Genomic DNA, 57,671 nt, shown 5'->3' on the forward strand with positions numbered 1-57,671 from the left:
AGCCACATCCCATCCGGAGGTTCTCACTCGTTCAACCAGGCTCGCCGCTACCAATGTCGTGGCCGGGTACAGCTAGGCGGTGCCCATCGAACATAGCCTCTGCAAGCGGACGGGGCGAGAGCGCGTCCCCGATGCAGTAGACGGCTTCGATGCCCGCCTCGTGCAACGCCTCACGGTCAATGGTGAGTTCCTGGTAAAGGTCGTCGATCGGGGACCTCATCGTCACCAGCACAAGAGCGTCACTCTTCAACGAGAAGGGCTGATCGAACTCACCCACTCCGATGACGCCTTCCGGGCGGGCTGAAGTCAACGAGACCTCGCGGTACATAGCCACGCCGCTGCTGTGAAGGGACGCGCGCACCGCGGGCCCCTCCAGCGTGAGATCCCCCTCTGCCGCCACCTGCGAATGGGGCGTGACAACGGAGACTTTGTACCCTTCGTCGGCGAGCAGCTGGGCGATGCTGGTCCCCATGTAGCCGCCCTCAGCGTCATAGACAGTGACGTGAGATTTCTCGGCAGGCCGCTTGCCCCGGACGAGCAATTCGTCGGGCGTGAACACCCAGCTCGCGCCTTCGACAACCCCCTGCAGCGGCTCGTGCGTGCCGGGCGTGAGCCCCGTGCCCAACCAGCGAGCGCCCGTCGCCACGACGACATGCGACGCTCCGTAGTCGCGGACGTCGTCGGCGCTCAGTCTGGTCGACGGGATGAACTGCAGGTTCGGCAGCTTGTCGATCTGGATCATCCGGTGATCGATGAACCGTCCCCACTCTCGCAGACCCGGCAGTCGGACGACTGGCCCAAGATGTCCACCCAGCTGATCCACTGAATCCACGAGGTGCACCATGTCGGCTCCTCGTTTCGCCAGACCGATCGCGGCCTCCATGCCCGCCGGGCCCGCGCCTACCACCAGGACGCTGACATCAGGACGGGAAAGGGGTTCGAAGCGCTCCGGGTGCCACCCGCGTCGGTACTCCTCCCCCGCGGTGGCGTTCTGAGCACAAGTCATGTTGCCTCGGTCAAGACTGCTGATGCAGTGGTTGATCCCCATGCACTCGCGAATGTCTTCGATGCGGCCCTCCCGGACCTTCTGGGGGAAGAAGGGATCGGCAATCGACTGACGGGCAGATCCGACAATGTCAATGACCCCAGACCGCACGGCCTGCGCCATGAGATCAGGACTTGTCCACCGCGACACTCCCACCACGGGCTTCTTCGTCGCCTGACGTACGCGCGCGAAGAGCTCGAGGTTGCGCCCTTCTGGAATGACCCGAGACGGACTGATGTCGCTGCCCCAGTCAAGGACGGACCCCACGTTCAGATCCCAGAGGTCGACCAAAGGATCAGCCATACGGACCAGAGCGACGCTGTCGTCGATGCTGTGCCCCCAGGGACCTTGGGTCTCGATCGACAAGCGCGTAGCAATGGCGCAGTCGTCACCCACGGCGTCGCGAACGCGACCGAGCGTCTCCAACCAGAATCGCGCGCGGTTCTCCAAGGAACCGCCGTACTCGTCCGTGCGGCGGTTGTGGAACGTTGACAGAAACTGCGCGAAAAGGTAGCCGTAGCCGGCGAGCACCTCCACGATGTCGTAGCCCACGTCGCGAGCGCGAACGGCTGCGTCTGCGAAGGCCTGCTCGATCCTTTCGATGTCGTCCACAGTCATGACCTTCGGGGTGCCTAGCGGCCCGGCCGGCGGGGGTAGCTCCGGCGCAAGGCCGGAGGCGGAGAAGGCTGGCTCTCGGGACACTCGACGCATCGCGTGGGCGCCCCCGTGGTGCAGCTCAATGCCGGCCAGGGCGCCGTGGCGATGGACAGAGTCGACCATCAGCTTGTGGCGCCGGCCGTCTTCATCGTCCCAGATGTCACTTGAGTGCAGCGGAAACTCATCACTGCTGGGGCCGACACTGGAGAACTCTGCCGACACAGCCGCCCATCCGCCTTCAGCACGAACCGCCCGATACGACGCCCACGTGGAGGGGCGGAGAACTCCGTACGCGGTGCCGTGAGGCACGTTGTAAAAACGATTTCGAAGGATCTTGGGGCCAATGGCAACCGGCTCGAACAGGATCTTGTGATGGTCGGCGAGGGACATGAAGGAGACCCTTTTCTCTGCGGAACCGAGGCGGCATCGGTGGCGCTCTCCAATTTAGAGACCCGACTTCCTGGCCATGACCGCAAGCTAGCCGGACTTCCCTCCAGCGCCTTGTCGCGAAGCGACAAAGCGGTGCAGCCTGCTGCCAGATCTCTGCATCGTTGGCACGACGAGAACGTCTCCGGCCCGTCGCCGCGCAGCGGGCCGGGAGCGACAGCTACGGCGACCCGACTGATCCGCGATGCCTCCGCCGACATGCCGGTGAGATGACTACTGCGAGGTGTCCGCAACGAGGTCGCCAATAGCCCACGCATAGCTCAGTTGAACCAGGTGCCACACGATCTCTAGCTCGGTTCGGTCCCGAGGACCGAAGACAAGGAATGCATCTTGCACCGGATGAGGGACCCCCCACCCGCTACGAACTGCCTGGTCTATCACCCAATCAGGAAGAGAGAGATGCAAGCTTCCATCGTGATGAGGGTGAAGGTGCGCGAATTCGCGCCCGCCTTGGAACCGATTTGGCGGAGCAGAACCGAAGTCCTCGACGAGATGTAGCGCCCGTGCATGAGACACGGACACCAATGTCGGGGCCATGTAGGCGTATGGCAGCGAGCGCATGCGTGACCACAGTTCTTCCTGCACCATGACAGGAGCGATCTGCGACCGTTGGGCGTGCGGAGCCGGGCCAATGATGTCTGGCATCGGACCCTCGCGCGGCGGCAGCGGGCCGCAGGTTGCGCTAGTCATCACGCCAGTGTGCCCTTTGTCGAGGCGACCGAAAGCATCGACAGTCCAATCCGTTCACAGCGATCGGTTCGTATGGGCCGACAGGGCCACGGCCACGTCCGAAGCGGCATGGTGGCCACTGCGAATTGCCCCTTCCATCAAGCCGGTGAAGTCCGGGTCGGCGTACTCGCCAGCGAAGAACACGCGGCCTACGGGGCGTCGGATGGATTCCATGTCGGCGGAGGAGGCGTCTGCGCCCATGGCCGAGTAGGCGCCACGGGCCAGCGGGTCATCCGACCACGTGGTGAGGACCGCGTCACTCCCGGGCGCGAAGTCAAGATCCGAACGGAGCGCGCGCACCGCGGCCGCCCAGCCAACGCTCAGGGCGTCTTGACCATACGCCGCAAGCGCCGGGGCGCTCCCCATGAAACAGTTGAGGACTGCCCCGACGCTGCCGTCCTCGGAGCGCGCCGTCCAGGTCCAGAAACGATCCCCGACGGACATGACCGCTGATGTCCCGGGTGACAGGGAGAGAGGCATGTGGAGCTTGGCCGCATGGCCCTGCACAAGATGGTCCAACGCTTGGCGCTTCCAGTCAGGCATATCGAGCACGGGTGATCGCGTTCCCCGAAGCGTGGCCAAGGGGAGCGCAACGATTACGGCGTCGAATCGGTTGGTGTCGGTATCCGTCGTGACCGCCACGCCTGTCGGGTCCTGTTCGAGTTGGAGCACTTTCTGCCCCAATCGCACGCGGTCCTTGATCGCGTCGGCCATTGCGTTGGGAAGGCTCTGGTTGCCTCCCGCGACGCGCCAACTGGGCCGAGGTTCGATGGACGCTATGTGACGGAGGGCAGAAGCGTTGACTTCTCGCGCCTCTGCGGCCGCAGAGATCTCGATGCGCGCCCGGAGGGCGTCGACGAGCTCATCGTCGCCCACCTGTTGGAGCACTTCCTCAGCTGAGGTCTGGACGTCGGGGTCGTCGCCAACGAGCTGGATGGCCCGCCGTCCGGCCGCGACGATGTTGTCCGTGGTGACGCCACCGACGTCGCCGACCTCCCGAACGTAGTAGCTCATCCCAGTCTCGACTAGTTGGAGACCGTACTCGTCCAACAGGCCGCGCATTTCTTCGTATCCGTAGAGCACGAATTCGGCACCCCGCTCGATGGCGAGGGAGCCGTCGGGTCCGTCGATCGAGTCGGACCAGACGCGTCCACCGACGCGTTCGCGGGCCTCGAAGACCGTGACGTCGTATCCCTCGCGGACGAGGCGAGTAGCTGCAGCGAGTCCAGCCAGCCCCGCTCCCAGCACGGCAACAGTCGGGGTAGCGGCGCGCGTGACTTCTCCTCGTCGCGCGCCCGCCGGATCCGGCAAACGCGAGTCGCTCAGGGAGTGGCGAGCACGGTCGGCGTTCGGCAGGGTCATGCTGATCCTTTGAAGAGGGGGTCGTCATCGACGTTAGGCAGAAGCCGCTGATCCGTCATTGCTCGCGCCGTATGAATAGATGGACCGCTCCATCCGTTCGTACAGGAGGTACTCGCCCGTTCTCAGGGTGACCTGCTGACTAGGAGCGATCGCAGGGCGTGCCTCGACAGTTGTCGGCGAGGAAACATTGCAGGAAGGTGATAGCGGTCACGTGGGTTTCGTCAGAACCGGGTAACGGGATCGCCTGGGGGTTCGCCAAGATGTCTGTCACGCGAACGAGAGGGAACAACATGGTGGACAGCGCCGAGATCGCGGTCGTCGGAGCGGGATTTGCCGGCCTTCGGGTGGCACGCGACCTGAGCGCCGCCGGCCGCTCCGTGGTCCTACTCGAAGCAGCGGACCGCGTGGGCGGCCGGGCCTACAGTCGTGAGTCAACTACTGACCCCGGGACGATCGTGGAGGTGGGCGGCGCCTATTTCCACCGGCACCACCACACGCGTCTTGCCGCTGAGGTCGACCGCTACCGCATCGAGACACAACCCGCTGCGCCGTTCAAGGTGTTCCGCAACCGGTTGGCGCCGGGTGAGCACAACTCCGCTTTCCCGATCCCGGCAGAGGAGTTCGTCGAAGCCGAGCGGATCCTGTTCTGCCTTGTCAGGGACGCGCGCCGCATCGATCCGCAGGCTGGCCTGGAGAATCAAGGCCTTGAAGACCTCGACATCTCGGCGCGGGACTACTTGCAGTCCCTGGATCCTCCTCCCGTCACTGGCCAACTCCTGCGCTCGTGGATCTGGAACATGATGGGGCAGCGCGTGGAGGAGGCATCAGCACTCTGGGTCCTCCAGTTCATCGCCTCGCACAACTACTCCGTCCTGGGCGTCATCCTGTCCCTCGACGAGGTCATGTCCAGCGGTACGGGCGCCCTGACATCCGCCATGGCCAATGAGGTGTCCGACCTCCGCCTGAGCGAAGCTGTGCAGTCCATCCGTCAGGACGCGGATCGAGTCCATGTCACCTACGGTGCAGGACGAGTCCTCCGAGCCGACCACATCGTCGTGGCAACGCCCTTGAACTGCATGCGGGAGCTGCAGCTCGAGCCGCCTTTCAAGGGACCCCGGGCTGATGTTGTCGCTGAAGGTCACGGAGGGCGAGGCTTGAAGCTCCTCATCCATGCGCAGGGCGTGCCCGAAGGCATCTCGTGCACGGGCGATGGAATCTTCCCCACGCTGTACGACTACTTGCCGGCGTCCGACGGTGGCCGCATCCTTGTCGCGTTCACCGACCGCAACTCTTTCGACCCGACCGACAGCGACGCGATTGAGGCCGCGGTGCACCACTACCTGCCCGACGCAGTGGTGGTGGGCACCGACTACCACGACTGGTGCGAGGACCCCCACGTGCGCGCACCCTGGGTGTCGCCCCGCATCGGTCAGGCAACTCGCGCTCACAAGTCGCTCGGCGAGCAGCACGGGCGCATGCACTTCGCTGGATCAGACGTGTCTCTGCAGTTCCCCGGCTACATCGAAGGTGCTCTCGAGACGGCCGACCGGGTTCTAGCGGAAGTCAGCGACTGAACCTCTGCTTTTCGAGCGACAACTGGTGCCTTTCACTACTCGGCAGTCGGACGTGCGCCTCGCCGTTCGACAACGCGCCTCGGGTCGCCGAACCGTGCCCTGTAGCACGAGACAGAGGAATCGATATGCGTTCGATGCATGCCACCAGGCGGCATACCACGCTAGGGGTAGGCGACACCATCGCTGTGATGACCGCGGTAGCGGCTCGCAGCACGGAATCCAACGAGACCACCACGTCGGGGCCACGCGCGGACGAGGGGCACAGCGCGCTACCGAGACACTTGAGTCGACCATCTACGGTCAGCGCAGCTACGCCGAGCCGGCTAGCGATGGTCGCGAAGCTCAGCCGAGCCCTCGCATCACTGCGGAAACGGGGGCGTATGACAGCGCTCCGTCGCGTCGTGGAGCAACGGCACCGATGTCGATTGCAGGATGGTGACAGGGATCACGGCGAATTCGTCGAATCTCGGCAACGAGTCTCGTCACTGTTAGCCCTCAATATGTCTCTCACCGAACGATAAGACGAGCCGTGAGACGCACCAGGTCTGTGCAGTCGAAGTCCGCGTCCCCGAGCCGTACATGACTTCGGGACTCCAACTCAAAAGCACAGACTTCTGATCCCCGCTTCGTGCTCAACCCATGCGCTCACACACCACAGCGCTGCGGGCCGAGAGTCAGAGCACCTATCTGACCCCCATGTCGGTCTGAATCTCGGAACATGCACCAACCAGCGGCCGCATCTCATGGTGTGAGCCCGCTGCACCAAACAGGTCCCGACCTGTCCCGCACAGCACTCGAAAGAGGAACGACATGTTTTCAACATTTGGCTCGCGGGCCCGCCACCTAACCGGTGCCGTCCTCGTGCTGGCGGTGCTGGGCGCCACTGGCGGCTGCAGCACCGAATCCGGGGGCCCGGCCACTAGTGCGTCCAGCGACGACGAGGTGGCGCAGAACGCAACCGCCGCCATCGAGAAGCTCTACGGCGACGGAACCTTCGTAGAACCATCGTCAACCGGACCAGAGGCGCAATCCGGCTACAAGGTCGCGCTCGTGAGCTCGGGTGTCCAATCCCCCACCGGCACCTCCATGGCCAACGGCGCCAAGGCCGCTGCAAAGCTCCTGGGCTGGGACTTCTCCGTGTACGACGGCAAGTACGAGCCGTCTGAGTACCAGGAGGGAATCCGTCAGGCCATCTCCCAGGACGCCGATGCCATCTGGCTGTACTCAATCGACTGTCCGCTGGTTAAGACCGCGCTGGACGAGGCCAAGAAGGCCGGCATCCCGGTCTTCTCTCAAGAAGCCGCCGACTGCAGTGACGTCGACCCAAGTGAGCCGTCGTACTACGAGCGGAGCCTGGAATTCGTCGAAGGTGACTTCATCGCCTGGGGCGAGGGTCTCGGCGCAGCTGAAGCGACGTGGCTCCTGTCCAAGCTGGGATCGAAGGCTGACATCATCGAGGTCAGCAACACGGAGCTCGTCATCACCAAAGCCGTGCACGATGGCTTCCAGAAGGCCATGAAGGAGGAGTGCCCCGACTGCAAGGTCACGACCCTGAACATCCGGCTGGCCGATTTCGGGCCCGTGTTGCAGGAGAAGATCTCGACGGCTCTTCTCCGAAACCCGGCGGCCAACGGGATGGCCCTCTCCTACGACGACTTGGTGACGTCTGGCGGCGCCGCGGCGGTGATGGCATCCGGCCGCAACGACAGCATGGAGGTCGTATCTGGCAGCGGTTACGCCGCGAACATCGACCTCGTCCGCCGGAACAAGGGGCAGGATGCTGGCTGGACCTACGACGGGGCGTACGAGGCCTGGTCGGCGGCCGACATGATCAACCGGTTCTTCGCTGGCGAGGAGAGTGTCCCTTCGGGGGTGGGTATCTCCATGTTCGACCACGACCACGACCTGCCGCCGGAGGGTGAGGGCTGGTCGACGGGTATCGATTACGAACCCGTCTTCAAGACGCTGTGGGGCGTTTCCTGACCGTTGGCGCCGGGGGGAGGGCACGGGTTTGCGCCTGTGCCCTCCTCTGCGTTTGCTAGCACGGGCCCTGGTTCGCTGAAACGCCGTCTCGCTGCGGGGAGCAGCGCTCTACAATTCGGATATGTCGATCGAGCACGACTTACGAGCGGTCGCGGACGAACTCATCCTGAAGATCCCCGCCATCAGCGGGGAGATCCGAGAGCGCAGCCGCTCAGGCGCGCCGAACTACTACCGCCGTAATGACCCGATGCTGCTTGAGACCGAGCTTCCCAGCATCACCGGGGCCCTTACGAGCATCATCCATGGGCTGCGTAACGCTCGCCACCTCCCGGACGGCGCCTCTGAGGGCGCCCTGGAGGAGGCGAGGGTCGCCGCGCAGGCGGGTGTCGAGCTGACCGACCTGCTGTTGACGAGGCGGATCGGGCAACTCGTCCTCTGGAACTGGATCCTCGACACAGCTGTTCGTGTCGTCCCTGCTGGCCCTCGCCAGATTGCGGTATTGAAGCAGGCCGCAGAATTCCACTTCGCCTGGAACGACCGCATCACCCACGACGTCGTTGCCACGTATGAGCAGGAGAAGTCGGCGTACTTCTTCCACAGCAGGGACCGCCAGCGACGCGCCGTCGTCACGGATCTACTGAACGGTGTGCCGACTGACACCGAGCAACTGGGTTACAACCTGAAGGTTGATCATCTCGCCGTAGTGGCTTGGGGAAATGCTCCGCGAGCTGCACTCAAGTCCTTGGCGACCATGCTCGACGCGTCCCTGCTTGTGGTGGAAGGTACCGGAGGGACATCCCTGGCGTGGCTCGGCAACAGCCGACTCAGCGAATCCTTCGAGGAGAATTTCCCGGCAATCCAGCCACCTCCAGCCACCTACGTCGCCCTGGGTGGACCGTTGAACGGCGTTGAAGGTTTCCGTCGTGGGCACAGGCAAGCTTGGCAAGCGTGCCGCGTGGGGCGGTTGCGGTCCAGCGCGGTGACGCGCTACCGCGACGTTGCTCTTGAGAGCGTCGTGTTGCGCGACGCTCCGGCTGCACGAGACTTCATGGTCAGCGAGCTGGGGCCGATCGGTGAGAACGACTCGCGCACACAACTCCTACGAGAAACGCTGCGGGCCTACTTCGAGACTGGCCAGAACGCTGCAGCAACGGCTGGTCGAATTCGCGTACACGAACGGACGGTCGCCTACCGGCTGAAGTCGATCGAGGAACGGCTTGGCTTCCCCATCAACGAGAGACGCGACGAGCTTGCAGTCGCGCTGCGTCTCGCCGAGGTGCTGCATGACGCCAGTGACCATCAGTTGTCCATGATCGGTGAAAACAGCCCTGGCGAGACAGGCATTTGAGGCCAACACGAAAAGCTCTGGGCTTGCGGGGGGACTGAGCGCAGTCGCAGACAGCACGTCCGCAATCCCACAAAACGACCCTCCATCTTGTCGGAGCATGCAGAGGCGTTCTTGATGGGTGGCTTCCAAACTGACGCAGCGCAGTCGCGCACTCACGCGTTAGCAAAGGAGAGTTCCCCATGATTCGCCATGTCTTTTCCTGGCGTGTGGCCGAGGGCCACAGCAACGACGACGTCATCGAGTTGCTGAACACCCTTCGTGAGCCGTACCCCTACATCCAGTACTGGGAGCTCGGTGCGCACGAGGGCGACCCGGGCGACAACGGCCAGCCCTTCAGTGGGGTGCTGATCAACGACTTCGAGTCCTGGGATGACCTGCAGAAGTACTCAGTCGACGAGTTCCACCTCGAGGTCGTGGCGAAGCTCAAGCCCAAGCTGGCCGAGCGCGCCGTCGTGGACTTCGTGCGTGAGGAGTCCTGATGGGTCCAAGGGCAGACATCAAGGTCGCCGAAAGTCCCTGGGGACCCGATGATCAGCTCGGGGCACTCAACCACCTGAGCCCCGAGGGTTCCGCCGCGATCCTCGCGCGGGTCGACGGCACGCGTAGTTACGACCTGAGCATCGACTACTTCGTGGGGATGCCAAGCTTCCAGGCGGCCGGAGACCCGAGCTACCAGCTGTTCATGAGTCATACGCCGTCCGGAACGGTCGTCGACAACATGAACGGAGCGGGGGAGGCCGGAAACCGGCACGTCTGCTACTCCGGCGACGTTGTCTTCATGTACACCCACACCGGAACTCACATCGACTCGCTGAGCCACTTCGGCGTCGACGGCCACATCTACAACGGCTTCTCGGCCGAGGACAACCTGGGCAGTCGCGGATGGACCAAGGGTGGGGCAGAAGTGATTCCGCCGATCATCACCCGCGGTGTTCTGCTGGACGTGGCCAAGAGCCGTGGGGTCGACTGCCTGCCTGACTCCTACGCCATCACCGTCGAGGACTGCAAGAAGGTGCTCGAGGATGCGGGGATCACTTTGCAGCCTGGTGATGTCGCGATGGTCCGGACAGGACGGATGGGCTTTTGGCCCGACGGTTCGAAGGTGCTGGGTAATCCCCCTGGACTCAGCCTTGAAGCCGCTAAGTGGCTGACGAGCCAGAGCATCTCTGCGATCGCTGCCGATCAGGAATGTGTCGAGGTCGGCCCCTCGCAGCACGAAGACAACTGGCTCCCTGGCCACTGTCACTTCCTGGCAGAGGCCGGGGTTCCGATGATCGAGCTGGTGAACCTGGAGGAGCTGTCTCGCGACGACGTAGTGGAGTTCTGCCTCATCGCGGCGCCGATCCGCCTGCGCGGTGCAAGTGGAGCGCCGCTGCGCCCCATCGCCCTGCCTTTGCGCGACAACTGATCCCGACGACGGCGCGATGAGGAGGAACGGGATGAGCATGCCAAGGATCGCTGTGATCGGTGGTTCGATCGCGGGTCTGACCGCGGCGAATGTGTTGCGCGACGCTGGCTGTGAGGTGGACGTCTACGAGCGCAGCAGCACGCTTCTTTCGGGCTTCGGCACTGGGATCGTAGTCCAGCCCGAGCTCGTTCGATACCTGCTCGAGCGCACTCCCACCACGTTGGAGGACATCAGCGTTCCGAGCCATTGGATGCGGTACTTCGATGCCGCCACAGGGGAGAGCAAGGGCGGGGTCAACGCTGGATGGCGCTTCACCGCCTATAACGCGGTCTACCAAAAGCTGCTTGACGCGTTCGGAACACAGCGCTACCACCTCGACAAGGAACTCGTCGCAGTGGAACCGGGACTGGAGCGGTCGACTGCTACGTTCGCTGACGGCACCGAGGTCACCGCTGACCTTCTCGTGTGCGCGGATGGTGGGGGTTCGGTTGCTCGAGCGCAGCTGCTCGGCAGGCGCCCCGAGTACGCCGGGTACGTGACGTGGCGTGGCATGGTGGACGAGGCCGACGTCACGCATGAGACGTGGGAATTCTTTCAGGACGCCTTCACCTATGGGCTGCTACCCGACAGCCACATCATCGCCTACCCCATCAGCCACGTGTCCTCCGAGGGGGAGGTGACGGGCGCTACCCGGCTCAACTTCCAGTGGTACTGGAACGTGGCGGGAGACGAGCTGGACGCTCTGATGACCGGCAACGACGGGGCCCGACGACCGGTCTCCGTCCACTATCCGGCACTGGCTGCTTCCAATCTCGAAGCCTTCCGCACGCGCGCCTCCGACGAGCTGGCGCCGGCGTTCCGAGAGCTCATCACTGGGGCAGCCAAGCCATTCGTCACGATCGTCTCCGACGCAGACGTCCCCCAGATGGCGTTCGACCGGCTCGTCTTAATCGGCGACGCCGCGTTCACGCCTCGACCTCACGCCGCAGCAGGAGCCGCGAAGGCTGCCGCCGATGCCTGGACTCTCGCCGAACGACTGATCGCCTACTCAGGCGATGTCCCCCAAGCCTTGAAAGCTTGGGAACCGGAACGCCTGGCCGTGGGACAGGCGTATCTGGCCAAGGTGCGGGCCATGGCCTCCGCTCTACAGCACGGCGGCGACTTCCCGCCGGGCTCACCCCAATTCAGGTTCGGTCTGCCCAGACCTGCGTGATGCTGACTCCGCCTTCACCCTGAGGGTGCCAGCAGGTTGCGATTGACGCACTATTGGATTACCGCGCCTAGCGCAGAAGGAGAAACCCGATGCAGTTGCTCAACGAGTTCGAGGTAGCGCTCTCACCGCAGGAGACGTGGGTCCTGCTTACGGACCTACAGAAGGTGGCTCCGTGCCTTCCTGGCGCCTCGATCACCTCGGTCGAGGGTGACGACTTCCATGGCCGCGCCAAGATCAAGGTTGGCCCCATCACAGCGGAGTACAAGGGCATCGCGCAGTTCACCGAGCTGGACGAGAAGACCCACACCGCCGTGCTGCTCGCGCGAGGCAAGGATTCCCGCGGTCAGGGAGACGCAACTGCCAACGTCCGAGCGACGCTGGTCCCGAAGGGCAGTGGCACTCGCGTGCTGGTCGAGACCGAGCTGGCGCTCACCGGCAAGGTGGCCCAGTTCGGGCGAGGCGTGCTGGCTGATGTGAGTGGGGCGCTTATGACGATGTTTGCCCAGCGGTTGCAGGAGATGGTGGCAGCGGAGGGCGGATCGGATCCAGTGCCTTCCGCGGGGTCCAACTCCGCCGCGGCGCACGACGTAGACCAGGGACAAGACCAGGGATCCAATATGAGCTCGGCGCCGCTCAGTGCGTCACCGTCACCGTCACCGGCGGCGGCGGCTCGGCGTGGTCCTGACCGCGACGACGAGGTGCTCGATGTCCTGGCTCTTGCGGGCGGCATGTCATGGGCCAAGGCCCTACCTGCCGGGGGAACGCTTGTCAGCGTCGTGGCTGCGTTAATCAGTGTCTTTGCAGCGGGTTACGCCTCGGCGCGGGCTCGCTCGGGAAATCGCTGAATCGAATCGTTCACCTTGATTGAGGGAGTAGGCCTTGAAACCACCCAAGTTCAGCTACGTAGCACCGACGACGCTCGACGATGCGTTGAAGCACCTGGCTTCTGATCCCGACGCGAAGGTGCTCTCAGGTGGTCAGAGCCTGATGCCGCTGCTCGCTATGCGCCTAGCGGCTCCCTCGATCTTGGTCGATCTTCAGCACGTGCCGAACCTCAGCGACATCGAGGACCGCGGCGACCACATCCGCATCGGAGCTCGCGTGACGCATCGCGAGATCGAGCGTTCAGCGCTGCTCGCGGACCGGTTGCCGATCTTGTCGGCGGCGGCGTCTCACATCGCCCATCCGCAGATCCGCTCCCGGGGGACATTCGGCGGCAGCACGGCTCACGCGGACCCGTCCGGAGAATGGCCCACCATTCTTCTTGCACTTTCAGCAACTATGCAGGCCGTGGGTCCCCACGGCAACAGGACGATCGAAGCGGACGACTTCTTCGTGGGGCCGTTCACCTCCACGCTGCGGGACGACGAGATCCTGACCCACGTGTCGATTCCTACGACGCGCACCGCGTGGTCCTTCCAGGAGGCGGCGGTGAAGAAGGGTGACTATGGTTTGGCTCTGATCGCGGCTACCGGTACGCCTCGAGGTGGCGTGCTCGTCGATCCGCGGGTCACTGTGGGCGCGGCGGTCGGTTCGGTGACGAGGCTCGTCGCGGTCGAGCGGATCCTCACTGACGAACCTCTTACAGATGAACTCGCCGAAGAGGCAGCCGTGGCCGCGGCCGAGTCGGTGAAGCCAATCTCAGACATCCACGGCAGCAGTGACTACCGCCGCAAGCTGGTCGCATCACTCGTTCGCCGCGCCGTAGTCGAACTCAAGAACGGAGCCTGACGTGTCCATCACCCCCGAAGAGCGCCTCAATGTCGCTATGACGATCAACGGACGTAGGTATCGCGCCGGCGTCGAGGCACGAAAGACGCTGGCCGACTTCATCCGTGAGGATGCCCAGCTTCCGGGCACCAAGCTTGGCTGCGAGCACGGTGTCTGCGGCTCGTGCACCGTGCTGCTCGATGATCTTCCGGCGCGTTCCTGCCTCACCCTTGCTGTTCAGGCGGAGGGGCGCCAAATCCGCACGGTCGAGAGCCTGGCCGACGGCCAGGAGCTGAACACGCTTCAGCGCGCGTTCCGTGAGCAGCACGGCCTCCAGTGCGGCTTCTGCACTGCTGGCTTCCTCATGACAGCCACAGCGCTGTTGGAGGAGAACCCGGCACCCACACGAGAGGACATCGTCGAGACGGTCTCGGGCTCACTGTGTCGGTGCACCGGATACGAGACCATCGTCGCCGCCATCGAGCAAGCAGCTGCCGACGGTGCCGAGGGCAACGACGACGCGAAGGACGGGGCCCAGTGAAGAAGCTCGACAGTCACCAGCACATGACAACGCCTGTGATTGCGGCTCGTTCGGTCGGCACACGCGTGCTGCGGTCGGAAGACCCGCGGCTGCTCAGCGGCCGAGGCGAGTTCATCGCGGATATCAACCTTCCCGGCCAGCTCCACGTGGCGTTCGTTCGGAGTCCAGTCGCGCACGCGCGGATCATCCACATGGACCTGTCAGCCATCCGTGACGCCGACGGCGTTGCGCTGGCCTGGTCCGGACAAGACGTCGCTCCCCTCTGCGAGGGGCTTGTCGGTGAGATGGCAGTCGAGGGATGCTTCCCGACCACGATGCCGCTCCTTGCCAAGGACGAGGTCCTGTACGTCGGTGAGCCCATCGCGGTCGTGGTCGCTGATTCGCGGTATGCCGCTGAGGATGCCTGCGAGCTCATCGATTGGGACTTCGAGGAGCTGCCGGCAGTGACCAACGCGGACGCTGCACTGGCCGGTGGTCCCGTCGCCAATCCTCAGCTATCCGACAACCTGGGCCTGAAGGGAGGAGCAAGCTTCGGCAACGTCTCTGAGGCCTTCGAACAGGCCGATCAGGTGGTGCAGGGACGCTTCTACACCTGTCGCGTGTCTGCAGCGCCGATGGAGACACGCGGCGTGATCGCCGACTACGAGTGGGCGTCGAAGGGACTACGCCTGTGGTCCAACACCCAGATGCCGCACTACCTCAAGTACATGCTCACTGCCTACCTCGGCTTCCCAGAACAAGGTGTCGAGGTCATCACGCCAGACACTGGGGGCGGGTTCGGCCAGAAGGCGCACGTCTATCCCGAGGAGATGTTGCTCCCGCTGCTGGCGAGGGAGGTCGGCCGACCGGTCAAATGGATCGAGGACCGTCGAGAGAACCTCATCGCCGGCGCTCACGCACACGAGCAGTTCGTTGACATCGCCTATGCGCTTGATGCCGACGGCAAGATCACGGGCGTGCGTACTGACGCCCTGGGGGACGGCGGCGCCTACCACATGCCCCCGTGGTCGATGGCCGTTGAACCCTGGTGCGCAGTCGTGATGACACCCACCGGCATCTACGACATCCCGGCAGCGGAGTACACCTACTCGGCCGTGGCCACTAACAAGACCCCCGTGGGGGCCTATCGCGGGGTGGGCTACATGGCTGGGACGCTCGCTCGAGAGTGCCTCGCCGACGACGCTGCTCGCGCTTTGGGAATGTCTCCCTTCGAGTTCCGCCGACACAACGTGGTGCGGGACTTTCCCTGGACCAACGCACAAGACATCGTCTACCAGGAGGGCAGCTGGCTTGAGACGATCAACGTGCTGGAGAAGATGGTCGACTACCCAGCGTTCCTCCAGCGGCAGTCCGAGCTGCGGGAACAGGGTCGCTACATCGGTCTGGGACTGAGTGTCTTCGTCGAGAGCAGCGGCGAGAGCACTGCCACCAGCCAGGAGCACGGTCTGGGCGACGTCTACCACGACACAGCTACCGTCCGCCTGAATCCGAACGGCACCGCCAACGTCACTATCGGTCTGTCGGCGCAGGGTCAGGGGCTTGCCACGACGATGGCACAGATGGCCGCGGACACGTTGGGGATAAACGTCGAACACGTCAGCGTCCAAACAGCGCGGTCGACTTCTCACGCCTACGGTTCCGGCACCATCGGTAGCCGAGGAGCCGTTGTTGCGGGCGGAGCGGTCGCGCGAGCCGCCGACGTGGTCCGGGAAAAGGTGCGGCTCGTGGCTGCCAACATGCTGGAGGCTTCGGTCGACGACATCCAGCTGACCGACGGTCTCGCCTCCGTCAAGGGCGTCGCTGATGCCTCTGTGTCAATTGCCGACGTTGCGACCTCGATTTACTTCGACACCAGCTCATGGCCTGAGGACTTCGAGCCCTCGCTCGAAGCCACTCAGGCATACGACCCGGCTCAGGCGATGTTCAGCAACGGCGGCCACGCCATTCTCGTCGAGCTGGACCCGGAAACGGGATTCGTTCGCTTTGAGAAGGTCTACTCTGTGGAGGACTGCGGAACGGTCATCAATCCCAACATCGTGGAAGGACAGATCCGCGGTGGCGTCCTCCAGGGCATAGGAGCGTCAGTCTTCGAAGAACTCGCCTACGACGAGTCAGGTCAGATTCTGACCACCACGTTCCTCGACTACGGACTTCCAACCATGGACGTCGCTCCTCCGTTCGAGATCCACCACCTCGAGACGCCCTCCTCGCACTCTGCATCGGGGGTGAAGGGAATGGGGGAGTCAGGACTGATTGCAGCGCCCGCCGCAGTGCTGAATGCGGTGAACGACGCGCTGACACCTTTCAACGTGGTTCTGCGAGACCTGCCTCTGACACCCCAGAGGGTGCTTAAAGCCATGTCTGGTGAATTGTCGACTGCGCAGCAGGAAGCGACGTCGACGCAGGGCGAGACGGGACACGCGTGAACGGACTCAAGGTGGCTCTGCTTCAGGTCTCGTACGGCGATGACGAGCCGCTGCGTGACCGAGTCGAGCGAGTCAGCCAGTGGGTCCGCGGTCTGGAACCCACGGACCTCGTACTTCTCCCGGAGTTGTGGGCTCATGGCGGTTTCGCGTCGGCGTCGTGGCGCACGACCGCGGAGCTCGTAAGTGGACAAACCATCGCCCAGATGGCATCGGTCGCCCGCGAGACTGGGACGTGGTTGCATGCGGGGTCCGTCATCGAGAAGGCCGATGAGGGCGCGGACCGCGGGTCTGAGGGCCGGGGGCTTTGGAACACCTCTGTGCTGCTTTCCCCGCAGGGCGAGGTCCACAAGACATACCGCAAGATTCACCGCTTCGGCTTTGGGGATGGAGAACCCCGGCTCCTGGAAGCCGGCACGGACCTCGCCGTCGTGGATCTGGAGGCCAACTCAGGATCAGTCCGGGTGGGCATGGCGACCTGCTACGACCTGCGCTTTCCTGAGCTCTTCCGGCAGCTCGGAGATCAAGGCGTGGAGGTGGTTCTCCTGCCGGCGGCGTGGCCCATGCCCCGGGTAGAGCACTGGCGTCTTCTGGGTCGCGCGCGCGCCCTCGAAAACCAAACGTGGGTGCTCCAGTGCAACACGGCCGGCACGCACAGCGGTGTGGAGATGGGGGGGCACAGTCAGATCGTCGCGCCTACGGGGGAGGTCCTTGCCGAGCTCGGAAGTGGTGAAGGCGCGCTGGTCGCAGAGCTTGATCTCGATCTGTTGAAGAGGGTTCGGGCGGATTTTCCGGTCCTGGCCGACCGCAGGCTTTCCACGCTCGGCTACTGAGCCCGCGTCGGACAGTAGACCGTGACCATCACGGGAAGCGTGCGCTCAGGCACCGGAGGTTCTTCACGAGCAGCGGTGGTGACGTCACGGGTCCGTTGCCACCCAATCGTCACGTGTCAAGGTCGAGAGTGATCAGGTCGCGATGGCATCGACAGCTCCGGGGCTGTCGCCGATCACCTCGACGGTCTCGCCGAAGCCGACCCCGAGCGACATAATCAGCAGCGGTGAGCGAGCGTCGACCGGGTCCTTGTCACCCACGGCCAGGTGAACTTCATCGTCGAAGCTAGCCGCGAATTCGGCGATCAACGTGGCGGCCTTGCGTGCAGACCTACGACCGAGCCTACGGTCACGCAGCGGCGAGTCATGGGCATCCTTTCACAGCGTTCCACCGTTGGAAGCGACAACCGTGCGGTACCACGAAAAGCTGTCCTTCCGAATCCTTCGCGCGTTGGAACACCGAGCCCGGCTGGTCCAGGTCTTCCCGACCGTCGACATCACCCCCGCCGACATCACCGCGGACATCGTCGTCTCGCCTGTCGAGCTCAAAGGCTTCGACCTCACCCGCACCGTGATCGTGAGCCCGATGCTGACGCGTCACGACATCGACCGGATTGAAGCGAAGGTGCGCGACTATGAACGCCGATCGACGTTCGTCAGGGCCGTGACGCAGGTCCAGCAACTCATGGACAGAAGCATCTTCTTCCCCGATTCGGGCACAAGCACGCGCGACGAAGTCCTCCTGCGACTCACCGCCGCTCTCGAACAGGCTGGCATGGTCCCGCCGAGCTTCCACGCAGAGGTTCAGGAGCGGGAGCGCATGTCCTCGACCGCATTGAACGACATTGTCGCTCTTCCGCACTCCATGACCATGAACGCGGATCGGAGCGCGATCGCCGTGCTGGTCTCGAAGGATCCGATCGACTGGGGTGGTACGCCCGTAAACCTAGTAGCACTCATCGCCTTCAACCCGGATGAACGCCAGCTCTTTCGGGACGTCTTCGACCAATTGGTGGTGGTGCTCACGGAGCCGAGCCGGGTGCGTCGGTTGGTGTCTAGCGGCACCACGTATGAGGCGTTCGTCGCTGAGCTGATCGCGCTGATGGACCTATGACTTCGCGCTGCCCTACCCTCGTCCGGAGACGAACTCAAGGACTAGGGCAGCGCGACGCCGGATGCTCCAGTGTCAGTCTGCGAGCACCCAGACCTCGCGGAACTTGGTGTGAAAGGTCCACGTCGACGTGTGTCCGGCAGGCAGGAAGGCCTGCATTCCCGCCTTCAGGTCGACCTTGGAGCCGTTCTCCAGCTCAATTGTCACTTCGCCCTCAAGGACGTAGATGATCTCGTTGAACTCCAGTGTGTACGTGGTCTTCGACGGCTCGCACTCGAACACTCCGGTCCCCCGCGCGCCGTTGTCATAGTCCTCGAACAAGGTATAGCCGCGCCCTGCGGGGTCTCCGTCGAGGATAGTTACGCCTTCCGGCTGCCACGACTCGAGCTCCACGGTGGCGGATTCCACTACCTTGATTTCGTCCATGATGAGGTTCCTGCCGTTCCGCAGCCGGCTGGCTGCTGTTGAGGAATGGTGTGGCCCGCGCGACGCCGCGTCAACACACGCCGCGCGGACCCGATCAGGGGTGCAGCTGGTGCGTGAGCCAATCGGCCATGCGGAGGCGGGGAGCGGGGCCGAGGTTGTGGCAGCAGTGATCACCCTCCGGCTCGAGATCGAGGGTGATGTCGGCGTTCACGGCGTACTCCTGCAGAAGGTCGAGCTCCGTGATGGGGGTCTCGTCCTTGCCGCCGTGCAGGACGTAGGTCGGGACCTTGAGGCCGGCGAGCACCGGCCGGACGTCGATGGCATCACGGACGCGGCGCTGGGCGGTCGCCAGGTCAGGCGACTTGGTGACGTACTGCCAGCTGAGCTTCGTCATCGGATACTCAAAGTCCCAGTCATCCATCTGCACGAAGCCGCCCCATGTGACACATGCCTTGAATCGGCCGTCCATCGCGGCTGCGCGGAGCGCATAATGCCCTCCCAGGCTGCGTCCCAGCACGCCGATCTGGTCACTGGCGATCGTGTCGCTGAGGGTCTCCAGGTAGTCCACGACCCGCGAGCTGTATCGGTGGTAGTCGTCGGCAAGGGCCACGTCCTCGAACATCTCCCCTTGTCCCGGGCCGTCGAAGGTGAATGTTGCGACACCTCGCTCGAGAAGGAGGTTCTCGAACATGTAGCTCTCCTCCTTGGTGCTCTCCAGTCCTCCCAGCAGGACGGCGCAGGGCACTGGTCCCTGCGCTCCCTTCGGCCTCCGCAGGTACCCGATGATGACTGTGTCATCGATTGGCAGGTCGACCCGCTCGGCCGGGGGATCGAGCAGGGGGGCAGCTCGGTGGTAGAGCTCCGCCTTGCGGAGCTGACCGCGAGGGCGACGCTCGTCGAACCACAGGAACTGCGCGTACTGCGCAGCCATGGATCCCACCCAGAACCAGTAGCCCGCAGTGAGCGTGTTTCCATCCCTGAGCGCCTCGTCGCCCATCGACTCGTAGTCATCGGCTTTCGCCATCCAGAACGCGAACCATGACGTATCGGAGTCCCGGCGCTGGGCGGCAAGCAGATCGGCAAATGGCAGGCCGTCCATGAGCAGGCGGCCCCAGTTCAGCATCTCCTCCTCCGCCGTCGGAATCTGCGGTGTCTCGGTCGTCATCTCTTCTCCATCCTTCGGGGTCGCAGCATCCTCGCGAGTGCGGGCCCGTTCACGGTCTACATGTTCCGCGAATCCAGTGGGTCTCTTTGCCGCCACCTAGCAAAGAGCAGCTTCGTGTACAGGTTCTGCCCATTTGAGTGGCGCGCCTTACGCCCAGCGAGCAGCGAGGAAAGCGGCACAGCGACGACACTGCGGCTCTTGAACATCGCAACGGAGTGAGGACGAACAGTGGGTAAACCTGGAGCTTCCGGCGGACTCGGACCCTCAGCGAAGCGGTTCGTGGGAAAATCGGTGCGTCGTCGTGAGGACCCGCGACTACTGCGAGGTGATGCGCGTTTCGTCGACGATGTCGACCTTCACGGTCAGCTGTTCTTGAGCGTGGTCAGGTCGTCCGAGGCACATGCGCACATCGTGTCCGTCGATGCGTCAGCGGCCCGGCGAGCGCGCGGCGTCCGGTTGGTCATCACTGCGGAAGACATTGCTGCCGAGGTACCGCTGGAACAGATCGGCTACCACGAGGTTTATCCACAGATTGACGACTACCTGCATCCGGTCTTCGCTTCGGATCGAGTCCGCTACGTGGGTCAGCCGGTGGCCGCGGTCATTGCTGACACTCCGTACTTGGCCGAGGATGCGGCAGGGCTGGTGGAGGTGACCTACGACAGCCTCCCTCCCGTGCTTGATCCGCAGTACGCGTTGACGGACGAGGCGGAGCTTCTGTTCGAGGGGCAGCCGAACGAGGCCGTCCGCATAGTCAAGTCGTACGGAGACGTGGGTGGAGCGTTTGAGAGGGCGACTCACGTCGTCAAGGGCCGCTACGTCGTAGGTCGCCACTCCGGAGTGCCGATGGAGACCAGGGGCTGCATCGCAGAACCTGACCGTGGGCGGAACCAATTGTTCATGTGGGGGCCGGTGCACACCCACGACTGCCAGCGTTTGATCGCGCAGGTGCTTGGGATGCCACTGGCCAATCTGCGCATGAAGCACGTCGACATCGGGGGCAGCTTCGGCGTCAAGGGCGGGGTCTTTCCCGAATACATCATGGTGGGCTGGGCCGCGATGCACCTCGGTCGACCAGTCAAGTGGACCGAGGACCGCCTCGAACACATGGTGGCGACCGCACATGCACGCGAACAGGTTCATGAGATGACGGCTGCATTCGACGCAGACGGAATGCTTCTGGCGTTAACGGACGAGATTTGGCACAACCATGGAGCGTTCATTCGGCAGGCAGAGCCACTCGTCAGCGATATCACCGTTGGCATGGTGCCCGGTCCGTACCGTGTGCCCGCGTACGACGGACTGTTGCATGTAGTGGTGTCCAACAAGACTCCCCTGTCGGCCTACCGCGCTCCGGGGAGGTACGAAGGGACATTCGCGCGCGAGCGCCTCCTCGACCAGGCTGCCGAGCAAATCGGCCTCTCGCAGGTCGAGATTCGCCGCCGCAATCTCTTGACCACGGCTGATCTTCCATTTGTGCCGGGCATGGACATCTGTTTCGAGCCGTACCACTTTGACTCGGGTGACGTTGTGGACCACCTCGACAAGGCGCTCGACTCAGCGGGGTTCGCTGACTGGGAGCAGGAAGCGGCCGACCTGCGGGCCCAAGGGCGCCTGGTCGGAAACGGCATCGGCATGCTCATGGACAAGGCCGGCCTGGGGCTCTACGAGACGAGCGCGGTGGACGTCGATCCGTCGGGCCGCATTCGGGTGCGCACAGGGGCGTCCTCTGTAGGCCAGGGGATTGAAACGGTTCTCGCGCAAATCGTCGCCGAGGAGCTACAGGTGGAACCTGACCTGATTGACGTGATCCACGGCGATACCGAGCTCGTGCCGGAGGGTGTGGGGTCATGGTCCAGTCGTTCCACAGTGCTGGCGGGTGGGGCAGCTCGCCAGGCCGCGCTTGACACCCTGGCCAAGGCCAAGAGGCTCGCCGGCGAGATGCTGGAGGCGAACGTCGACGACCTGATCCTCGTCGACGGCCGGATCGTGGTTTCTGGGGCAGCGCACGAGGGGCTCAGCCTCGCCGAGATCGCTGGCCGATGGGACGGTTGGTCGGCACGCCTGGCCTACGACGAGCCTGGGCTGGGCGCGCAAGCGGTCTACCTCGACGAGCACATGAACTATCCCTATGGCGTGACCTTGGTTCAGATCGAGATCGATCCCGCCACGGGCGGGCACACACTTCGTCGCTTCGTCACCAGCACCGAAGCTGGGCGAGCCATCAATCCGATGACGACGCGCGGTCAAGTGATCGGGGCAGCAGCTCAGGGTATCGGTGGGGCGCTTTACGAAGAGTTCCTGTATGACGAGTCCGGACAACCGCTGGCCACATCGTTCATGGACTATCTGCTACCAACCTCTCTGGACGTCCCCGAGATCGACTTCTTCATGACGGAAGACGCGCCGACGCCGAACAACCCGTTCGGGGCCAAGGGACTTGGTGAAGTAGGTCTGATCGCCGTCGGTGCGGCCGTGGCCGGTGCCATCGACGACGCCTTTGGCGAAGGTGTGATCACAACCAAGGTGCCGGTCACCCCCGAGACCCTGTGGCGCAGGTCCCATCCCAACTCGGACGTCGACGCACGATCCATGTGAGTCGAAACACCCGGATGGTGCCAAAGGGTGCTCGCGCATTGTCCGGAATCGAATAGCCCCACCGACTGGCTCGGCAGCACAGTTCCGTTAGCTTCGTCCGTCCCGCCGGCCACGCCGAGCGACTGGCAAAGCCGGTTGCGAACCGTCCGCTGAGCTGGGACCCATTCAGGAGTAGCGATGAACGAACACATGAGGAGTGAGTCCGCCAGCGCCGAACCCGGCAGCAGGGTGGCGCTCGCTGCTGAGGACATCAGCAAGACCTACGGTGCGACGCGCGCACTTGACGAGGTCTCGCTTGAGGTCTCATCCGGTGCGATCCACGGTCTGATGGGCGGAAACGGATCGGGCAAGTCCACCTTCATCAAGATGCTGGCCGGAGTCGTGACGCCCGATCAGGGACGACTGGCGCTTCAGGGGGAATGGATCGAAGCGCGGTCGCACACGCCGGCACGGGCAAAGGCGTCGGGGCTGCACTTCGTCCATCAGCAGAACTCGACCTTTCCTGACCTGACCGTGGCCGAGAACCTCGCGCTGGGGCGTGGCTTCGAGTCGACCACCTTGAAGTCGATCGACTGGAAGGCCCAGAAGGCACGATCTCGGCGAGTTCTGGACCGGTTTGAGATCGACGTCGCCGCCGACACCCACATGGTCCGCTTGTCTCCGGCAGCTCAGATGATGGTTGCCATCGCCCGTGCCCTTCAGGACCAGGACGAGACCGATGAGCGCGGCGTGCTGGTGCTGGACGAACCGACTGCCAGCTTGCCCAAGCACGAGGTGGACGTCCTGCTGACGGCTTTGAGACGGTATGCCGCGGACGGCCAAACGATCATCTACGTGTCGCACCGTCTCGAAGAGGTCACCGCTATCGCCGACGAGGTCACGGTCCTACGCAACGGTCGTGTGGCATCGCGTCTGGTGGGCGCCGAGATCAGTCACGACTCGTTGGTAGCCGGCATCACCGGGTCGGTCGCGGCCAAGCAGGCCGGAACGGTTCCTCGTGGCAGCGGGGTCGTCGACAGCCGGGTCCACCTGTCCCACGTGGCGGGTTTTCGCGAAACGGCGCTGACGCTCCGCCGCCCGTCGCTCACAGAGGTCGACGATGAAACTCTGCTGCTCCGCGCCGGTGAGATCGTCGGTGTCGCAGGTCTGCTCGGGTCCGGTCGTTCCCGCCTCCTGAAGCAGATCTTCGGTGCTGTGCCGCGGGACGACCTTGAAGTCACCCTGAACTCGGGTCCTGTGCCTCCGTCCGACGTGCGAGCCGCAATGAAGAAAGGTATTGCCTTTGTTCCGGAGAATCGCTTGCGTGAGGCGGCTCTTCCGGAGTTGAGCATTGCAGAAAACCTTTCGGTGACGTGCCTGAGCGACCACTCGCGTGCTGGATGGATCAAGCCTTCCCGAGAGCGAAAGGCCGCTCAGCGGTTGATTAAGGAGTTCGGCGTGCGAGCGCCGAGTGCGTCAGCGCCGTTGACAGCCCTTTCCGGAGGAAATCAGCAAAAAGTGATCTTGGCCAGGTGGTTGCAACGACGACCGACTGTGTTGCTCCTTGATGAGCCAACCCAAGGCGTCGACATCGGTGCGCGGAACGAGATCCATGAGCTCGTGCGCGCCGCAGCAGCCGCCGGGACCGCCGTGCTGGTGGTCTCCTCGGACTTCGGGGAGCTGGCGTCGCTGGCTCACCGTGCCGTAGTAATGAGCGGCAGCGAGATCGTCGACAGCATCGACGGTCCGCTGACCGAGGACATCCTCAATGACGTCGTATACGCACAGGAGAAGTCACTATGAGCAACATCCAAGAAACGAGTGGACCCGGGGGGGCCTCGGAGACCACCACGGTGGTATCTCCAACTGCATCCCCTGAGACGGAGCAGAAGCTCAAGGCCGCAAAGTCGCGTACGGGGAAAGCTCGCCTTATCAACTTCCTAGAGGCCTACGCGCTTCTGGTCCTGTTGGCTCTGATTGCGGTGTTCTTCTGCTTCTGGTCAGAGACATCCTCGACCTTCCCGACCCTCGCAAACATGCGCATCCTGCTCGCCAGCCAAGCGGTGATCGGTGTGATTTCGCTGGGACTACTTCTGCCCCTGCTCTGCCAGGAGTTTGATCTCTCCGTGGGCAACATCGCCGGGCTCGCCGCCATCATGGTCGCTGCGTCCGTGTCCGAGAGCGGCAACGTCCTAGCGGCGGTCGCACTCGCCCTCACCATTGGTCTCGTGATCGGGGGCGTGAACGCGCTGATCGTCACCCGCCTGCACGTCAACGGTGTCATCGCGACACTCGGCATGTCGACAATCTTGGGCGGCATCATCCTGCAGCGCACAGGCGGGCTTGCGCCTGCAAGCAACATCCCGCAGTCGCTGACGAATTTCGGGACGGGGCTGGTTGCCGGCGTCCCGGTCATCTTCATCACGTTGCTGGTCATCGCTGCAATCACCTACTTCGTGCTCAGCCACACGTCCCTGGGTCGCCAGATCTATGCGGTGGGGTCGAATATGGAGGCAGCAAAGCTCGTCGGTCTCCGAACCGACGGGCTGCGTGCTGCCACCTTCGTGGCGGCCGGCCTTCTCTGTGGGCTGGGCGGGCTGCTCTATGTCTCACGCGCCGGGGGAGCGTCGCCCAACGTGGGCGCGACGTTCACGCTGCCTGCTTTTGCGGCGGCCTTCCTCAGCGCTGCGTCGGTCCGCCCGGGGCGATTCAACGTGTGGGGCACGATCATCGCGGTCTACTTTTTGGCCGTCCTCAATAACGGGCTAAACCTTTCCGGAGTCGACCCCTATGTCAACGACTACGTGAACGGCGGTGCTCTCATTGCTGGAGTCGCACTGGCCACCGTTCTGTACCGCCGGCGGACCACCTGATGGTGCTCGCCACGGACGATCACGATCCTGTGCGCCCTACCGATCCGTTTCAGGACCCAGAACTGATCAACCCCAGCAACGGGGTTGTCACCGTCTGGTCAGACATCGGCTGTCCGTGGGCGAGCCTGGCACTCCACACTCTGCGTTCACGCGTGCTTCAGCGGGACGTCGACGTCATCATCGACCACCGAGCCTTTCCCCTGGAGCTCTTCAACAAGCGTGGTACTCCCAAGGGGATCGTCGATGTGGAAGTGACGGCCATCGCCGGCCTCGTGCCTGCGCTGGGCTGGCAGCCTTGGAGCGCGCCGGATTGGCAGTACGCAGTGTCTACCGTCCCAGCGATGGCGGCTGTGCAGGCTGCCAAGGCACTCAGCGTCGGAGGTCTGCGTGCCAGCGACGAGCTCGACCATGCTTTGCGTCAGGCGTTTTATGTACGCGGTCGGTCGATCAGCGTCCACTCGGAGATTCTTGCCGCGGCGGAAGGGTGCCCGTCCCTGTACTTGCCAGCACTGGAATCGGCTCTCGAGGAGGGGCGAGGTTATGCGACGGTGTTCACCCACTGGCGTACAGCTGAAGCCTTACCCGTGCAAGGCAGCCCGCACATCTTCGTGAAGGATCGTTACGCCGAGCACAATCCCGGGGTGGACTACCACTGGACGGCCCGCCCAGGCGAGGGATTCCCCCGATTCGAGCAATACGACGAGTCATGGGCGGACGCAGTTCTTGACGCCGTCGATGCGTAGCAGCCCCTGGCAGGTGCGGCGAGCGCCTGCCAGCAACGTGTTTACAGAGCGGGCCTAGGATCGCCCAATGACGATCGAGACGGACCTGCGGGCCGTGGCTGATGCAGTCCGCGCACGCATTCCGGAACTTGTGTCTGCTATCGAGCGGATGTCTTTGCAAGAGGTACCCGAGATCCACGAAAAGGATGATCCGGTCCTGGCCGAGGCAGAACGTCCCAGCATCATCTCTGCGTTGACCAGCATCATTGATGGCTTAGCGCGGGGACGACGTCCGCCCGACCGTGCCTCTGACGCGGCACTTCAAGAGGCACGCGTGGCGGCACAAGCGGGCATCGATCTGCACTCGCTGTTGCGCACCTACCGTGTGGGTCAATCGATCCTTTGGGACGTCATCCTGGAGGAGACGCTCCGTGCGGTCGACTCGGATGAGCAGCGCATCACCATCCTCAGGCAAGCCTCGGACTACCAGTACGCGTGGAACAACAAGGTGACCGAGTCCGTCATCGCGACCTATCAGGCTGAGCACAACGCCTACTTCTTCAGGAGCCAAGATCGGAAGCGGCGGGCGGTGGTGAGCGACATCCTGCGTGGAGTGCCTGCCGACGTCCAACAACTGGGATACAGCCTGCGCGCCGGTCACTTGGCTGTCGTCGCATGGGGGCGCTCGCCCGAGGCCAACATCCGAGCCCTGGCTGTTGCCCTGGATGCGAGACATCTGACCGTGAGCGGCACCTCCGGGACGTACCTGGGCTGGCTGGGCTCCTCCGCCTTGTATCGAGTGCTGGAAGCGCGACCGGAGAGTATTCGTTCCATGCCTGAAACGCATCTGGCGCTGGGCGACGTGGAGCATGGGATCGAAGGTTTCCGGTTGAGCCACCGCCAAGCGTGGCAGGCCTACAGGGTAGGCAGATTGCGCGCCTCGGGAGTCGTCCGCTACGGCGACGTTGCCTTGGAATCCTTGGTGCTCAAGGATCGCCAAGCCGTTCATGACTTCGTCTCCCGCGAGCTCGGTGCACTCCACGAGGAAGACTCGCGAGGCGAACTTCTCAAAGCCACCTTGCAGGCCTACTTCCAGTGCGGACAAAATGCAGCGTCTACTGCCCAAGCCATCCATGTCCACGAACGGACGGTTGCCTACCGGTTGCGCTCCATTGAGTCCCGGCTGGGAGTGACCATAAGCGATCGCCGCGACGAACTCGCCGTGGCTCTTCGGCTCGCGAACCTCTTCAACCAGGCGTCGGACAATGAGCTGCAAGACCTCGACGAGCATGCAGACGCGGGACTTGGGCCGGACCCGGATGCTGGCTCTCCCTGACACGACCCATGCGCACCGTCTTGTCAGGTGTCGACCAAGCTGCGGATGACTTTGCCTGACTGCGTAGTGGTCACTTCGCTTTCAGGGTCACAAACTGTTTTGGACAGTCGTCAGACAATGGATCGTCCATGGGTAGCGCGTACCTGCGTCGCACCCCTCACGACCTTCCGCGAGAGGGACGCCCGTGAAGCCACCGCCCTTTGATTATGTTGTCGCCACGTCACTTGACCAAGCTATTGATCTAGTTAGCTCCGACGAGGACGCGAAGTTCATAGCAGGGGGGCAGAGCCTCATTCCCCTGCTCAGCTTGAGGTTTGCCCGACCCACGCTTCTGGTGGACATCTCTCGCCTCTCAGTCCTTCGAGGCGTCCGTAGCGTGGCCGATGCACTGAACATCGGCGCTTCCACTCGTCACGCCGACATCGAACGGCTCCCTGTCGTTCGAGAATGCGCACCGCTGCTCTCCGCGGCTGCCGGATGGGTTGCTCACGCGCAGATCCGTAACCGGGGCACGTTCGGCGGGGCAGTCGCCCACAGCGATAGCGCCGCCGAGTTCCCAGCGGCGCTTCTTGCAATGGGGGCCACGATTGTCACTCGCTCTAGCAGCGGTGAGCGCCGCATCCCGAGCACACAGTTCTTCGGAGCACATTTCCAAACCGCTCTCCAGCACGGCGAACTGGTCGTAGCCGTGGAGGTCCCGACCGCCGATCGGTTCAGCCGGTGGGGATTCTCGGAATTTGCGCGGCGCAAGGGCGACTACGCGATCGGTGGGGCCGCCGTGAGTGCTCGACTCAACGAAGACGGCGAGTGCACCTCCGTACGCGCAGGGCTCATCGCTGCCGGCCCCGGTCCGACCTCGGCCGAAGGTCTCGAGGAAACCTTGGTCGGTCACCTTGTCGACGAGTCTGCCGTCGACGCCGCAGTTGCCCAGTGCGAACGGTCTCTCAGCCCAGAGAGCAACGTCCACGGCTCCAAGGAATACCGACGGGCGGTGGTCGCAGAGTCCCTGCGACGCGCCCTTCATCAAGCGTTCGACCTCGGTGGAACTCAGGACGAGAGGAGATCGGCATGAAGACTCACGTGACCGTAAACGGCGAGGGATACGAGCGTGACGTCGAGCCGCGCATGCTTCTCTCCGACTTCCTTCGCCATGAACTGGGGCTCACTGGCACCAACGTCGGCTGTGAGCACGGCGTGTGTGGCAGTTGCACCGTGCTTCTCGACGGAGAACCCGTGCGTTCCTGCACGATGCTCGCGGTACAGAGCGATCGGCGCCGTCTGACCACGGTTGAGGGCCTGGCTTGCGAGGAGAACCTGCACGGGCTGCAGGAGGCGTTCACGGCCTGCCACGGCCTTCAGTGCGGTTTTTGCACGCCCGGAATGCTCATGACCCTGTTGCCGATCTACAACGAGGCGCGTCGACTCACCGACGACGAGATAAGGGATGCGATCTCCGGCAACCTCTGTCGGTGCACCGGGTACCAACAGATCGTCGAGTCCGCTCGCAAGGCCTTGGACGAAGCTGCCGACCTGGCTGAGTTCGGAGCCGACGCGGAAGGTTGACCTCGCTGGGCGGCCTTGATGACCGCGTGACGATTGATATTGTCCAGCCCCGAGGTTGTGTTTAATGCGAACAACGCGTTGAGCGATGTGCGCGGACACAGATCGCGCAGCGCCACCACTTCTTAAAGCTGCAGCAGGCGCTCGACCCGACCCCCTCCTGGACGGTGGCCGGTTGTCGAAGACGGAGCTCACGACTTCAACGGAGGCCCGGTCGGATGGAATGCGCCGTCGATGACAGGAGTTGTGCGGTCGGTGCGGCCGCCGCCTTTGTGACCCACCGGACGACGTGGCGGGCAGAGACGCGAGCTGGCGGACAAGCGGCTTGCCCGCTGAGCCAGTTGCCGGAAAGCGTCAAGTCCGCCGGTCGTTTGTAACAGGAGCAGCGAAGACGAGAGTCTGACGCAGGCTTACGGTCGTGCCGTCCGTCCGACAGGGCGGTGTCACTTGGAACGAGGATGGAGACAGATGGCGACGTACTTGCTGTTGGGACTGGCCATAGCGGTGGAGGTCATGGCTACGTTGTCGCTGCGCGCGTCGGAAGGTTTCAGCAAGCTTGTGCCGAGTCTCTTGGTGCTAGGGGGATACGGCTTTTCGTTCATCCTCTTGTCCTTGGTGCTTCAACGAGGTCTGGACGTGGCTGTCGTTTACGCACTGTGGTCCGCGGCGGGAATCGTCGCTATCGCCGTCATCGGAGCGGTGTTCCTCGACGAACGCCTCACTGGTGCACAAGTCCTGGGAATGGCTCTGATCGTCAGCGGTGTAGTTGCGTTAGAACTGGGCGCTCGCAACGCATGAAGCCTAGCGGCGTGCGCCAGCGACTTGCTGCAAGCCTTTATTCACGTTTTGCGCGTCCATTCAAGGATCGAGGGTCAGGTGAACTCTCAGATGGAGACCGTCGGCACGGTCGCTCAGTTGCACACGGCCGTGACCAAGGGGTTTGCTCTCCGTGAGACTCAAAGCATTCAGGTCACACCGTCGGGAATTGTCGGAAATCGAGACTTCTTTCTAGTCGACGTCGACGAGCATTTGTACTCGGTTCCTCGAGATCCCATTTTTCTGGGCTACTGGACGTCCTATGACCCTTTGCTTAACCTGTTCCAGGTGGGTCGAGGAGCGGCGATCGAGTGCGCCGACCAGGTGCGCGCCGCGGGTCCGGTCCGCCGGTTTCGATTCGACGAGCGCACGGTCGACGGCAGGTGGGTCCCAGGTCCGTGGGATGCGTTCATTTCCGATGTCGCCGGACGGAACTTGCGGCTCGTGCGATGTGCACGCCCCGGTGGCGGCGGGGACATCCACCCGGTCACGATCCTGTCCACTGCCTCCCTGGCGTCTTTAGGCACGGAGGCAGACGGCCAGCCTGTGGACGTACGTCGGTTCAGGTTGAATCTGACGCTGGACGTCGGAACGACTCCCTTTCGCGAAGACACGTGGACGGGGCGCTCGATCACAGTCGGAAACTGTGTTCTACGACTCCGTGGTGGAATCCCGCGATGTGTGGCCGTCGAGAACCGTCCCCATGACGGCGACAGGGCCCTCCAGGTCCAGCGACGCATCCGAGAGGTCCGGGGTGCAACCCCGAGCCGGTGGGGCCCGTCAGTGCTGTTCGGGGCCTACGCAGACGTAGTGCTATCAGGGCGGGTGAAGGTAGGGGATCCAGTCCAGCTCGCCACCTGAGATCGGATGTAAGTCGGCGGGGTGCATTCAGTCTCAGGAAAGGATCTGCTTGATCGCGTGGTGCACACGTTCCGCGTCCTCGCGATACTTCACCAGTGCGCCCAGGCTCGCTGCGGCTGCTTTGAGGTCAAGCTCGACAGCCCCCAGGTGCTTCAGCGCGCGTGCCCAGTCCAGGGTCTCCGCGACGCCCGGAGGCTTGACGAGCCCATGTACCTCGTTGCGAATTTCCTGCGTTACGCCCACGACTTGCGTCGCAAGCGCGTGAGGGACCTCCGGAGCTCGGGACCGGAGAATGGCCAGCTCACGTTCCGGTCCAGGGTGCTCGATCCAGTGATAGAGGCATCGACGTTTGAGGGCGTCGTGGAGCTCACGCGTTCGATTCGAGGTCAATACCACGATCGGCGGAATGACAGCTTGGACCGTCCCGAGCTCAGGCACGCTCACCTGGTACGTGGACAGGACTTCGAGTAGGAAGGCTTCGAACTCGTCATCCGCTCGGTCGACTTCGTCGACGAGCAATACGGTGGGGGCCTGCTGTAGCGCTTTGAGCACGGGACGCGAAAGAAGGAAGCGCTCGTCATACAGTCCCTTTTCTGCTGCCGATGCGTCGACAGCGCCCGCCGCCTCCAGGGCTCGCAGGTGCAGGATCTGACGAGGAAAGTCCCAGTCGTAGAGGGCTTGCGTGGAATCGATGCCCTCGTAGCACTGAAGTCGCAGGAGCGGCAGCTGCCAAGCGGTCGCTACGGCCTCAGCCAGGGCAGTTTTTCCCGTACCCGGCTCGCCCTCGAGGAGCAACGGTCGGTGCATCTTCATCGCAAAGAACACAACGGTTGCTAGTTCAGAGGAACATAAGTAGCCGGTTCCTTCGAGCAACCGCCTCACATCATCCGGGGAGTCGAGTAGGTCTCCCGGAATCATGGCGTAGCTCCATGTGCCGCATGGTGAATGGCGCCAGCCGTTGCGCCCAGAGGTACCCCTGTTCCACCCCAACGTGTCGAGATGATCTCGGCCGCGATGCTCACCGCTGTCTCCTCGGGGGTACGAGCGCCCAGATCTAGACCGATGGGGCTCGACATCCGATCCAGCTGGTGCTCCGTGACGCCCGCCTCTCGCAGGCGTGCAAGGCGGTCCTCGTGGGTGACGCGTGAGCCCATGACCCCGACATACGCGGCCGGAAGTGTGAGGGCGACGGTCAGAAGGGGCACGTCGAACTTGGGGTCGTGAGTCAGGACCGTGATGACTGTGCGCCGGTCGATTCGACCGCCCTGATGTTCCTCCGCAAGGTATCTGTGGGGCCAGTCGACGACGACCTCGTCTGCCTGGGGAAACCGCGCCGGCGTAGCAAAGACAGGTCTCGCGTCGCACACAGTGACCGCGTAGCCAAGAAAGGAGCCAATAGAAGCCACTGCCGCCGCGAAGTCGATGGCACCGAAAATGAGCAGGCGAGGCTGCGGCGCGAAGGTCTGCACGAATACGCGCATGCCGTCGCCGAGCCGCTGACCGTCGGGGCCGTAGCTCAAGATGCCGTTGTGCCCGGCTGCGAGTAAACCGAGGGCGTCGTCGACGACTGCCGAGTCCGCCCGGCTGCTGCCCAAGGTGCCACTCACTGGCAGGCCTGACTCCTCCGGGTGAAGCACTATCCGTCGACCGCGCCACGACGGGTTCGGGTGATCCACGATCGTCGCTAACGCCACAGGTCGGTTGCCGCGAATGTCGTCGGCGATTTCTGAGAACTGCGGGAATGTTTGACGGTCCAGTCGTTCGATGAAGACGTCGAGTTCTCCTCCGCACGTGAGGCCGACCGCGAACGCTTCATCGTTGGAGTACCCGTAGTGCTCGAGCACCGGAATGCCACCGACCACGACCTCGCGTGCAATCTCGTAGACGGCGCCCTCAACGCAGCCACCCGAGACAGAGCCAAAGACGGACCCGTCAGGGCCGACGCCCATCGCCGCGCCGGGCTCACGGGGCGCGGACTTTGAGGTGTCAACGACGGTGGCCAGGCCGATCGAGTCTCCGCTCTCCCACCATGTGACGAGGTGATCCAAGATGTCTCGCACGGGTTGTCTCCTTGCTGTCGGCTATCCCAGGAAGCTGGTGGGGTCGATGCGAGCCGTTAGGCGAGTTGCCAGATCGACCTTGTCTTCCGCGTCCTGTTTGAGGTCCTGACGGATCATGGCCGTCTTGACCAGTTGGCCGCCGACGTAGCGAATGGGTTCGCGCGGGAGTCCCCGTCCCGACGGCATCCTCGCCAAGAAGGACGTGGTCATTCCGTCACGGGTCTCGGTGGCTAGGCCTGCCAGGATCTGGGCGCCGATGACTGACGGTCCGATGCCGTCCCCTGAGTACCCCGTGCCGAAGTAGACGCCCGGGAATCCGCCGAGCTCGCCGAAAAAGGGCAGTGAGGACAAGGAGTACTCGACGGGCGCTCGCCACGACGACAGGACCGTGGAGTCCTTCAAGCTAGGCACGGCGCGGGTCATCTGCGTCACGAGCCGATCAGGACGGGGGACGGAGGCGTAAAGCGTGTTGGTGCCGCGGATACCCCAACCCAGTCCCATACCGGCCTTGCCGAAGAGAACATTCCCTCCCGTCATTGGCCGCCAGTAGTCCAGGAGGCGGCCCGCGTCGGAGACATTGGTCAAAGGCGGCTCACCCAGCGTCCGCCGCGGGCGTACGACGACGTTGTCGGATGCAGTGGTCACCAAGTGTGCGCGGAGCTGGGGGAACTGATTGCACCACGCGTTGATCGCCAGAATCACGGAAGAGGCTTGGACCGAGCCTGTGCTGGTGGACACCGTTGTACCAGCGTGCTCTCGAGTCAAGCCCGTCATGGGGCTGTGTTCATGCACGATGACCCCAAGGGCCCGAGCCACTCGCAGGAGACCTCGGACCAGGCGTGCGGGGTGGAGGCCAACGCAAGTCGGGTCGAAGACACCGCCGCGCGCCGGAGCGCCCGCCAACCGGGTCGCTTCTTCCGCGTCCACCTCGACAAACGGAGAATCCCGATGGGCGGCCGCGGTCTCTAGGGTCTCGACCCAAGCGCCGTCCTGACTGCTGTTGTTTGAGGCCCACAGCCAACCATTTGGCTCCACTTGTGCGTCGATTCCGTGCTCAAGACAGAAGCGCCGGATGTGATCAATCGCCTCCACCGAAGCCCGGGCAACGTCTGCGCCCTCGTCCTTGCCTCCAGCGCGCACAAGCGCGGGAAGCTTCGGCCACAGGTTCATCAAGATACCTGCATTGGTTCCGCTGGCGCCGCAACCGCACAGTCCGGCTTCGAGGACGACCACATCGATACTGGGAATGCGTGACTTGAGCTCGATTGCCGTCCATAGGCCAGTAAACCCGCCACCCACGATGCACACGTCGGCCCTTGCCGACGAGGTAAGCGCTTCCGCTTTTGGGAGATTGGCCTCATCGACAAGCGCGTCGGCCATCCAGAACGATCGGACTCCTGCGTCCGCACTATCCAGAGCGCGAACCTGCGGGACTCTCCATGTCTGACTCACCGGGCAGCTCGGCCGGAACGTGCGACCGCGTGTGCTGGGCCCACGTGGCGGACGACGAACCGCAACGTGGCATTCATCTGGCCAACCTAGGACCGCGGCGAGCCGAGGACCTGCACTGTGGCATGCAAAGTTGCTCGCCTGTTTGTTGGTTATCAGCAACGCCGCAGGTTGCGCGGCTGGGTTAAGAATGTCGTCGGCGGCGGGGCTGGGGCCGTCGCGCAACCAACACTTGGTCGAGGGAGTTGAGACGGTGACTTTCGTCATCACGCAAAGGTGCTGTGACGATGCAGCCTGCGTTCCTGTCTGCCCCGTGCAGTGCATACGGCCTCGTCCGGGGGACCCTGACTTCAGCAGCACAGAGCAGCTCTACATCGACCCGCTGAGCTGTATTGATTGCGGAGCCTGTGCAACCGCGTGCCCGGTGGACGCCATCTTCCCAGAAAGTGACTTGCCGCCAGCGCTGACTGACTTCAGCGCCATCAATGCCGAGTACTTTGCGGCCCATCCCCTAATTGACGTGAGCCCGCTTCCCGTGGCTCGTCATCGTCTGCCGCCCGGTCTCCCGACGTTGAGAGTTGCCATCGTCGGGGCGGGCCCGGCGGCGCTGTATGCAGCGATCGAACTGAGCGAGCTGAATGGTGTCGAGGTCACTCTGTTCGAGCGCCTCCCCACCCCATTCGGCCTGGTGCGCGCGGGAGTGGCCCCCGACCATGACGCGACCAAGAGCATCACTGAGCGGCTGGGCCGGGTTCTGGTCCGACCCAACGTTCAATGCCTGTTCGATGTCGAAGTAGGACGCGACGTGTCAGCGGCCGAGCTACTGGAGCATCACCACGCAGTACTGTGGGCGACCGGCGCATCGGCGGATCGCAAGCTCAACATTCCCGGCGAGGATCTCGTCGGCTCAGTGTCCGCGCAGGAGTTCGTGTCCTGGTACAACGGCCACCCTGATAGTGCCGCCCGTGACTACAGTCTGAGCGGCAGACGCGCGATCGTCATTGGCAACGGCAACGTAGCCTTGGACGTTGCGCGCCTGCTTGTCCAGCCAGCGCTCGCATATGCGACAACGTCTGTGTCGGACAATGCGCTGAAGGCGATGGCGACGAGCACGATCGACGAGGTGATGGTCATCGGGCGGCGGGCCCAAGTGTTTGCCGCGTACGGCACGGCTGAGCTGGCGGCACTGACGCGTTTGCCCGAGGTGGACCTGCTCGCTGAGCCAAGCGAGGTCGGCGTCACCGACGACGAGCTTGAAGCAGCCGCGCTCTCCGGCCGCTCATGGGCTCTGGCGCGACGCCGCGCAATCATCGACGACGCGGCAAACCGCACGCCGACGCAGCCGAGACGGATCATCATGCGTTACCGGGCTTCACCGACGGCTTTACTAGGTAACGAAGCAGTGACAGGTCTGGTGGTTGCTGGCCCCGACGGAACGTCCGAGCAGCTCGAGACGTCGCTCGTCATCCGTGCCGTAGGTTTTCGGGGGCGCCCCGTGCCAGGGATGCCCTTCGACATCGAAAGAGGAGTTCTGCCGAACAACGCTGGTCGCGTCGTGGATCCGCAAAACGGTCGCCCTGTTCGCGGGATCTACTGCGCCGGATGGATCAAGCGCGGTCCATCTGGGGTCATCGGCACAAACCGCGTCGATTCCGCGGAGACTGTGACTTCGTTGCTCGAAGACTTCGAGAGGGGAAATCTCAAGGCGCCCACTCACGATACTGGTGCGCTCGTGCGTTTGATACGGGAACGGCAGCCGAACGTGCTCGACGTTGCTGGGTGGCAGCGGATCGATGAGACCGAGTTGGCGGCTGGGCGCGGCCAAGGGCGCAGCCGAGTCAAGTTGCTGACGTGGGAAGACCTCAGAGCTGTGGGCCGTAGCGATGGAGACTGATGCCGCGGGCGGGCGCAGTACTCACCAGCCGACGCAACACTAAGCAGCCGACGGCCGTGGAACGTCGAGGTGGCGAACGACCGGACTCGTCAGGCGGATCGAGAGACCGATGAAGCCATCGCGACGAGCGGCGTTGCGATACCGACTCGGCGCTCTGCTAGCTCAACGACATTCTTCAGCAACATGGCTCTTGTCATAGGTCCTACTCCGCCCGTTGCGCGAGTCCAGCGTCCCGCGACACCTTCAACGTCCGGATGAACATCGCCAAGAATGCCCTCGACCGTTCGCGTGATCCCTACGGAGAGCACGGTGGCGCCAGGCTTGATCCAATAGGGCTGCACGAGGTGGGCCACACCGGCGGCAGCAATTACGACATCCGCCACGCGGGTGTGCGCGGCCACGTCAACCGTTGCTTCGTTGACCATGGTGACGGTCGCGTGCTCGCTCGGACGTGTCAGCATCAACCCCAGTGGACGACCAACCGTAGTACCGCACCCGATGACGCAGAACTGTGATCCCGTGATCGGCACGTCGTTGCCTCGAAGCAGTTCCAAGATCCCACGCGGCGTACAGGGAAGTGTCCCAGGCTGATTGAGAACTAATCGACCAAGGTTGACGGGATGAAGCCCATCAGCATCCTTTTCTGGATCGATCGCGTTCAGCACTATGTGCGTGTCGATGTGCGAGGGAAGCGGAAGTTGGACGATGAACCCGGTGCACCGCGGGTCCTCATTCAGTTGTTTCACTGCGTCGAGCACAGAAGTCTGGGAAGCATCTGACGGGAGGTCGATACGGATCGACTCCACGCCCACTTCGGCGCAGTCGCGGTGCTTGCCGCCCACATAGGAGCGCGAGCCGGGGTCGTCTCCGACGAGGATCGTTCCAAGACCCGGGCGTTGACCGAGCGCCTCAACGGCGGCAATCCGCGGCACAAGTGAGTCCTTAACGCCTCCGGCTGCAAGGTTACCGTCCAGGACGAGGGCCTTTCGGTCCATCAGGTCTGGGCCTTTCTGATACACCGTGCCAGTGGACAGCAATCAAGGATGAAGGCGCGCTGCGCCCTGTTCCCGCGTGCCGAGTTACCGGCGCGACCCGGCACGAGCATGGTTCACCGTTCCTGATTCGACGCGTTTGCACCATTGTTCGATGGCACAGCCGTGGTGCCTCGTGTCGATGCACCGACGCATGGCGAGCGGCGTTTTGGTGCGGCACCGTGCGCGTAACGAAAGGTGGCTTCATGGGAACCCAGCAACTGCCTGGCCGGGCGCAGGTCGTGATCGTGGGCGGGGGCATTATCGGGACCAGCACCGCCTATCACCTCGCTCGTCGGGGGTGGACCGACGTAGTCCTCCTCGAGCGCAACACATTGACATCAGGTACGACCTGGCACGCAGCCGGTCTCGTGACCCAGGCGCGGGGTAGCTGGGGAACGCGTGAGGTCGTGCAGAGAAGCCTCGAAGTGTTTCGGACACTGGAGGAGGACACCGGATTCTCGACGGGCTTCGTCAAAACCGGAACCATCAACTTGGCGACGTCCGCCGACCGGCTTGAGGAAATGAAGCACCTCGCCAGTGTCGTGCGCGGCAACGGCATTGATGTCCAGCTGCTCGACACGGACCGCACTCTGGAGCTGCACCCTCTCCTGAACCCTGACGGGCTCCACGGCAGCCTGCACTTCCCCGAGGATGGGCGGGGCAGTGCCACGGACACGACCATCTCGTTGGCGCGAGGGGCTGCTCAGAGAGGTGTGCGGATTATCGAAGGAGCCGTCGTGACGGACGTGCAGACAGCTGGTGGACGGGTCACCGGCGTTAGCACGACCATGGGCGACATCGAGGCCGAGTACGTCGTAAACGCGGGCGGTATGTGGGGGCGGGAACTCGGTGCGATGGCGGGCGTAGAAGTTCCACTCCAAGCGCTGGCCCACTACTACGTCGTGACCGAGGCGATTCCGGACCTCCCGCGAAACCTGCCCACTGTTAAGAGTGGTGACGAGTACTCCTACGTCAAGGACGAGGCTGGCGCACTGATGGTCGGCTTCTTCGAGCCGGGCAGCTACCCCTGGGCATCGCGTGGGATCCCGGTGACGGATGGCTACATCCAGCTCCCCGAGGACTGGGATCACTTGGGACAGTTCTACGAGAAGATGATCGAACGTGTCCCGATCCTCGCCGATGCAGGCATCAGACTGCACTTCTGCGGACCCGAGAGCTTCACCCCTGATGGGCAGTACCACCTTGGCGAGGCTCCAAACTTGCGCAACTTCTTCGTTGCTGCGGGCTTCAACTCTGTCGGCTTCTTGTCTGGACCCGGCGCCGGCTCGGTCTTGGCGGACTGGATCGTCGACGGGCGCAGCCCGGTGGACCTTCCCGAGACTGATCTGGGTCGCGTCCAGCGCCATGAGACGAATCGTCGCTTCTTAGAAAAGCGGGTCGTCGAGTCGTTGGATCTTGCATACGAGATTCATTGGCCGTTCCAGCAGCGCTCCTCCGCCCGACCGCTGCGGATGAGTCCGCTCTACGAGCCGACGTCACAGGCGGGCGCGGTGTTCGGCGAGCTCGCCGGGTGGGAGCGGGCGAACTGGTACGCGCCGGCTGGCATCGAACGCCGCTATGAGTACTCATTCGACCGTCCCAACTGGTTCGACCACTCGGCGCGGGAACACCGTGCCGTCCGTGAGTCCGTTGGCATGATCGACACATCGTCCTTCGGAAAGCTCCTCGTCCAGGGTCGAGATGCGGTCCACGTTCTCAACCGCCTCTCGGTGAATAACGTTGACACCTCGGTAGGTCGTATCACTTATACGCAGTGGCTCAACGAGCACGCCGGCATCGAGGCCGACGTCACGATTACGCGCATTGCTGACGACCAGTTTCTCGTGTTGTCGGGGCCTGCCACGATCAACCGCGATTGTGCGCACCTTCGGCGGCACATCCGCGGGGATGAGTACTGCACCGTCGCGGACATAAGTGGCAGTTTGGCCATGCTCGCGGTGATGGGACCGCTCGCACGCGACCTGCTCGCGCCGTTGACCGACGCCGATCTGTCCAACGAAAACTTTCCCTTCGGTGCGTCGCGTGAGATCGACCTCGGCCTGACTTACGTGCGTGCCACCCGAGTGACCTACGTCGGCGAACTGGGATGGGAACTCCTCATTCCGGCTGAGAGTGCCCGCCACATCTGGGATGTGCTTCAAGATGCTGGACCACCGCACGGGCTGTCGCCCGTCGGATATCACGCCATGAACTCGTTGCGGCTCGAGAAGGCCTACCGCAGCTGGGGCCACGACATCTCCGCCGCTGACAACCCGACTGAGGCCGGCCTGTCGTTCACCGTGAAGTGGGACAAGCCGTCTGGGTTCGTTGGCCGAGAGGCCCTCTTGAAGGTAAAGAGCGAGGGCGTTGACCGACGTCTCGTGCAGTTCCTGCTGGAAGACACCAATGCCCTCCTCTTCCACGACGAGCCGATCTATCGAGAGGGCCACCTGGTCGGACGAGTGGCATCAGCCCAGTACGGACACGCCCTTGGCGGTGCTGTGGCGCTCGGCTGGGTCCAAGCTCCTGAGATCGTCCCCCGCGGTTGGTTCGAGGCGCAGCCGTACGAGATCGAAGTGGGTGGGCGACGAGTACCGGCCCGGGCGTCTCTCAGCCCTATGTACGACCCCAAGTCCGAAAGGCCCAAGAGCTGATGCACGATCTGATCCTGACCCTCGCCTGCAGCGACAGGCAGGGAATCGTAGCCATGGTGGGAGGCTTCCTGGCTGACCGGGGTTTCACCATCCGCGACAGCCAGCAGTTCGGTGATGAGGAGACCAACCTCTTTTTCATGAGGGTCCACGCGGCACTTCTCCCAGACCGGCCCATCGACTTTCATCAGGTCCGAGCTGAGTTCGGTGAGTCCGTTGGCGAGGTCCTTAAGGCAGATTGGGCGATCCATGATCCCCGTCACAAACATCGGGTGCTCGTCATGGTCTCGCGGCAGGGTCATTGCCTCAACGACCTGCTGCACCGCGTCCGGACTGGCTCGATGCAAGCCGACGTTGTTGCTGTGGTCTCCAACCACGACGACCTCCGAGAGCTGGTGGAGTGGCATGGCATTCCCTTTCACCACGTCCCGGTCACGCCCGAGACCAAGAACTGGGCGGAGACGGAGCTACGGAAGCTGGTGTCGTCCTATGACGCCGAGTCGGTCATCCTTGCCCGATACATGCAGATCCTCTCCAACGAGCTCTGTAAGGATCTTGCCGGCCGAGCCATCAACATCCATCACAGCTTGCTGCCTAGCTTCAAGGGTGCTCGCCCGTATTTTCAGGCGCACGCACGTGGGGTGAAGGTCATTGGCGCGACGGCCCACTACGTGACAGGTGACCTGGATGAGGGGCCAATCATCGAGCAGGACTTCATTCGCGTCGATCACTTGCACTCGGCAGCCGACCTGACCGCCGTCGGTCGAGACCTGGAAGCCCTCGCTCTGGCACGAGCTGTGATGGCGCACGCTGAGCACAAGGTCTTGATGAATGGCACGAGAACAGTGGTTTTCCGATGAGCTACAGGTGGACGATCCCGCCCGAGTGGGATCCCCCAAACGGTGAAACGGACTGGTACCCGGACGCCGTGAACGCTGCGGCGGGAGCACACATTGTCTTGGGTGAGAACTAGCAAGACGGTGAACTCCGCAGGTGGCTCATTCGGCCCTGAGAAGGCTCAAGGTACGCAGCGCCAGATAAAGCTCGGCCTGAACTCCGAAGTCTTGGAGGTCGGCCCCCGTGAGTTTCTCAATCTTTTTGATTCGGTACACGAGCGTCTGCTTGTGAATGTCCAGGCGCTTGGCACCTTCCTGCCATGATCGATTCGCCTCAAAGTAGACCTGCAACGACCGAACCAGCTCCGCATCGTGCTCGTCGTCGTACTGAATCAAGGTGCCAAGAAGGCGTCGCACCACGAGCTCACCCTCTGCGACCGTGTTAGGCATGAAGTAGGACCCGTGTGACCCGTAGACCGCCGAATCGGTTCCGGCCTGCCTAGCACTCTCTAGTGCCCATCGGGCTTCCCGGAACGCGTCCGCGAAGCGAGAAACGGCCGAGAACGGTTGGCTGACGCCCTGCGTTGCGCCGAGGTTCTCGAAGTCGAGCCCCTGCTCGTACTGCTCATGCAGAACGGCAACGAGATGAGTGTCGTCGACGTAGGCATAAAGATGGGGCCACGAGACGAACGCCAAGGCATCCACGACGGGGCTGGACGAGGGATCGTGGCCCTCCGAAGCCGTTCTTGCTCGCCATGCCGTCACTCGCCACGGTCCTGCACCAAGCCCAAGCGCTGCCATCTGGGAAACGGCCGCCTCGGGAGCGATGGTCCCGTTCAACATGTCTCGAGCAAGTCCCGCGGCACGAGCCCTCACCCGCGACGCCCGCGCAGCCCGCCGCTCGACCTCGAATTCTGCGATAGTCGCTGCATGCTGGGCCAGGACGAGGTCTGGGGCTTCTCTGGTCTCAGCTGTCCGCAAAACAAGAGCAGCCGCATCGTTCGTGCCGATAGGCACCAGCAGAGCGGAGACTTGGCCGTCCTTGATGCGATTGAACGCAGACAACTTGCCGTCCTGCCGCGCGACACGATCCAGCACTTCCATGCGAAGTGTCTCTGGAATGTCGCTGCGGCTCGGTAGGAGTTGACGGCCTCGCTTGAGATCCAACACATTGAGGTCCGCACGCAGCTCAGCGGCGCACAGGTCGAGAAGGTCGTCTCCGGCACCCGCCATCTGCGTGCGGCGCAAAATGTTGTATAGCCGCAGCACCCGTGAGGCACGCGAGCTCCCCTGGCCTCCGTTGGCTTCTGCGACGAGGCGTGCGATCGTGACAAACGGGACGCTTCGAGCCGTGAGCAGGATGGGGAAGCCGAGGTCGTCTGCTGTCCTGAGGGCCTCACTCGTCAGAGGCGGTGCGACGAAACCCTCACCAAGGGCTAATCCCGCGATGTTGGCCTGCGCGAGCTCACGGACAAAGTCCGTCTGGCCATCAGGATCAGATGGAAAGCTGTACCCGTCGGTCATCAACAGGTCCCCACTGCCGAGCCAGTTCCAAGGATCCTCGACCTCGCAGGTGTGTGCCCACGTCACCTGCCGGTTGCGCCCGCTTCCGCCGGCGACGAGCCGTGTGCGGACCAATGGGTCCTCGATCAGAGAATCGACGGTGAAGTGCACTTCAACATGGTCCCACGCCATGTGGGTGTCGGGGCTGCGTCCATTCTGGAAGCCCCGAGCAGGGAGCTACGCAATTAGGTAAACGCCTAGGTCGGGCAGCGTGGATGATCTGTCAAGCTTTCGGTACTGTCTTGTTGGGCGACCGCCCGACGCCCGGCTGGCCCGCGAAGGCTTGAGCGATGGTCATCCACCGCTGGGCGTTCTGACCTCTCACCACTAGAGCGGTGTCGGCGATGTGGCAGCGCTGCGTGACGACGAGGCAGAACTCTTTCGCGTCCCCGACCACGGACTCATCTGCATCCTCGGGTCCCCAGGACCACGAAGAGAAGCCGTCAGGAGCCGACAGTTCAACGCGGATGTTGGCATCAGGAACAGACAACCCGCGCGTCCTGAAGCTGTTGGCGAAGGCAAGCACCCCGATGCGCGCCACGTGTGCGAGCCGCGCGGTTGGCTCGCGAGTGACGCCAAACGTGTCGGCGACGTCCTGGCCGTGCGCCCAGGTCTCCACAATCCTTGCCGTGAGCTTGGATGCCAGGCTCATCGGCGGTCCGAACCAAGGCACTCGCGTCGACGGTTCCGCGACGGTCGCGGCGTCGCGGAGCTCTCGATTCTCCGAGCGCCACCAAGCAGTGGTCGCTTCTCCGTCACGCCACTGATTGCCTCGACCGATGCCGTCAATGTAGGCCTGCAGGTCCGTGAGGCCGTCACGGAGCGAGGCGAACTCGACAGGGCTCTGAATACTGAGCCGGGTCAGGTGATCGAAGTGAGCGAGGTGCGACACCTGGTCGTGAACGTTCCACCCCACCGCGGGAGTGGGTGTCTGCCAGTCGGCCCGTGCCAGTCCGTCGAGAATGGGCAAAACCGAGGCCACCTCGTCACGCAGGTCGATCACCAGGGAGGGGACGACGCCTGTTGCAGCTGGAGAGGTCACGATCACAATCCCAGTTCTTGCGCAGAGGTCTCGCGCATCTCCACCTTGCGCACCTTGCCGGTCACCGTCATCGGAAAGTCCTCGACCACTCGTACGTAGCGAGGAATCTTGTAGTGCGCCAGCTTGCCGTGGCAGAACGCCTGAACTCCGGCAGCGTCGAGTGCGGGTGCGCCCGCCTTGAGCCGGATCCAGGCGCAGAGTTCTTCGCCGTACTTCTCGTCCGGCACGCCGATGACCTGAACGTCCTCAACGTTGGGGTGGGTGTAGAGGAAGTCTTCGACCTCACGCGGATAGATGTTCTCGCCACCGCGGATGACCATGTCTTTGATGCGACCCACAATGTTGCAGTAGCCGTCCGTTCGCATCTCGGCGAGGTCTCCGGTATGCATCCACCCTTCGGAGTCGATGGCTTCTGCAGTCTTCTCGGGGTCGTTCCAGTAGCCGAGCATCACGGAGTAGCCGCGGGTGCAGAACTCCCCCGCCTGGCCGCGCTCGACCGTCTCTCCTGAGATGGGGTCGATGATCTTGATCTCTAGGTGCGGGTGGACTTTCCCGATCGTGGCTGTGCGTCGGTCGAGGTCGTCGTCGACGCGGGTCTGGCATGACACCGGAGATGTCTCGGTCATGCCGTAGGCGATCGCCACTTCGCTCATGTGCATGTCGTCGACGCAGCGTTTCATCACCTCCGCCGGGCAGATGGAGCCCGCCATGATGCCGGTACGCAGGGAGGAAAGGTCGTGGTCGGTGAAGGTGGGGTGGTTCAGCATCGCGATGAACATGGTGGGGACCCCGTACACGGCGGTGCATCGCTCTGTCGCGATGGTCCGCAGAGTGATTTCCGGGTCGAAGCCTGGCGCTGGAATCACCATGGTTGTGCCGTGGGACGTGCACCCGAGGTTGGCCATCACCATGCCGAAGCAGTGATAGAAGGGCACCGGGATGCAGAGACGATCTTCCGGTCCTAGTTTGATGAGCTCGGTCGTTAGGTAGCCGTTGTTGAGGATGTTGCGGTGGCTCAAGGTGGCGCCCTTGGGGCGACCGGTCGTTCCTGAGGTGTACTGGATGTTGATGGGGTCGTGCGCCTCAAGCGACTCGAGGCGTTGCGCGACCGCGTTGTCCCCGACGTAGGAACCTTCTGCGACAAGCGTTGCCCAGTCCGCCGTGTCGAGGAACACCACCCTCTCGAGGGCGGGGCACTCGTTCCTGGTCTCTTCAACCATCGCACGGTAGTTGCTGGTCTTGAATCCGGTCGCGGCGATCAGCATCCGCATCCCGGACTGGTTGACTGCATACGCGAACTCGTGGGTTCGATAAGCGGGATTGATGTTGACCAGCACGATGCCGAGCTTGGCCGTGGCGTACTGCACGATGGTCCATTCCGCGCAGTTCGGTGCCCACATGCCGACCCGGTCGCCCTTCTCGATGCCGGCGGCCAGCAGTCCACGGGCGAAGGCGTTCACATCGGCGTCGAGTTCGGCCCATGTCCAGCGTCGATTGCTGGCCACCTCGACGAGTGCCTCTCGGTCGGCGTGCGCAGCGACCGTCCGCTCGAAGTTGGCACCAATGGTTTCTTCCAAAAGGCGACCCTCACCCAGAGCGCTCTCGTAGGCCGGATTGTTCGTCATGTCTGGACTTTAGATACGACCATGATGCGGAGACACCTCCGATCAGAGGTGCGGTCGAGGCCGCGATGTTGCATGCTTGACGTGGCGCCTGTCACACAACCTTGGGCTAGGAAGGAGGCGTGCCTGTGCCGTCGGCGATCGAGTTGGTACTTACCCGTCTGGCTCCGGCCTTGCCATCGTGGCGCAGCGTCGCTGGGACCAACCTGGCGTTTGGGAGCATCGTCGACCCAGAGTCCGGAACAGGCCGGATCCTTTGTGTTGTAGGCGCGAAGACGCAGGCGCTGAATAACCTGGAAATAGTCACAGGCACGGGGCTCGGGGGAAGGGCGCTGGCCCTATCGCGGCCGACGAGCGTGGCCCGCTACGAGTCCGCAAGAGGTATCACTCACCACTACGACCATGCGGTGCGCAGCGAAAACCTGGTCACGGCGGCGGCGGTTCCCATCGTGGTCGATGGAAGGCCGCGGGCGGTCGTATACCTGTGCAGCACAGCCGAGCTCTCCCTGGGTGATCGCTGGTTCGACGCTCTCGATCCCCTCCGGCGGCGCCTTCAGCACGAGATCCTCGTCGAGGATGCGGTGCACGCTCGCCTGGCACAGATGGCCACCCAAGTCCCCCCGCAGTCGGGACCGGGGGCCGCCGAGCTTGCTGCTGTCGTCCGGGAGCTTGGGGATCTGTCTGAGGAACTGGCCGACCCTGCCGTCGCTGCGCGGCTAGAGCTGATCCGGCAGCGACTGGGAGGTGGTCCTTCCGTGCGTCGCGGCGCCGTGCTGCCGGATGGGACGCAGTTGACCCGCAGGGAAATGCAGGTGTTGGTCGAGGCTGCGCGCGGGCACACGAATCGGCAGATAGCGGAGCATCTTGGGCTGCTCCCCAACACGGTCAAGTCGTACCTGCAAGACCTGATGCGCAAACTGGGATGCGCCAACCGGGTGCAAGCGATCGCCTACGCACGCGATGCTGGCTGGATCGGCTAGGCCTGAGCAACCCGAAATCGTCGCCGATCAGACGCGCCGCCCCATTGATTTGGGCGGTGCTTCGGCAGCGCTCGCGCATCGTGGGCACCGTTCACCCTCCAGTGTTTCGAATGGCAGGGTCAAGAACTTGTTCCACGACAGCGCGGACTTTCCACACAGCGTGATCGTGGTGCCCATCTCCTTGCCGTGGACAGGCGGTACCGGCATCTTCACGACATGACCGTCGATTGCGTGTGCGCTCGAGAAGGGTGCTGTCGCAACTGCGGTGGAGATGCTTTGCGGGGACATCATGGTGTCACCAAAAGAGGTTGCGTCTTCTCCCGCACCTCGTCCTCGGTGACGCCGGGGGCGAGCTCGACGAGCCTGAGCGCGCGGTCGCCGAGGGTGCCCGACGGCGCGACCTCACCGGTCGCGGGGTCGATCACGTCGATGACCGCCAGGTCGGTGATGATCCGCTGCACGACGCGCTTGCCGGTGTAGGGCAGGTCGCACTCCTCGAGGATCTTCAGCGACCCGTCCTTGGCGGTGTGCTCCATCAGCACGATCACCCGCTTGGCGCCGTGGACCAGGTCCATCGCGCCGCCCATGCCCTTGACCATCTTGCCGGGGATCATCCAGTTCGCGATGTCGCCCGCGGCCGAGACCTGCATGGCGCCGAGGATCGCGGCGTCGATCTTGCCACCGCGGATCATTCCGAACGACTGCGCGGAGTCGAAGAACGACGCCCCCTTGCGCAGCGTCACCGTCTCCTTGCCCGCGTTGATCAGGTCGGGGTCCTCCTCACCCTCGAACGGGTACGCCCCCACCCCGAGGATGCCGTTCTCCGACTGGAGCACCAGCTCCACGTCGTCGCCGACGTAGTTGGGCACCAGCGTCGGCAGGCCGATGCCGAGGTTGACGTACGACCCGTCCCTGAGCTCGGAGGCCGCCCGTGCGGCCATCTCCTCACGCGTCCAGCCCGTGCTCCCTGCCATCCGGATCAGCCTCCCAGTCCGTGCGTCGCAACGTCGTCGACCAGGGCGTCCCCGGCCGAACCAGCCCTCGCGGGCTCGGGTCGGGGCCGCGTGGTGACCTTCTCGATCCGCTTGTCCTTCGCCTGCTCCGGGGTCAGCGCGACCACGCGCTGCACGTAGACCCCCGGGGTGTGTACGTCGTTGGGGTCGAGCTCGCCGGGCTCGACGAGCTCCTCGACCTCGGCGATCGTGACCCGCCCGCACATCGCGGCGAGCGGGTTGAAGTTGCGCGCGGAGTCGCGGTAGACGAGGTTGCCGTGGCGGTCGCCCTTCCGGGCCCGCACCAGCGCGAAGTCGGCCACGATGGCCTCCTCCAGGACGTACTCCCGCTCACCCTCGGCCGTGCTGAAGACGCGCGTCTCCTTCGGCGGCGAGGCGACGATGACGTTGCCCTCGGTGTCGTACTTCCACGGCAGGCCGCCCTCGGCGACCTGCGTGCCGACACCGGTCGCGGTGTAGAAGCCCGGGATGCCCGAACCTCCCGCGCGCATCCGCTCGGCCAGGGTCCCCTGCGGCGTCAGCTCGACCTCGAGCTCACCGGAGAGGTACTGCCGGGCGAACTCCTTGTTCTCCCCGACGTAGGACGAGATCATCCGCCGCAGCCGCTTCGCGAACAGCAGCCGACCGAGGCCCCACTCGTCCACCCCGCAGTTGTTCGAGACCGCCTCCAGGTCGGTCGTGCCGGCCTCCAGCACCGCCTCGATGAGGACCGACGGAATGCCGCACAGTCCGAAACCGCCAACCGCGAGCCTCGCACCGTCCGGAATGTCAGCCACGGCAGTGTGGGCGTTCTTCACAACCTTGTCCATGACTACTCCTCCTCGAGGACCACGAAGAGCGCAGCACCGAGAGGTACTTGCGCTCCCACCATCGCATCGACACTTGAGATGGTGCCTGCGAACGGAGCTCTGAGGCTCAGCTCCATCTTCATGGCCTCCATGACCCCTAGCACCGCTCCGGTATCGACGTGCTCCCCATGCACGACACGGACATCCAGGACTGTGCCAGGCATGGGGGCATTGATGATGCCGTCCCCGACTGGCACCGAACCGGCAAGGCGGTCGGGGGCGACGAATACGTGCCGATGTCCCTGCCAGGCGATCTCGAGCAATCCCGCTCGCACATCAACTACCACGCGCACGCGCCGACCATCCACGAGCAGGTCCAGGTCGTGGCCGTGGGAGTGCAAAGAAAGGGTTTGCACGGCCCGTCCGTCGACCGTGCCCGCGCCGACATCCACCATGATTGGCTGGTCCAGCTCGACCAGGATCGGCGCCGGATACGCGGCGAGTCGAAAGCCGTCCGGCTGAAAGGGATGTGGCCCGCCGACGGCGATCTTGGTGGCGGATGCCCATGCAACAAGCGCTCGAGGGAGTTGGTTCGAGGGTTCCGGGACCTCCGCGGTGTCGAGCCAAGCGGTGTCGATGGTGGCGTCGCGGAACTCCACGGAGTCGACGAGGGCGCGGAGGAATCCCGCGTTCGTGGTCAGGCCAAGGATCGATGTGGCGTCCAGCGCCCCGACCAGAGCTAGGCGGGCGCTCTCGCGGTCGGGGCCGTGCGCGATCACCTTGCCAAGCATGGGGTCGAAGGACGTCGAGACTACTTGGTTCGACTCGAGGGCGTGGTCCACGCGGATACCGGGTCGGCCGGTCGGCCAACGCACGATGGACGCGGCGCCAGCCTGAGGCAAGAATCCGCCGAAGGAGTCCTCGGCGTAGACCCGGGCCTCGATGGCGTGACCGTCGAGGTGGATGTCGTCCTGTGTGAGGCCCAGGGGCTCGCCGCTGGCAATCCGCAGTTGCAGCTCCACAAGGTCGAGACCCGTGATTGCCTCTGTGACGGGGTGCTCGACCTGGAGGCGCGTGTTCATCTCGAGGAAGTAGAACTCGCCGGTGGCATTGTCCAGCAGGAACTCAACGGTGCCGGCGTTCGTGTAGCCGACATGCGCTGCGAGGTTGACCGCTGCTTGTCGTACCTGCTGACGCGTGGACTCATCCAGGGTCGGTGCAGGGGCCTCCTCGAGGACCTTCTGGTGCCGGCGCTGGGTGGAGCAGTCCCTTTCGAAAAAGTGCAGGACGTTTCCTTGGGCGTCGCCCATGACTTGGACCTCGATGTGTCGGCCGTGCTCGACGTACTTCTCGATGAGCATGGTGTCGTCGCCGAAGGCGGCCTTGGCTTCGCGCTTCGCGGCTGCGGTGGCCTCGGGGAGATCGGCCTCGTCGCGCACGACCCGCATGCCTTTTCCGCCCCCGCCTGCTGCGGCCTTGACCAGCACGGGGAAGCCTGCGTCCTCGCCACGGGGAACCACCGGCACACCGGCTGCGAGGGCTATTTCACGAGCTGCGTCCTTGCGACCCATCTGCTCCATGATCGTCGAGCTCGGCCCGACCAACCGCACACCGGCGTCCTCCAGGGCGGCCGCGAAGGTCGCGCGTTCGGACAGGAAGCCGTAACCAGGGTGGACAGCGTCCGCGCCGACGGCGCGTGCGGCGGCAACCACGGCGGCCACGTCGAGGTAGCTGTCCACGCGGATCGCGTCGTCGGCGGCACGCACGTGGGGGGCGGCTGCGTCAAGGTCTGTGAAGACCGCGACGGTGCGGATGCCGAGGCGCGATGCTGTTCGGAACACGCGCAGCGCAATCTCTCCGCGATTGGCGACGAGCAGCGTCTTGATGGTGGTCATCACATCCTCCAGATGCCGTAGCTGGGGGCCGCGATGGGGGCGTTGGCGGCGGCCGCGAGGCCCATGCCGAGCACGCGGCGGGTGTCGGCGGGGTCGATGACGCCGTCGTCCCACAGGCGGGCAGTGGCGTAGTAGGGCGAGCCCTGGGTCTCGTACTGTTCGCGGATCGGCGCCTTGAAGGCTTCGACCTGTTCGTCGGTATGGAGGTCAGGGCGGACGGTGGCAAGCACCGAGGCGGCCTGCTCGCCGCCCATCACCGAGATGCGTGCGTTGGGCCACATCCACATGAAGCGCGGGTCGTAGGCGCGCCCGCACATGCCGTAGTTTCCGGCGCCGAAAGAGCCGCCGATGACCACGGTGAACTTTGGAACGACGCTGCACGCCACGGCGGTGACGAGCTTGGCGCCGTCACGTGCGATCCCATTGTTCTCGTACTCGCGCCCGACCATGAAGCCGGTGATGTTCTGCAGGAAGACAATGGGAATCCCGCGTTGGTTGCAGAGCTCGATGAAGTGCGCGCCCTTTCGTGCCGATTCGCTGAAGAGGATGCCGTTGTTGGCGACGATGCCGACCGGGTGACCCCACACGTGGGCAAAGCCGGTCACTAGCGTCTCCGCGTACAGGGCCTTGAACTCATGAAAGCGACTGCCGTCGACGATGCGCCGGATGACGTCGCGGACGTCGTACGGAGTTCGGGTGTCAGTGGGGACGACGTCATAGAGGGTCACGGGGTCGAGCGCGGGCTCCTCGGGCTCGCGGACTTCCCACGGCGCGCCCGCAACGGGTCGCAGGGTCTCCACAATGCTGCGGACGATGGCGATGGCGTGGGCGTCGTCGTCGGCCAGGTGGTCGACGACGCCGGACTTGCGGGCGTGGACATCGCCGCCACCGAGGTCTTCGGCGGTGACCACTTCACCGGTCGCGGCCTTCACCAGCGGTGGACCGCCGAGGAAAATCGTGCCTTGGTCCTTAACGATGACGGTCTCGTCGCTCATGGCGGGGATGTAGGCGCCTCCGGCGGTGCAAGACCCCATCACCGAGGAGATCTGGGGGATGCCGCGGGCCGACAGGTTGGCCTGGTTGTAAAAAATCCGGCCGAAGTGCTCCCGGTCCGGAAAGACCTCGTCCTGCAGGGGCAGGAAGCCGCCCCCGGAGTCGACGAGATAGATGCAAGGGAGGCGGTTCTCGGAGGCCACAGCCTGCGCGCGAAGGTGCTTCTTCACCGTCATTGGGTAGTAGGTGCCTCCCTTGACGGTCGCGTCGTTGGCTACGACGACAACTTCGCGGCCCTGCACCCGACCGATGCCAGTGACGACCCCTGCGCTAGGCACTTCGCCGCCGTACATTCCATTGGCGGCGAGCGAGCTCAGCTCGAGGAACGGGCTGCCGGGGTCGAGCAGGCGGTCGATGCGGACACGCACGAGCAGCTTGCCGCGGTCGGCGTGCTTGGTCCGGGCAGTCTCGCTGCCGCCTTGACGAACGACCGACAGCCGTTCCCTGAGGTCGGCGACCAGTTCGTGCATCGTGCGGGCTTCACTCATGGTCATCTTCTGCTTGTCCCGCCAAAGCTGCGCGCCGCAGCACCCGCTCGGCCTGCTTGAAGATGGGGCCGTCCACCATCCGACCCTCGAAAGTGGCGACGCCCCGGGAGCCGCCAACATGGGCAAGGAGTCGCTGCGCCCACGCCAGCGCGTCCGCGGAAGGGGCGTACGAGGCCCGGATGACGTCAACCTGGGACGGGTGGATGGCCACGCTGGCATCGAATCCGACAGCGACGGCGTCCTCACACTCTGCTGCAAGCCCGTCGAGGTCCGATATGTCCATGTGCACCCCGTCGAGGGCCAAGCGTCCGTGGGCTTTTGCAGTGATCAGGACTCGTTGTCGTGCGTAATTAGCGGTGTCCCGGTAGGTCCCGTCAGGATGCCTGCTGCTGACTCCGCCCAGCCCGGCGACGAGGTCGTCGGCGCCCCACATCACGGCCACGACGTTGTCCGGCGCAGCGAGCGAAGCCACGGACTCGACACCACGCGGGGTTTCGGCGAGCGCTATGACGTCGTGGTCGAGCGCGAGGATGTCTTCCGGCTTCTCAGTCTTGGCGAGCATCACCACGCGCACGCCCGCCGCTGCTGCCAGCTTGACGTCTGCGGCATGATCGGCAGTGCCGGCAGCGTTCAGTCGCAGCACGGTCCGATCGACCGCAAGGGCGCCAGCGTCTGCCAGGAGCTGGACTTGAATCCGAGCCGCAGCCTTGTCCTCTGGGGCCACGGCATCCTCAAGATCCAGGATGACGACGTCGGCTAGGCTGAGCGCCTTCCGATAACGGTCGGGGCGACTTGCCGGGCAGAACAACCAGGCTGGGCCGGGCCGCCATTCACTCATCGGGGATCATCCGGACCAACGTGCTGCGAGTCGCAAGCGCCACGACCTCGCCCTTGTGGTTCCGGGCGGTGTGGGCCAGCTCCACTATGCCTTCGCCGGTGCGTTTGGCAGAGGGGCGCTTGTTCAGGATCTTCGTCTCCGCGTAGAGCGTGTCTCCAATACGCACCGGCGCCGGGAAGGAAACTTCCGTGAAGCCCAGGTTTGCCACGATCGTGCCCAGGGTCAATTGGGCTACAGATAGGCCGACCAAGGTCGAGAACGTGAACATGGAGTTGACCAGCCTCTCGTTGAAAGGGCCGATCTCAGCGCTAGCCGCCGCGTCGAGGTGGAGTGGTTGCGTGTTCATCGTCAACGTCGTGAAGAGGACATTGTCCGCCTCGGTGACGGTGCGCCCAGGTCGATGCTCATAGGTGGTGCCCACCTCGAACTCCTCGAACCAAAGTCCACGCTGAAGCACCACTCGTCGACCCGCGTCGTCCTGTGTCATCCCTGCTCCTCGTTGTGCGTAATGCGCCAGTTCAAGGGAGAGTCCACTCGCCCTACTCGACAGGGAGACCCAGACCGCGCGCAATGAGCATGCGCTGAACCTCCGAAGTGCCTTCGCCGATCTCCAGCACCTTCGCGTCGCGGTAGAAGCGAGTGACCGGGTACTCCTCCATGAACCCGTAGCCGCCGAAGACCTGGGTAGCGATCCGGGTCGCGGTGACGGCTGACTCAGTGGCGTAAACCTTGGCGACCGAGGCGGCCTGCTTGAACTCGCCATAGGGCGCTCCAGCATCCTTCATGGCTGCCGCGCGGTAGGTCAGCATGCGGCTTGCCTGCAGCATGACTTCGAGGTCGGCAATCTGGAACGCGACGCCCTGCTTGCGGCCGATCGGGCCTCCGAAGGTCTGTCTCTCCCCGGCGTACTGCAGCGACATGTCGAGACACGCTTGAATGCAGCCGACACTCAGGGCGGAGATGGCGACCCTGCCGTCGTCGAGTGTCGCAAGGAACTGGGCGTACCCGCGGCCCTGGTCACCCAACAGGTGGTCTGCGGGTACGCGGACGTCTTGGAACGAAAGGGGGTGCGTGTCAGAGGCGTGCCAACCAAGCTTGTCGTAGGCCTTTTCCGCCACGAAACCTGGAGTCTTAGTGGGCAACATGATGGCCGAGATTTCTGCGGATCCGTCATCGCGTGTCCCCGTACGCGCTGTGACCGTCACCAGGCTGGTGATGTCGGAGCCTGAGTTGGTGATGAACTGCTTGGAGCCGTTGACCACCCACTGGCCGTCACGCAACTCGGCTTTGGTCTTGGTGGCGCCAGCGTCGGATCCCGCGCCCGGCTCGGTCAGCCCGAACCCTGCCAGCGTGTTCCCAGCGACCAGGTCGGGGAGCCACTGGTCCTTTTGTTCGGCGGTCCCGTAAGTCAGGATCGGGTTGATGCCTAGACCGACTGCGCCCTGCAGGGTGACGCCTATCGATTGGTCGACTCGGCCGAGTTCTTCGATCGCAAGACACAGACTGGTGAAGTCGCCGTCTTCTCCCGCACCGCCGTACTCTTCGGGAGCGGTCAGGCCGAAGAGGCCAAGTCTGCCCATCGTCTGCACCACATCTACTGGGAAGTGGCGCTCTCGATCCCAGCGCGCGGCGTGAGGCGCAATCTCAGCCTGCGCGAACTCGCGCACGCTCTGACGGAAATCTTCGTGCTCGCGGGACAACTCGAAGGACATACCCGAACCGTAGCCAGGAGGTTAACGATCGCTAACCTCCGTTCGGAGGTCACTGCTGCGTTTCACCTCATCAGCGCACCGCGTGCTCAGCGCCGCCACTCATAGGACCCATCGGCAGTCGTCCGAGAGGTATGGCTCGCACGTTAGGCATCGGTTTTCTGAGCAACCCGCGCAACGTTCAAGTCGTTCTCCGCAGTCCTGGCAAAGCACACGTATGGCGGACTGAACCACGGACCAACCGGTCTTCGCTGGCGTTGCCCAAGACGCTCGTCCGGGGGGCGGCTGTCGATCCGTCATGGTTTCGGACTCCATCCAGGGCTGCGGGCGTGCACGGTTTGCAGCCCTAGTGTCGCTATCGGCCTTCTCCGACACTTTGTTTGATTCAGAAGAAGGCGCAACGAGGGTGTCCAGTGCCGCGCAAGCACCCGGGCCAGTTGCTGGCACAGCTAGCAGCCGATGGGGCCGATTCGTGTGGGGGCTACTCGCGTTGCGCGAGGCTTCGGGTTGCGCTCTGCCGTTGCTCTGTTCAGTCGGACGCGCGCGCGATGAGTGTCACGGGTGCGCTAGTGATTGCAGGCTGTTTGCTGCCCACGCCGAGCGTCTCGGCCACGTTCGCCGCAATGACGGCCGCGTCCTGGGTTAAGTCGAACCGGACGCTGCTTAACGGAGGTGCGGTGAGCGAAGCGATAGGTGTGTCGTCAACGCCAATGACGCCTAAATCCTCGGGAACGGAGATCCCCAGGGTTTGAGCGGCACTCAGGATGCCGACGGCGGTCATGTCGTTCCAGGCGCAGACTCCGATGCGGGACTCGTTCACTGCTCGCGCCGCGGTCAGCGCGTCTACGAACCCGTCAAGTTCGCCGTCGAGAACCACAACATCTGCGTCACCGATGCCGGCGGCGACGGTGAGGTTTCGGAACGCCCTGACACGTGCGTCGATGAATCGCTGGTTGCGCGGGTCGCGGATGACCGCGTAGATCATTCTGCGGTAGCCACGGGCGATGAGCCTGTCGAGCTGGAGCTGCACGACGGTCGCTTGATCGATGCGTACGGTGTGTCCTTCGGGTCCGTCCAGTAGCCAGGCGCGGACCTCGGGGATGGTGGACATCGCCATCGCATCCCTGTCAGCGTCAGACAAGGGAGAAAAGGTGACCACGGCGGCCGCAGTCACCTTGCCCAGCAGCGACCCCAGGTGTCCGTGCCATTGTGGTCCCTCGTACCTCAAGCAGACGAAGCCTTCCTTGGAAATCAGAGTTCCAACTTCCTCTAGAAAATGGCCGAGCTCACCCGTCGTGTCCCAGTCCGGGAGGAGGAAGAGCACAACGTCACCGCGGCCGGCGCGTAGAGCCCGGGCCGCAGGGGACGGCTGGTAGCCGAGCTGACGGGCCGCCAGAAGGACCTGCTCGCGGGTGGCGGGGGTGATCCGCACATCGCTGCGATTGTTTAGTACGTAGCTCACCGTCGCGCGCGACACGCCGGCCTCCCGCGCCACGTCGGCGCTGGTCGGGGCGGTCTTGGACACGGAAACTTCTTTCGGTCGAGGTGGGTGGGCGCCGGTTCGAGCCCGGTGGCTGAGTGGATTCGTGCTCATTCTGCTCCGCGACATGTTGCCGAGGGGCAGCGCCTCGCTGAGGACACGCGTACGTGAATTACCGCTGCTGGCGTTGTGGCAACCAGTCGTCCGGGGCGTCGATCAGCTCTAGGCGCGCGCCGTCGTTGGACCAGGCGACCCGGACAGGATCAGCGAGCTCCCCGACGAAGGCACCGCTCTCGTCCAGGTTGCGGAAGGCCAGCAGGGACCATGCCGTCGTCGGATCTTGTATGAGGCGACCGCTGTAGACCGTCTCGTTGGTCAGGCGCCGTGCTTCGTCGATATTGAAGGCTTGCTTGCCGTCAGTGAGCGCGTACCAAATCCCGCCCCGTTGGCCCCTCGCGCGGCGTTCACCGCTCAGGGCTGCTGTGGGACACGAGAAGATGAGGACTGCTCGGCCGTTGACGACCTCAGCTTGGAGCACTTCGAGGTGTCCGAAGCCGGCGCCGGGCAGAGTGAGCGGGGCTTGTTGTTGCCAGCTCCTCAGGTCGGAAGAGGTTGCGACCCCCACCACGCCTCGATTGTCGGGCGCTCCGTCCTTGTCGCGCGCCGTGATCAGCATCTGCCAGGGTCCGTCGGTAGAGGTGCGCGCAACCCAAGGGTCGCGGAACGCCTCCTCGTGCCACCCGTCGTCATCGAGTTTCTCGTACCAACGGGCATCGGCCTCGAGCACCAGGCCGGGACGTTTGTGCCATGTCATCAGGTCGGTCGAGGTGGCGGCCAGGATCTTTTGGACGAGACCGTGCTCGCGCCGGGCCACGCCGGTGTAGAACATCCACCATCCGCCTTGGTCGTCCCGGATGACCGAACCCGTCCAAACGGCGAGGTCGTCTGCTGCCGGAGCGTCGGATGGGACGAGTGCGTCCGCGACTTCCGTCCATGAGCGAAGGTCTTCGCTGATCGCGTGCCCGATGGTTGCGCGCAGATGCCGACGGTCGGGATCATGCAGGGCGCGCGATGCTTTTAAAAAGAACAGATGGTAGGTCGACTCGTCTCGGATCAACCAGAAGTCCCAGGTCCAAGAAGACGGAAGTCTGAGCACAAGTAATCCCCTTCAGGGTGCCACGATTATGCAACGTGGGAGTCGTCGGACCCGCCGGGCTTGCTCGGGACGGCGGGCAGGACGAGGCGGGCCGATGCAAGATCGATGGTGTGGTGGGTGGCCACCAGCGTGGTGCTTGATCCGAGCGACTCAGCGGTGCCTAGGTGTCGCTCGTAGTGGGGAAAGGCCCCTCCTGCCATGTGGAGGCGTAGTCGGTGGCCAACCTCGAAGCGGTAGGCCGTGGGGTCGAGGTGAAGGACCAACGGATGGTTGGGGAGTCGGTCCAATCGGACGAATCCATCGGTGACGTTGCGTGATTTGCCGTCGGGTGACACGTCACTCACCCGGACGAAGAGGTCGCAGTGTGGGTTGTCGCTCGTGTGGTTGACCTCGAGGTACGGTGTTCCGATGACTTCGAGGGCCGAGTCCAGGGGCGCGCCAGTGAACGAGACCGTGTCATCGCGCATCGCAAGGGCACTGTCGTCCTGGTAACCCGAGCGAGACGGCGTGAGCATCCTGCCGCCCAGAGCGGGGGTCGGGTCCGATGGGTCATAGCAGAACGTGGCGCCTTCGCCGGCGGCCGCTGGCGTGAGCGCCAAGGCTCCGTCTGCGTGCGGGTGCACAACGTGTGCGGTCGTCGGAGGCGGCCACGCTTCCAGATTGCGCCACGTGTTGTCCCCGGCGACGCAGATGCTCACTGGGCTGGGACGCGACGAGGTAGCTCCGATCATGTGTTTGTCCAACCAGTCCAAAGCCTCGCCCAACAAGCGGGCCACCCCTTTGGTGCCCATCTCACCGTGAGTCCAGGGACCCACCGTCATAGCCACATCGACACCTCGGCGACGCAAGTGTTGGTACTGCTCGAGGGTGTCGGTTATGAAGAGGTCCTGCCATCCGCCGGCGAGCATCACGGGAGTGGAGACCCGGTCTAGCGCACTGTTTACGTTGTAACTGGACCAGAACGAGTCGTCCGGATCGCGCCGGGTCGCCCACTCGCTAAACCAGGACCAGCGGTGTCCCGTGATCTCGTCCGCCGCCTCCTTTAGGGGCAGGGTCGAAAGTGCGGGCGTGACACGGCGCTCGACGCGCGAACCCCGGACCATTGAGCGCAACGTTGAGAAGTCTTCCTGATGTGCGAGCTGCTCGCTCCATGTCAGGGCTAGCTCAAGGTTGAACGCGCCTTGGGCGTACAGGGCTCGCCTGAAGTCGGCTGGACCTGCCCAAATGACGGAGGTGACAAGCTCCGGCGGCGGGTCCATCAGCAGCGCCCACTGTGTGAAGCCGAAGTAGGACCCCCCCAGTGTGGCTAGGTTGCCGGCGAACCAGGGCTGTTGCCGCAGCCATGCCGCCGTGTCTGCGCCGTCTGATTCCTCATGGACGACGGGCTCGAATTTCCCGCCGGA

The 57,671-nt window shown here is 63.9% G+C and carries 48 protein-coding genes (1 of these 48 running past the window's edge); 25 read left to right on the forward strand and 23 right to left on the reverse strand.

From position 1 onward, the window contains the following. Window positions 1-31 precede the first annotated feature (31 nt). The 3 genes from EUA94_RS19310 to EUA94_RS19315 form a co-directional block, all read right to left on the reverse strand. On the reverse strand, window positions 32-2,092 hold the full coding sequence (locus tag EUA94_RS19310) for an oxidoreductase (protein WP_129428523.1): 2,061 nt from the start codon (window positions 2,090-2,092) through the stop codon (window positions 32-34). 270 nt (window positions 2,093-2,362) lie between these two features. Further along, window positions 2,363-2,839, reverse strand: coding sequence for a luciferase domain-containing protein (locus EUA94_RS23185; RefSeq protein ID WP_420811366.1), 477 nt, complete (start codon window positions 2,837-2,839; stop codon window positions 2,363-2,365). Window positions 2,840-2,893: 54 nt separating this feature from the next. Further along, the gene (locus EUA94_RS19315; RefSeq protein WP_091201845.1) at window positions 2,894-4,240 is read right to left on the reverse strand and encodes a flavin monoamine oxidase family protein; all 1,347 of its coding nucleotides are present in this window, start codon (window positions 4,238-4,240) and stop codon (window positions 2,894-2,896) included. Window positions 4,241-4,530: 290 nt separating this feature from the next. On the opposite strand from EUA94_RS19315, the gene EUA94_RS19320 reads away from it, so the two are divergent. The 11 genes from EUA94_RS19320 (at window position 4,531) to EUA94_RS19370 (ending at window position 17,273) form a co-directional block, all read left to right on the forward strand. After that, window positions 4,531-5,814 (forward strand): flavin monoamine oxidase family protein, encoded by a 1,284-nt coding sequence (locus EUA94_RS19320; RefSeq protein ID WP_091201848.1) that lies wholly within the window; start codon window positions 4,531-4,533, stop codon window positions 5,812-5,814. A gap of 810 nt (window positions 5,815-6,624) precedes the next feature. Then, window positions 6,625-7,797 carry a sugar ABC transporter substrate-binding protein gene (locus EUA94_RS19325; protein WP_091201850.1) on the forward strand — a complete coding sequence of 391 codons (1,173 nt, stop codon included), beginning with the start codon at window positions 6,625-6,627 and terminating at the stop codon, window positions 7,795-7,797. Window positions 7,798-7,918: 121 nt separating this feature from the next. Next, window positions 7,919-9,145, forward strand: a complete 1,227-nt coding sequence (locus EUA94_RS19330) for a PucR family transcriptional regulator (protein WP_091201852.1) — start codon at window positions 7,919-7,921, stop codon at window positions 9,143-9,145. 179 nt (window positions 9,146-9,324) lie between these two features. Next, window positions 9,325-9,624 carry a Dabb family protein gene (locus tag EUA94_RS19335; RefSeq protein WP_091201854.1) on the forward strand — a complete coding sequence of 100 codons (300 nt, stop codon included), beginning with the start codon at window positions 9,325-9,327 and terminating at the stop codon, window positions 9,622-9,624. Beyond that, complete coding sequence (locus EUA94_RS19340; protein WP_091201856.1) at window positions 9,624-10,553, forward strand: cyclase family protein; 930 nt, start codon at window positions 9,624-9,626, stop codon at window positions 10,551-10,553. The genes EUA94_RS19335 and EUA94_RS19340 overlap by 1 nt, the downstream gene beginning before the upstream one ends. Before the next feature lie 31 nt (window positions 10,554-10,584). After that, window positions 10,585-11,766, forward strand: coding sequence for an FAD binding domain-containing protein (locus EUA94_RS19345; protein ID WP_091201942.1), 1,182 nt, complete (start codon window positions 10,585-10,587; stop codon window positions 11,764-11,766). An 89-nt stretch (window positions 11,767-11,855) separates the two neighbouring features. Further along, a complete protein-coding gene (locus EUA94_RS19350) occupies window positions 11,856-12,611 on the forward strand; it encodes an SRPBCC family protein (protein ID WP_091201858.1) in 756 nt (251 codons plus the stop codon). Between the two features lie 34 nt (window positions 12,612-12,645). Beyond that, window positions 12,646-13,497, forward strand: a complete 852-nt coding sequence (locus tag EUA94_RS19355) for an FAD binding domain-containing protein (protein WP_198554437.1) — start codon at window positions 12,646-12,648, stop codon at window positions 13,495-13,497. 1 nt (window position 13,498) lies between these two features. Continuing rightward, on the forward strand, window positions 13,499-14,017 hold the full coding sequence (locus tag EUA94_RS19360; RefSeq protein WP_091201860.1) for a (2Fe-2S)-binding protein: 519 nt from the start codon (window positions 13,499-13,501) through the stop codon (window positions 14,015-14,017). Next, entirely contained in the window at window positions 14,014-16,443 is a 2,430-nt protein-coding gene (locus EUA94_RS19365; RefSeq protein WP_175507470.1) for a xanthine dehydrogenase family protein molybdopterin-binding subunit, read from the forward strand. Before EUA94_RS19360 ends, EUA94_RS19365 begins: the two co-directional genes overlap by 4 nt. After that, window positions 16,440-17,273 carry a carbon-nitrogen family hydrolase gene (locus EUA94_RS19370; RefSeq protein ID WP_231263475.1) on the forward strand — a complete coding sequence of 278 codons (834 nt, stop codon included), beginning with the start codon at window positions 16,440-16,442 and terminating at the stop codon, window positions 17,271-17,273. The genes EUA94_RS19365 and EUA94_RS19370 overlap by 4 nt, the downstream gene beginning before the upstream one ends. A 132-nt stretch (window positions 17,274-17,405) precedes the next feature. On the opposite strand, the gene EUA94_RS19375 is transcribed toward EUA94_RS19370, so the two are convergent. Continuing rightward, on the reverse strand, window positions 17,406-17,579 hold the full coding sequence (locus tag EUA94_RS19375; RefSeq protein WP_231263474.1) for an HPr family phosphocarrier protein: 174 nt from the start codon (window positions 17,577-17,579) through the stop codon (window positions 17,406-17,408). Window positions 17,580-17,664: 85 nt separating this feature from the next. Here EUA94_RS19375 and EUA94_RS19380 point away from each other — a divergent pair, with 85 nt between their 5' ends. Beyond that, window positions 17,665-18,384, forward strand: coding sequence for a PTS sugar transporter subunit IIA (locus EUA94_RS19380; protein ID WP_129428524.1), 720 nt, complete (start codon window positions 17,665-17,667; stop codon window positions 18,382-18,384). A gap of 72 nt (window positions 18,385-18,456) precedes the next feature. On the opposite strand, the gene EUA94_RS19385 is transcribed toward EUA94_RS19380, so the two are convergent. Both EUA94_RS19385 and EUA94_RS19390 read right to left on the reverse strand, forming a co-directional pair. Then, a complete protein-coding gene (locus EUA94_RS19385) occupies window positions 18,457-18,807 on the reverse strand; it encodes a cupin domain-containing protein (protein WP_129428525.1) in 351 nt (116 codons plus the stop codon). A gap of 94 nt (window positions 18,808-18,901) precedes the next feature. Next, a complete protein-coding gene (locus EUA94_RS19390; protein WP_091201867.1) occupies window positions 18,902-19,972 on the reverse strand; it encodes an alpha/beta hydrolase in 1,071 nt (356 codons plus the stop codon). Between the two features lie 279 nt (window positions 19,973-20,251). Here EUA94_RS19390 and EUA94_RS19395 point away from each other — a divergent pair, with 279 nt between their 5' ends. From EUA94_RS19395 to EUA94_RS23190, 9 genes are all read left to right on the forward strand, one after another. Then, complete coding sequence (locus tag EUA94_RS19395) at window positions 20,252-22,570, forward strand: xanthine dehydrogenase family protein molybdopterin-binding subunit (protein WP_231263473.1); 2,319 nt, start codon at window positions 20,252-20,254, stop codon at window positions 22,568-22,570. Between the two features lie 177 nt (window positions 22,571-22,747). Next, the gene (locus tag EUA94_RS19400; RefSeq protein WP_091201871.1) at window positions 22,748-24,352 is read left to right on the forward strand and encodes a sugar ABC transporter ATP-binding protein; all 1,605 of its coding nucleotides are present in this window, start codon (window positions 22,748-22,750) and stop codon (window positions 24,350-24,352) included. Next, a complete protein-coding gene (locus tag EUA94_RS19405) occupies window positions 24,349-25,422 on the forward strand; it encodes an ABC transporter permease (RefSeq protein WP_091201873.1) in 1,074 nt (357 codons plus the stop codon). Before EUA94_RS19400 ends, EUA94_RS19405 begins: the two co-directional genes overlap by 4 nt. Further along, entirely contained in the window at window positions 25,422-26,165 is a 744-nt protein-coding gene (locus EUA94_RS19410) for a DsbA family oxidoreductase (protein WP_091201875.1), read from the forward strand. The genes EUA94_RS19405 and EUA94_RS19410 overlap by 1 nt, the downstream gene beginning before the upstream one ends. A 67-nt stretch (window positions 26,166-26,232) precedes the next feature. Then, entirely contained in the window at window positions 26,233-27,480 is a 1,248-nt protein-coding gene (locus EUA94_RS19415; RefSeq protein ID WP_091201877.1) for a PucR family transcriptional regulator, read from the forward strand. A 184-nt stretch (window positions 27,481-27,664) separates the two neighbouring features. Further along, on the forward strand, window positions 27,665-28,552 hold the full coding sequence (locus tag EUA94_RS19420; RefSeq protein ID WP_091201878.1) for an FAD binding domain-containing protein: 888 nt from the start codon (window positions 27,665-27,667) through the stop codon (window positions 28,550-28,552). Then, on the forward strand, window positions 28,549-29,043 hold the full coding sequence (locus tag EUA94_RS19425; protein WP_091201880.1) for a (2Fe-2S)-binding protein: 495 nt from the start codon (window positions 28,549-28,551) through the stop codon (window positions 29,041-29,043). The genes EUA94_RS19420 and EUA94_RS19425 overlap by 4 nt, the downstream gene beginning before the upstream one ends. Before the next feature lie 465 nt (window positions 29,044-29,508). Next, complete coding sequence (locus EUA94_RS19430; RefSeq protein ID WP_091201881.1) at window positions 29,509-29,838, forward strand: DMT family transporter; 330 nt, start codon at window positions 29,509-29,511, stop codon at window positions 29,836-29,838. A 90-nt stretch (window positions 29,839-29,928) separates the two neighbouring features. Beyond that, entirely contained in the window at window positions 29,929-30,717 is a 789-nt protein-coding gene (locus EUA94_RS23190; RefSeq protein ID WP_091201883.1) for an MOSC domain-containing protein, read from the forward strand. Between the two features lie 33 nt (window positions 30,718-30,750). On the opposite strand, the gene EUA94_RS19440 is transcribed toward EUA94_RS23190, so the two are convergent. From EUA94_RS19440 to EUA94_RS19450, 3 genes are all read right to left on the reverse strand, one after another. Further along, window positions 30,751-31,530 carry an AAA family ATPase gene (locus tag EUA94_RS19440; protein WP_242495012.1) on the reverse strand — a complete coding sequence of 260 codons (780 nt, stop codon included), beginning with the start codon at window positions 31,528-31,530 and terminating at the stop codon, window positions 30,751-30,753. A gap of 101 nt (window positions 31,531-31,631) precedes the next feature. Continuing rightward, window positions 31,632-32,777, reverse strand: coding sequence for an XdhC family protein (locus EUA94_RS19445; protein ID WP_091201887.1), 1,146 nt, complete (start codon window positions 32,775-32,777; stop codon window positions 31,632-31,634). A gap of 21 nt (window positions 32,778-32,798) precedes the next feature. Next, the gene (locus EUA94_RS19450; protein WP_091201889.1) at window positions 32,799-34,157 is read right to left on the reverse strand and encodes an NAD(P)/FAD-dependent oxidoreductase; all 1,359 of its coding nucleotides are present in this window, start codon (window positions 34,155-34,157) and stop codon (window positions 32,799-32,801) included. Window positions 34,158-34,416: 259 nt separating this feature from the next. On the opposite strand from EUA94_RS19450, the gene EUA94_RS19455 reads away from it, so the two are divergent. Then, window positions 34,417-36,120, forward strand: coding sequence for an FAD-dependent oxidoreductase (locus tag EUA94_RS19455; RefSeq protein ID WP_198554436.1), 1,704 nt, complete (start codon window positions 34,417-34,419; stop codon window positions 36,118-36,120). Between the two features lie 89 nt (window positions 36,121-36,209). Here EUA94_RS19455 and EUA94_RS19460 read toward each other — a convergent pair whose 3' ends face one another. Beyond that, the gene (locus EUA94_RS19460; RefSeq protein WP_091201947.1) at window positions 36,210-37,115 is read right to left on the reverse strand and encodes a tetrahydrofolate dehydrogenase/cyclohydrolase catalytic domain-containing protein; all 906 of its coding nucleotides are present in this window, start codon (window positions 37,113-37,115) and stop codon (window positions 36,210-36,212) included. A 242-nt stretch (window positions 37,116-37,357) separates the two neighbouring features. On the opposite strand from EUA94_RS19460, the gene EUA94_RS19465 reads away from it, so the two are divergent. After that, window positions 37,358-39,808 (forward strand): GcvT family protein, encoded by a 2,451-nt coding sequence (locus tag EUA94_RS19465; protein WP_091201890.1) that lies wholly within the window; start codon window positions 37,358-37,360, stop codon window positions 39,806-39,808. Then, a complete protein-coding gene (gene purU / locus EUA94_RS19470; protein ID WP_198554435.1) occupies window positions 39,808-40,665 on the forward strand; it encodes a formyltetrahydrofolate deformylase in 858 nt (285 codons plus the stop codon). The genes EUA94_RS19465 and purU overlap by 1 nt, the downstream gene beginning before the upstream one ends. 138 nt (window positions 40,666-40,803) lie before the next feature. On the opposite strand, the gene EUA94_RS19475 is transcribed toward purU, so the two are convergent. From EUA94_RS19475 to EUA94_RS19485, 3 genes are all read right to left on the reverse strand, one after another. Further along, the gene (locus EUA94_RS19475) at window positions 40,804-42,315 is read right to left on the reverse strand and encodes a PucR family transcriptional regulator (protein WP_165357052.1); all 1,512 of its coding nucleotides are present in this window, start codon (window positions 42,313-42,315) and stop codon (window positions 40,804-40,806) included. Window positions 42,316-42,427: 112 nt separating this feature from the next. Beyond that, window positions 42,428-43,246, reverse strand: a complete 819-nt coding sequence (locus EUA94_RS19480; RefSeq protein ID WP_175507471.1) for a TIGR03084 family metal-binding protein — start codon at window positions 43,244-43,246, stop codon at window positions 42,428-42,430. 2 nt (window positions 43,247-43,248) lie between these two features. Further along, window positions 43,249-44,871, reverse strand: coding sequence for an AMP-binding protein (locus EUA94_RS19485; RefSeq protein WP_091201894.1), 1,623 nt, complete (start codon window positions 44,869-44,871; stop codon window positions 43,249-43,251). Between the two features lie 119 nt (window positions 44,872-44,990). On the opposite strand from EUA94_RS19485, the gene EUA94_RS19490 reads away from it, so the two are divergent. After that, window positions 44,991-45,848 carry a helix-turn-helix transcriptional regulator gene (locus EUA94_RS19490; RefSeq protein WP_129428527.1) on the forward strand — a complete coding sequence of 286 codons (858 nt, stop codon included), beginning with the start codon at window positions 44,991-44,993 and terminating at the stop codon, window positions 45,846-45,848. A gap of 287 nt (window positions 45,849-46,135) precedes the next feature. On the opposite strand, the gene EUA94_RS19495 is transcribed toward EUA94_RS19490, so the two are convergent. The 10 genes from EUA94_RS19495 to EUA94_RS19540 form a co-directional block, all read right to left on the reverse strand. Further along, window positions 46,136-46,822 (reverse strand): 3-oxoacid CoA-transferase subunit B, encoded by a 687-nt coding sequence (locus EUA94_RS19495; protein ID WP_091201898.1) that lies wholly within the window; start codon window positions 46,820-46,822, stop codon window positions 46,136-46,138. Window positions 46,823-46,827: 5 nt separating this feature from the next. Further along, window positions 46,828-47,670, reverse strand: a complete 843-nt coding sequence (locus tag EUA94_RS19500; RefSeq protein WP_091201900.1) for a CoA transferase subunit A — start codon at window positions 47,668-47,670, stop codon at window positions 46,828-46,830. Window positions 47,671-47,672: 2 nt separating this feature from the next. After that, window positions 47,673-49,544, reverse strand: coding sequence for an acetyl/propionyl/methylcrotonyl-CoA carboxylase subunit alpha (locus EUA94_RS19505; RefSeq protein ID WP_091201902.1), 1,872 nt, complete (start codon window positions 49,542-49,544; stop codon window positions 47,673-47,675). Continuing rightward, entirely contained in the window at window positions 49,544-51,085 is a 1,542-nt protein-coding gene (locus tag EUA94_RS19510) for a carboxyl transferase domain-containing protein (RefSeq protein WP_443678033.1), read from the reverse strand. The genes EUA94_RS19505 and EUA94_RS19510 overlap by 1 nt, the downstream gene beginning before the upstream one ends. After that, window positions 51,078-51,923 (reverse strand): HpcH/HpaI aldolase/citrate lyase family protein, encoded by an 846-nt coding sequence (locus EUA94_RS19515; protein ID WP_091201906.1) that lies wholly within the window; start codon window positions 51,921-51,923, stop codon window positions 51,078-51,080. The genes EUA94_RS19510 and EUA94_RS19515 overlap by 8 nt, the downstream gene beginning before the upstream one ends. After that, complete coding sequence (locus tag EUA94_RS19520; RefSeq protein ID WP_091201907.1) at window positions 51,916-52,410, reverse strand: MaoC family dehydratase; 495 nt, start codon at window positions 52,408-52,410, stop codon at window positions 51,916-51,918. Before EUA94_RS19520 ends, EUA94_RS19515 begins: the two co-directional genes overlap by 8 nt. Before the next feature lie 52 nt (window positions 52,411-52,462). After that, entirely contained in the window at window positions 52,463-53,635 is a 1,173-nt protein-coding gene (locus EUA94_RS19525) for an acyl-CoA dehydrogenase family protein (protein WP_091201909.1), read from the reverse strand. A 526-nt stretch (window positions 53,636-54,161) separates the two neighbouring features. Beyond that, window positions 54,162-55,157, reverse strand: a complete 996-nt coding sequence (locus EUA94_RS19530) for a LacI family DNA-binding transcriptional regulator (protein WP_165357054.1) — start codon at window positions 55,155-55,157, stop codon at window positions 54,162-54,164. A gap of 127 nt (window positions 55,158-55,284) precedes the next feature. Beyond that, window positions 55,285-56,229 carry a glycoside hydrolase family protein gene (locus EUA94_RS19535; protein WP_198554434.1) on the reverse strand — a complete coding sequence of 315 codons (945 nt, stop codon included), beginning with the start codon at window positions 56,227-56,229 and terminating at the stop codon, window positions 55,285-55,287. Between the two features lie 65 nt (window positions 56,230-56,294). Beyond that, on the reverse strand, window positions 56,295-57,671 hold the 3' portion of the coding sequence (locus tag EUA94_RS19540) for a CocE/NonD family hydrolase (RefSeq protein ID WP_091201915.1). The gene runs 177 nt beyond the window's last position; 1,377 of the gene's 1,554 nt are visible here — the last part of the coding sequence; its start codon lies off the right edge, out of view; the stop codon is at window positions 56,295-56,297.

The sequence above is a fragment of the Nocardioides zhouii genome, assembly GCF_004137345.1.
Classification (GTDB): Bacteria; Actinomycetota; Actinomycetes; order Propionibacteriales; family Nocardioidaceae; genus Nocardioides; species Nocardioides zhouii.

What these genes read in the sequence shown, in the direction of transcription:
- EUA94_RS19335 (WP_091201854.1), top strand. Translation starts at nt 9,325, where the DNA reads ATGATTCGCCATGTCTTTTCCTGGCGTGTGGCCGAGGGCCACAGCAAC.
- EUA94_RS19505 (WP_091201902.1), bottom strand. Translation starts at nt 49,544, where the DNA reads ATGACCACCATCAAGACGCTGCTCGTCGCCAATCGCGGAGAGATTGCG.
- EUA94_RS23190 (WP_091201883.1), top strand. Translation starts at nt 29,929, where the DNA reads ATGGAGACCGTCGGCACGGTCGCTCAGTTGCACACGGCCGTGACCAAG.
- EUA94_RS19460 (WP_091201947.1), bottom strand. Translation starts at nt 37,115, where the DNA reads ATGGACCGAAAGGCCCTCGTCCTGGACGGTAACCTTGCAGCCGGAGGC.
- EUA94_RS19510 (WP_443678033.1), bottom strand. Translation starts at nt 51,085, where the DNA reads ATGAGTGAAGCCCGCACGATGCACGAACTGGTCGCCGACCTCAGGGAA.
- EUA94_RS19345 (WP_091201942.1), top strand. Translation starts at nt 10,585, where the DNA reads ATGAGCATGCCAAGGATCGCTGTGATCGGTGGTTCGATCGCGGGTCTG.
- EUA94_RS19515 (WP_091201906.1), bottom strand. Translation starts at nt 51,923, where the DNA reads ATGAGTGAATGGCGGCCCGGCCCAGCCTGGTTGTTCTGCCCGGCAAGT.
- EUA94_RS19330 (WP_091201852.1), top strand. Translation starts at nt 7,919, where the DNA reads ATGTCGATCGAGCACGACTTACGAGCGGTCGCGGACGAACTCATCCTG.
- EUA94_RS19350 (WP_091201858.1), top strand. Translation starts at nt 11,856, where the DNA reads ATGCAGTTGCTCAACGAGTTCGAGGTAGCGCTCTCACCGCAGGAGACG.
- EUA94_RS19450 (WP_091201889.1), bottom strand. Translation starts at nt 34,157, where the DNA reads ATGGCCGACGCGCTTGTCGATGAGGCCAATCTCCCAAAAGCGGAAGCG.
- EUA94_RS19465 (WP_091201890.1), top strand. Translation starts at nt 37,358, where the DNA reads ATGGGAACCCAGCAACTGCCTGGCCGGGCGCAGGTCGTGATCGTGGGC.
- EUA94_RS19425 (WP_091201880.1), top strand. Translation starts at nt 28,549, where the DNA reads ATGAAGACTCACGTGACCGTAAACGGCGAGGGATACGAGCGTGACGTC.
- EUA94_RS19500 (WP_091201900.1), bottom strand. Translation starts at nt 47,670, where the DNA reads ATGGACAAGGTTGTGAAGAACGCCCACACTGCCGTGGCTGACATTCCG.
- EUA94_RS19525 (WP_091201909.1), bottom strand. Translation starts at nt 53,635, where the DNA reads ATGTCCTTCGAGTTGTCCCGCGAGCACGAAGATTTCCGTCAGAGCGTG.
- EUA94_RS19520 (WP_091201907.1), bottom strand. Translation starts at nt 52,410, where the DNA reads ATGACACAGGACGACGCGGGTCGACGAGTGGTGCTTCAGCGTGGACTT.
- EUA94_RS19430 (WP_091201881.1), top strand. Translation starts at nt 29,509, where the DNA reads ATGGCGACGTACTTGCTGTTGGGACTGGCCATAGCGGTGGAGGTCATG.
- EUA94_RS19485 (WP_091201894.1), bottom strand. Translation starts at nt 44,871, where the DNA reads ATGACGAACAATCCGGCCTACGAGAGCGCTCTGGGTGAGGGTCGCCTT.
- EUA94_RS19495 (WP_091201898.1), bottom strand. Translation starts at nt 46,822, where the DNA reads ATGGCAGGGAGCACGGGCTGGACGCGTGAGGAGATGGCCGCACGGGCG.
- EUA94_RS19310 (WP_129428523.1), bottom strand. Translation starts at nt 2,092, where the DNA reads ATGTCCCTCGCCGACCATCACAAGATCCTGTTCGAGCCGGTTGCCATT.
- EUA94_RS23185 (WP_420811366.1), bottom strand. Translation starts at nt 2,839, where the DNA reads ATGACTAGCGCAACCTGCGGCCCGCTGCCGCCGCGCGAGGGTCCGATG.
- EUA94_RS19400 (WP_091201871.1), top strand. Translation starts at nt 22,748, where the DNA reads ATGAACGAACACATGAGGAGTGAGTCCGCCAGCGCCGAACCCGGCAGC.
- EUA94_RS19385 (WP_129428525.1), bottom strand. Translation starts at nt 18,807, where the DNA reads ATGGACGAAATCAAGGTAGTGGAATCCGCCACCGTGGAGCTCGAGTCG.
- EUA94_RS19410 (WP_091201875.1), top strand. Translation starts at nt 25,422, where the DNA reads ATGGTGCTCGCCACGGACGATCACGATCCTGTGCGCCCTACCGATCCG.
- EUA94_RS19390 (WP_091201867.1), bottom strand. Translation starts at nt 19,972, where the DNA reads ATGACGACCGAGACACCGCAGATTCCGACGGCGGAGGAGGAGATGCTG.
- EUA94_RS19325 (WP_091201850.1), top strand. Translation starts at nt 6,625, where the DNA reads ATGTTTTCAACATTTGGCTCGCGGGCCCGCCACCTAACCGGTGCCGTC.
- EUA94_RS19340 (WP_091201856.1), top strand. Translation starts at nt 9,624, where the DNA reads ATGGGTCCAAGGGCAGACATCAAGGTCGCCGAAAGTCCCTGGGGACCC.
- EUA94_RS19405 (WP_091201873.1), top strand. Translation starts at nt 24,349, where the DNA reads ATGAGCAACATCCAAGAAACGAGTGGACCCGGGGGGGCCTCGGAGACC.
- EUA94_RS19315 (WP_091201845.1), bottom strand. Translation starts at nt 4,240, where the DNA reads ATGACCCTGCCGAACGCCGACCGTGCTCGCCACTCCCTGAGCGACTCG.
- EUA94_RS19455 (WP_198554436.1), top strand. Translation starts at nt 34,417, where the DNA reads ATGTCGTCGGCGGCGGGGCTGGGGCCGTCGCGCAACCAACACTTGGTC.
- EUA94_RS19415 (WP_091201877.1), top strand. Translation starts at nt 26,233, where the DNA reads ATGACGATCGAGACGGACCTGCGGGCCGTGGCTGATGCAGTCCGCGCA.
- purU (WP_198554435.1), top strand. Translation starts at nt 39,808, where the DNA reads ATGCACGATCTGATCCTGACCCTCGCCTGCAGCGACAGGCAGGGAATC.
- EUA94_RS19440 (WP_242495012.1), bottom strand. Translation starts at nt 31,530, where the DNA reads ATGAAGATGCACCGACCGTTGCTCCTCGAGGGCGAGCCGGGTACGGGA.
- EUA94_RS19320 (WP_091201848.1), top strand. Translation starts at nt 4,531, where the DNA reads ATGGTGGACAGCGCCGAGATCGCGGTCGTCGGAGCGGGATTTGCCGGC.